The organism is Escherichia sp. WS1265 (genome assembly GCF_046487585.1).
In the GTDB taxonomy this organism is placed as follows: domain Bacteria; phylum Pseudomonadota; class Gammaproteobacteria; order Enterobacterales; family Enterobacteriaceae; genus Escherichia; species Escherichia coli.
On sequence record NZ_JBJQJE010000006.1, the window covers coordinates 171,983 to 219,067 of the forward strand.

Genomic DNA, 47,085 nt, shown 5'->3' on the forward strand with positions numbered 1-47,085 from the left:
TGTTACTGAAGGAAAATAGAGAAAATGGAAAATTCACGCATCCCTGGGGAACATTTTTTTACCACCAGTGATAATACAGCGTTGTTTTATCGGCACTGGCCCACTTTACAGCCAGGGGCGAAAAAGGTCATCGTCTTATTTCATCGCGGTCATGAACATTCTGGTCGTCTACAACATATCGTTGATGAACTGGCGATGCCAGATACTGCTTTTTATGCATGGGATGCCCGAGGGCATGGACAAACTTCGGGGCCGCGTGGTTATAGTCCGTCTCTTGCGCGTTCAGTGCAGGATGTCGATGAATTTGTCCGTTTTGCTGCCAGCGACAGCCAGGTTGGACTGGAAGAGGTGGTTGTGATCGCGCAAAGCGTTGGCGCAGTGCTGGTTGCCACATGGGGTCATGATTATGCGCCAGCTATTCGCGGACTAGTGCTGGCTTCTCCGGCCTTTAAGGTTAAATTGTATGTGCCGCTGGCACGTCCTGGGCTGGCGTTATGGCATCGTCTGCGTGGTCTGTTTTTTATTAATTCCTATGTGAAAGGACGCTATTTGACCCACGATCGGCAACGGGTGGCGAGTTTCAATAATGATCCGCTGATCACACGGGCGATTGCCGTCAATATCTTGCTCGATCTCTATAAAACGTCTGAACGTATTGTTAGCGATGCGGCGGCGATTACGCTCCCCACGCAACTTCTGATATCAGGCGATGACTATGTGGTGCATCGCCAACCGCAAATTGATTTTTATCAGCATTTACGTAGTCCTCTGAAAGAGCTGCATCTGCTGCCAGGCTTTTATCACGACACGTTGGGTGAAGAGAACAGGGCGCAGGCATTTGAAAAAATGCAAAGCTTTATTAGTCGCTTATATGCTAACAAGTCGCAAAAATTTGATTATCAGCATGAAGACCGCACAGGACCATCAGCGGATCGATGGCGGCTCCTTTCTGGTGGACCCGTGCCGTTATCGCCGGTTGATTTGGCGTATCGCTTTATGCGAAAGGCGATGAAACTGTTCGGGGCGCACTCTGCGGGCCTGCATCTCGGAATGAGTACCGGCTTTGATTCAGGCAGTTCGCTGGATTATGTCTATCAAAATCAACCGCAAGGCAGTAACGCATTCGGGCGCTTTATCGACGAAATCTACCTGAACAGTGTTGGCTGGCGCGGTATTCGCCAGCGCAAAACCCATTTACAAATGCTGATTAAACAAGCCGTTGCCCATCTCCACGCCAAAGGTTTAGCCGTCCGCGTGGTTGACATTGCCGCAGGGCATGGGCGCTATGTACTGGATGCGCTGGCAAACGAGCCCGCCATAAGCGAAATTTTGTTACGTGATTACAGTGAGGTAAATGTTGCACAAGGGCAAGAGATGATTGCCCAACGGGGAATGTCTGGGCGGGCGCGTTTTGAACAGGGCGATGCGTTTAATCCGGCAGAACTCAGCACGTTAACTCCGCGGCCTACGCTGGCGATTGTCTCTGGCCTGTATGAGCTTTTTCCCGAAAATGAGCAGGTAAAAAACTCACTCGCAGGTCTTGCCAATGCCATCGATCCGGGTGGCATTCTCATCTACACCGGGCAGCCGTGGCACCCACAACTGGAATTGATTGCCGGGGTGTTAACCAGTCATAAAGATGGTAAACCGTGGGTGATGCGCGTGCGTTCGCAAGGGGAGATGGATTCGCTTGTGCATGATGCCGGATTTGATAAATGCACACAACGGATTGATGAGTGGGGTATTTTTACGGTTTCGATGGCGGTGCGTCGTGATAACTGAACGCCGGAACGTATTGCTACAAGGAGCTGGCTGGTTATTGTTGCTGGCCCCGTTTTTCTTCTTCACCTATGGATCTCTTAATCAGTTCACCGCGGTTCAGGACCTTAACAGCCATGATATCCCCAGTCAGGTATTCGGTTGGGAAACGGCGATCCCTTTTCTTCCCTGGACTATTGTTCCTTACTGGAGTCTGGATCTTTTATATGGATTTTCGCTGTTCGTTTGTAGCTCGACATTCGAACAGCGCCGACTTGTCCACCGGCTTATTCTGGCAACGGTAATGGCCTGCTGCGGTTTTTTTCTCTACCCGCTGAAGTTTAGTTTTATCCGTCCTGAAGTGAGTGGGGTGACAGGATGGCTATTTTCGCAACTTGAACTGTTTGATCTGCCTTATAACCAGTCTCCTTCGCTGCATATTATTCTCTGCTGGCTACTTTGGCGTCACTTTCGTCAGCATCTGGCTGTGAGGTGGCGTAAAGTCTGCGGCGGATGGTTTTTACTCATCGCCATTTCGACGCTAACGACATGGCAGCATCATTTTATTGATGTCATCACAGGGCTGGCGGTAGGTATGTTGATTGACTGGATGGTGCCCGTCGACCGTCGTTGGAATTATCAGAAACCTGATCAACGTTGAATCAAAATAGCACTGCCATATGTCGTAGGCGCGTGCGCGTGCATTGTGTTGATGGAGCTAATGATAATGCTTCAGTTATGGTGGTCAGTCTGGTTATGTTGGCCAGTATTATCGCTACTCATTATTGGCCGTGGGTACGGTGGGCTTGGCGCGATAACAACAGGTAAAGATAGTCAAGGGAAACTCCCGCCCGCCGTTTACTGGCTGACATTGCCATGGCGCATCGGGATGTGGCTGTCTATGCGTTGGTTTTGCCTTCGCTTGGAGCCGGTGAGCAAAATTACTGCTGGTGTTTATTTAGGGGCGTTTCCACGACATATTCCGGCAAAGAATGCGGTTCTGGACGTCACCTTTGAATTCCCTCGCGGACGAGCGACAAAAGATCGACTCTATTTTTGTGTACCGATGTTGGATCTGGTGGTTCCGGAAGAGGGGGAGCTCCGACAGGCCGTGGCGATGTTGGAAACATTACGCGAAGAGCAAGGCAGCGTTCTGGTCCATTGCGCATTGGGATTATCGCGCAGTGCGCTGGTAGTGGCGGCATGGCTGTTATGTTACGGACATTGTAAAACCGTTGATGAAGCGATTAGTTATATTCGAGCCAGACGCTCGCGGATTATGCTTACGGAAGAGCACAAAGCGATGCTGAAATTATGGGCAAACAGGTAAGCGGATTGAGATGTGGACTGAATATCTACAGTCCACATCAAGATCGTGTCCGGTTATTCAGCAACAATACTGTCGATAGCTGCTTTCGCGTCAGACTGCGCTTTCGCTGCCATTTCCGGACCGTATGCGATCCCTTCGGCGAAGACAAATTTCACATCAGTAATGCCGATAAAGCCCAGGAACGTGGACAGATACGGCGTCACCAGGTCCGTTGGTCCATCTTTGTGGATCCCACCGCGGCTGGTAATAACGATGGCTTTTTTACCCGTTACCAGACCTTCCGGACCGTTCTCGGTATAGCGGAAAGTAACGCCTGCACGTGCAACCAGGTCAAAATAGTTTTTCAACTGAGTCGAGATGTTGAAGTTATACATCGGTGCCGCAATAACGATAACGTCGTGGGATTTCAGCTCGGCAATCAGCTCATCGGAAAGCGCCAGAGCTTCCTGCTGACGCGGAGTCAGCGGCGCATCGCTCGGACGCAGTGCACCAACCAGTTCGCCATCCAGTACCGGAATCGGATTTGCAGCCAGGTCACGCACGGTGATTTCATCAGCGGAGTGCTTTTCGCGCCATTGTTCAACAAAATAATCGGACAACTGATTAGACTGAGAGTACCCTGCCAGGATGCTGGATTTAAGAACTAATACCTTGCTCATGGTGTTTCCTTATGGATGTTTGAATGGGCGATGCCCTGTTGCTTGTTGACACTTTATTCACAATCCTGCCACAGAGATAGCGCAATAAATCGAAGCCTATGTTCGAATTTATTGAACAACGCATAGAAAGCCGCGATGTGGTACTCTATATCTATCATTTAAAAGAAAATTAATCAGGCAGACTACTGCCCACTAACGTTATGACAGAACAACAAAAATTGACCTTTACTGCCTTGCAGCAGCGGCTGGATTCGCTGATGCTACGTGACAGACTGCGTTTTTCTCGCCGTCTGCACGGTGTTAAGAAGGTTAAAAATCCTGATGCACAACAGGCCATTTTCCAGGAGATGGCGAAAGAGATTGACCAAGCGGCAGGGAAACTCCTGCTGCGTGAAGCGGCACGACCGGAAATCACTTATCCCGACAATTTGCCAGTTAGTCAGAAAAAGCAGGACATTCTCGAAGCGATTCGTGATCACCAGGTGGTGATCGTCGCCGGGGAAACGGGTTCCGGTAAAACGACTCAGCTACCGAAAATCTGTATGGAGCTGGGCCGCGGGATTAAAGGGCTGATCGGCCATACCCAGCCGCGTCGTCTGGCGGCTCGAACGGTGGCGAACCGTATTGCGGAAGAGCTGAAAACGGAGCCGGGTGGTTGCATCGGTTACAAAGTGCGTTTCAGCGATCACGTAAGTGATAACACGATGGTCAAGCTGATGACCGACGGTATCCTGCTGGCGGAGATCCAGCAAGACCGCCTGCTGATGCAGTACGACACCATCATTATTGACGAAGCGCACGAACGCAGCCTGAATATCGATTTTCTGCTCGGCTATTTGAAAGAGTTGCTGCCGCGGCGTCCTGACCTAAAAATCATTATCACTTCCGCGACTATCGACCCGGAACGCTTTTCGCGCCACTTTAATAATGCGCCGATTATCGAAGTCTCCGGCCGGACCTATCCGGTGGAAGTGCGCTATCGCCCGATTGTTGAAGAAGCCGATGATACCGAGCGCGATCAGTTGCAGGCGATTTTTGACGCCGTAGACGAACTGAGCCAGGAAAGCCCTGGCGACATTCTGATCTTTATGAGTGGTGAGCGGGAAATTCGCGATACCGCCGATGCGCTGAACAAGCTGAACTTACGCCATACCGAAATCTTGCCGCTTTATGCGCGGCTTTCGAACAGCGAACAGAACCGCGTGTTCCAGTCGCACAGTGGACGGCGCATTGTGCTGGCGACCAACGTCGCGGAAACGTCGCTGACCGTACCGGGTATTAAATACGTTATCGACCCAGGTACGGCGCGTATCAGCCGCTACAGCTATCGCACTAAAGTGCAGCGTTTGCCGATTGAGCCGATTTCTCAGGCGTCTGCCAATCAGCGTAAAGGCCGCTGTGGTCGTGTGTCCGAAGGGATCTGTATTCGTCTCTATTCCGAAGACGATTTCCTCTCGCGCCCGGAGTTTACCGATCCGGAGATTCTGCGTACTAACCTGGCCTCGGTTATTTTGCAGATGACCGCGCTGGGGTTGGGCGATATCGCCGCGTTCCCATTTGTCGAAGCACCGGATAAACGTAATATCCAGGATGGCGTGCGTCTGCTCGAAGAGCTGGGCGCGATCACCACTGATGAACAGGCCAGCGCCTATAAACTGACGCCGCTCGGTCGCCAGCTTTCGCAATTGCCTGTCGATCCTCGTCTGGCGCGTATGGTGCTGGAAGCGCAAAAACATGGCTGCGTGCGTGAGGCGATGATTATCACGTCCGCGCTCTCCATTCAGGATCCGCGCGAGCGTCCGATGGATAAACAGCAGGCATCGGACGAAAAACATCGCCGCTTCCACGACAAAGAATCCGACTTCCTCGCGTTTGTAAATCTGTGGAATTATCTCGGCGAGCAGCAAAAGGCGCTTTCTTCTAACGCCTTCCGTCGCCTGTGTCGTACCGATTATCTCAACTATCTGCGCGTGCGCGAATGGCAGGATATCTACACCCAGTTGCGCCAGGTGGTGAAAGAACTTGGCATTCCGGTTAACAGCGAACCGGCGGAGTATCGCGAAATTCACATCGCCTTACTGACCGGTTTGCTTTCCCATATCGGCATGAAAGATGCCGATAAACAAGAATATACCGGCGCACGTAACGCGCGTTTCTCCATTTTCCCCGGTTCCGGCTTATTTAAAAAGCCGCCGAAATGGGTAATGGTGGCGGAACTGGTAGAAACCAGCCGCCTGTGGGGGCGCATTGCTGCGCGTATCGACCCTGAATGGGTAGAACCCGTTGCTCAGCATTTGATTAAACGCACCTACAGCGAACCGCACTGGGAACGGGCGCAGGGCGCGGTGATGGCAACGGAAAAAGTCACTGTTTATGGTTTGCCGATTGTTGCTGCGCGTAAGGTCAACTACAGCCAGATCGATCCGGCGTTATGTCGTGAACTCTTTATTCGCCACGCGCTGGTGGAAGGTGACTGGCAGACGCGCCACGTATTCTTCCGTGAAAACCTGAAACTGCGGGCCGAAGTGGAAGAGCTGGAACACAAATCACGTCGCCGCGATATTCTGGTTGATGACGAAACGCTGTTTGAGTTTTACGACCAGCGCATCAGCCACGATGTGATCTCCGCACGTCACTTCGACAGCTGGTGGAAAAAAGTCAGCCGCGAAACGCCTGATTTGCTCAACTTTGAAAAGAGCATGTTGATCAAAGAAGGGGCAGAAAAAATCAGCAAGCTGGATTATCCGAACTTCTGGCATCAGGGCAATCTCAAGCTGCGTTTGAGCTATCAGTTTGAGCCAGGCGCGGACGCGGACGGTGTGACCGTGCATATTCCGCTGCCGCTGCTTAATCAGGTAGAAGAGAGCGGGTTTGAATGGCAAATCCCCGGCCTGCGTCGTGAACTGATCATCGCATTGATTAAATCGTTGCCGAAACCGGTACGGCGTAATTTTGTGCCCGCGCCAAACTACGCCGAAGCTTTTTTAGGCCGCGTCACACCGCTGGAATTGCCGTTGCTCGACAGCCTTGAACGAGAGCTACGGCGGATGACTGGCGTCACCGTTGACCGCGAAGACTGGCACTGGGATCAGGTGCCCGATCACCTGAAAATCACCTTCCGTGTGGTGGATGACAAAAACAAGAAGCTAAAAGAAGGGCGCTCTCTACAAGATCTGAAAGATGCGCTGAAAGGCAAAGTGCAGGAAACGCTGTCTGCGGTGGCGGATGACGGTATCGAGCAGAGCGGCTTACATATCTGGAGTTTTGGTCAGCTGCCGGAAAGCTACGAACAGAAGCGTGGCAACTATAAAGTGAAGGCGTGGCCAGCGCTAGTGGATGAACGCGACAGCGTGGCGATCAAACTGTTTGATAATCCGCTGGAACAAAAGCAGGCAATGTGGAACGGTCTTCGCCGTCTACTGCTGCTGAATATTCCCTCGCCAATCAAATATTTGCATGAGAAGTTGCCAAACAAAGCCAAGCTGGGGCTGTACTTTAACCCGTATGGCAAAGTGCTGGAGCTGATCGACGACTGTATCTCCTGCGGTGTGGATCAACTGATCGACGCCAATGGTGGCCCGGTCTGGACGGAAGAAGGTTTTGCTGCGCTGCATGAAAAAGTCCGTGCTGAACTGAACGACACGGTGGTGGATATTGCGAAGCAGGTCGAGCAAATCCTTACGGCAGTGTTCAATATCAACAAACGCCTGAAAGGGCGGGTGGATATGACTATGGCGCTGGGGCTTTCTGACATCAAAGCGCAGATGGGCGGGCTGGTGTATCGCGGTTTTGTCACTGGCAACGGTTTTAGACGGCTGGGCGACACGCTGCGGTATTTGCAGGCGATTGAAAAACGACTGGAAAAACTGGCGGTTGATCCACATCGCGACCGCGCACAGATGCTGAAAGTCGAAAACGTCCAGCAGGCGTGGCAGCAATGGTTCAACAAACTACCGCCCGCACGTCGTGAGGATGAAGACGTTAAAGAGATCCGTTGGATGATAGAAGAGTTGCGCGTTAGTTACTTCGCTCAACAACTTGGTACGCCTTATCCGATTTCAGATAAGCGTATTTTGCAGGCGATGGAGCAGATTAGCGGTTAACACTGCTATTTGCCTGATAAATCTAAAACCCGGTAAGCATTTAGCGCCGGGTTTTTTATTAATTCTAAAACGGTAAGGGCAAAAATTCAGGAATTCAGAAAAATACAATTCTCAGCTGCAAGATGAATAATGTTTATCTACAGCATTTCCTTAAAAGATATGTCAGGCTTGCGGAGTGGCGGTTAAGGAAATACGACTTCCTCCTTTCAGAGTGCTCCGCTTCTCATTATTATCTCACGCAGTATTCTTAAGGGAACGATAAGGAGGAACCATGAACATTACCCCGTTTCCGACGCTTTCGCCGGCAACCATAGATGCCATAAATGTTATCGGTCAGTGGCTGGCGCAGGATGATTTCTCCGGTGAGGTGCCGTATCAGGCCGATTGCGTGATCCTTGCAGGCAATGCGGTTATGCCGACTATCGACGCGGCATGTAAGATTGCTCGCGATCAGCAAATTCCTTTACTGATTAGTGGTGGTATCGGTCACTCGACAACTTTTTTGTTTAGCGCCATCGCACAGCATCCGCACTACAACACTATCCGCACCACTGGCAGAGCAGAAGCGACCATCCTGGCGGATATTGCTCATCAGTTCTGGCATATTCCGCATGAAAAAATCTGGATTGAAGACCAGTCAACAAACTGTGGTGAAAACGCACGCTTTAGCATCGCGCTATTGAATCAGGCCGTAGAACGAGTTCACACAGCTATCGTTGTTCAGGACCCCACCATGCAGCGGCGCACGATGGCGACGTTCCGCCGTATGACCGGGGACAATCCCGATGCACCACGCTGGTTAAGTTATCCCGGATTCGTTCCTCAGTTAGGAAATAACGCAGACAGTGTAACGTTTGTTAATCCGTTGCAAGGATTATGGCCGGTTGAGCGTTATCTCTCACTACTCACGGGCGAGCTGCCGCGTTTACGCGATGATAGCGATGGCTACGGTCCCCGCGGGCGAGATTTTATCGTTCACGTTGATTTTCCGGCAGAAGTCATCCATGCATGGCAAACGCTGAAACACGATGCGGTGCTCATCGAGGCGATGGAAAGTCGCTCGTTACGTTAAAAATTGCCCGTTTGTGAACCACTTGTTTGCAAACGGGCATGACTCCTGACGTTTATTTCTGCCTTTTATTCCTTTTACACTTGTTTTTATGAAGCCCTTCACAGAATTGTCCTTTCACGATGCCGTCTCTTTGATGATTGATGTTAATTAACAATGTATTCACCGAAAACAAACATATAAATCACAGGAGTCGCCCATGTCAGTACCCGTTCAACATCCTATGTATATCGATGGACAGTTTGTTACCTGGCGTGGAGACGCATGGATTGATGTGGTAAACCCTGCTACTGAGGCTGTCATTTCCCGCATTCCCGATGGTCAGGCCGAGGATGCCCGTAAGGCAATCGATGCAGCAGAACGTGCACAACCAGAATGGGAAGCGTTGCCTGCCATTGAACGCGCCAGTTGGTTGCGCAAAATCTCCGCCGGGATCCGCGAACGCGCCAGTGAAATCAGTGCGCTGATTGTTGAAGAAGGGGGCAAGATCCAGCAGCTGGCTGAAGTCGAAGTGGCTTTTACTGCGGACTATATCGATTACATGGCGGAGTGGGCACGGCGTTATGAAGGCGAGATTATTCAAAGCGATCGTCCAGGAGAAAATATTCTTCTGTTTAAACGTGCGCTTGGCGTGACTACCGGCATTCTGCCGTGGAACTTCCCATTCTTCCTCATTGCCCGCAAAATGGCTCCCGCTCTTTTGACCGGTAATACCATCGTCATTAAACCCAGTGAATTTACGCCAAACAATGCGATTGCTTTTGCCAAAATTGTCGATGAAATAGGCCTTCCACGCGGTGTGTTTAACCTTGTGCTGGGGCGTGGTGAAACCGTTGGGCAAGAACTGGCGGGTAACCCAAAGGTCGCAATGGTCAGTATGACAGGCAGCGTCTCTGCAGGTGAAAAGATCATGGCGACTGCAGCGAAAAACATCACAAAAGTGTGTCTGGAATTGGGTGGTAAAGCACCAGCTATCGTAATGGACGATGCCGATCTTGAACTGGCAGTCAAAGCCATCGTTGATTCACGCGTCATTAATAGTGGGCAAGTGTGTAACTGTGCAGAACGTGTTTATGTACAGAAAGGCATTTATGATCAGTTCGTCAATCGGCTGGGTGAAGCGATGCAGGCGGTTCAAATTGGTAACCCCGCTGAACGCAACGACATTGCGATGGGGCCGTTGATTAACGCCGCGGCGCTGGAAAGGGTCGGGCAAAAAGTGGCGCGCGCAGTAGAAGAGGGGGCGAGAGTGGCGTTGGGGGGCAAGGCAGTAGAGGGGAAAGGATATTATTATCCGCCGACATTGCTACTGGATGTTCGCCAGGAAATGTCGATTATGCACGAGGAAACCTTTGGCCCGGTGCTGCCAGTGGTCGCATTTGACACGCTGGAAGAGGCTATCGCAATGGCTAATGACAGTGATTACGGCCTGACCTCATCAATCTATACCCAAAATTTGAACGTCGCGATGAAAGCCATTAAAGGGCTGAAGTTTGGTGAAACTTACATTAACCGTGAAAACTTCGAAGCTATGCAAGGCTTCCACGCCGGATGGCGTAAATCCGGTATTGGCGGCGCAGATGGTAAACATGGCTTGCATGAATACCTGCAGACCCAGGTGGTTTATTTACAGTCGTAATGAGTGAAAGAGGCGGAGGTTTTTCCCTCCGCCTTTGCGCGTCAGAGTTTAGCGAATTTTTCGAGGGTGCGAATAAGCTGCGTGACGAAGCCATATTCGTTATCGTACCAGGCGACCGTTTTCACCAGTTGTAAATCGCCCACGGCGGTAATTTCCGTTTGCGTGGCATCAAACACCGACCCGAAATGGCTGCCAATGATATCAGAAGAGACTATTTCTTCATCGGTATAACCAAATGACTCGTTATTGTTTGTCGCCTTTTTAAGCGCGTTGTTCACCTCTTCGGCAGTCACTTTTTTTCCAAGAATAGACACCAGTTCAGTCACCGAACCTGTTTTCACAGGTACGCGTTGCGCATGACCTTTCAGTTTGCCGCTCAGTTCCGGGATCACCAGACCAATGGCTTTTGCCGCACCTGTAGTGTGGGGAATGATATTTTCTGCCGCTGCACGTGAAGCGCGTAGATCTTTACCTCGCGGACCATCCACCAGTGACTGGGTGCCGGTATAGGCATGAATGGTCGTCATCGTGCCGACTTCTATTCCGAAACTGTCGTGCAAGGCTTTGGCCATCGGTGCAAGACAGTTAGTGGTGCATGACGCCACGGAAACAATGGTGTCGTTGCCATCCAGTGTGTCGTCATTGACGTTATAAACGATGGTTTTCATTTCACCGGCAGGGGCGGAAATCAACACCTTCTTCGCACCAGCATCAAGGTGCGCCTGCGATTTCTCGGCGGAGGTATAAAAGCCAGTACATTCGACAATGATTTCTGCGCCTTTCGCTTTCCACGGAATATTTTTAGCCTCTTTTTCGGCGTAAACCGCGATGCTTTTTCCATCAACGATAAGTGAATCTTCCGTAAAATCAACGCTCCAGGGGAACGGTCCGTAGTTTGAATCATGTTTCAGCAGGTAGGCGAGAATTTTTGGAGAAGTGAGATCATTAATAGCGACAACGTCTATGTTGCTTTTGACTTCAAGTAATCGACGCAACACCAGTCGACCGATACGACCAAAACCGTTAATACCAACTTTACTCATGGTTTTCTCCTGTCAGGAACGTTCGGATGAAAATTGATCCTTTCCAGGCTTAGACCAGGATGGCGGGATGGGCAATCTACATTCTTGCCGTGAAACGTAACGTACTGAAAACGGGTGAACAATATTTAATGAAATTTTAAGAAAAGCCCGTTATGTTAACGGAAAATTATGTTAAAGCAGGAAATGTTATGGGAAATAAATACTCAAGGTTACAAATCAGCATTCACTGGCTGGTCTTTTTGCTGGTTATTGCAGCGTATTGCGCAATGGAGTTTCGGGGTTTCTTCCCACGTAGCGATCGGCCACTCATCAACATGATTCATGTTTCCTGTGGCATATCAATTCTCGTGCTGATGGTCGTTCGTCTTTTGTTAAGGCTGAAATACCCAACCCCGCCGATTATACCTAAGCCAAAACCGATGATGACGGGACTGGCGCATTTGGGACATTTGGTGATTTATCTCCTGTTTATTGCGCTGCCAGTGATTGGTTTGGTGATGATGTATAACCGAGGCAACCCGTGGTTTGCGTTTGGTTTGACGATGCCTTATGCATCAGAGGCCAATTTCGAACGGGTTGATAGCTTAAAGTCGTGGCATGAAACGCTGGCGAATCTGGGATACTTTGTCATCGGGTTGCACGCTGCGGCTGCACTGGCACACCACTATTTCTGGAAGGACAACACACTTCTACGCATGATGCCGCGTAAACGTTCCTGAAGGATATTTAAAGAAAACGCCTGTACTAAAACCGACCCGTGGTACAGGCGAAGAATACGGGCCTACATCGGAAGCGCCTATTATATTTATTTGTATGACAAATAAAACCATTATCCTGGTCCATACGTCCATCTGGCTTATCTTTAATCAATTCACCCGATCTTTGATCTCATCAACGGTATCAAAATAAACCAGCGTATAACGTTCAAATCGAACATAAGATTCGATAAACCATGGAGGTTATATGAAAAAATTGGCACTTATCTTGGTTATGGGAGCGCTTGTTTCCTTTTATGCCGATGCCGGGCGCAAACCCTGTTCTGGTTCGAAAGGGGGGATCTCACACTGTACGGCAGGCGGCAAATTTGTTTGTAATGATGGTTCTATTAGTGCATCGAAAAAAACATGCACTAACTGAAGTGTAAAAGGGGTGCCATGAGAAAATGAATCCGCTAGTCAGATGCGCGGGGAAAATCCCCGCGCTTGCCCTTACCTGGACGTGCAGGCCATGAGCGCAGCAACCTCCTTATCACCGTCCCGGAACCGCAGTTCGTAGAGCGTTTGTCGGGTCAGGAGTGTGAATGTCAGAATCGTAATGCAGATAATGAGCAGACACACCACCAGAGGGTTGCGCTTCATAGCCTTTCTCCTTGCCGGATGGCGGGTAAGAGGCTAACATCTGAATTGCTTGGTTCATTCGTTGGCCTCGGTTGATAGAAATATCGGTCGGGGCCTTCGTCTTTCTGATTCCCGGTTAGCCTGAAAACAGAAAGTCTCAGGCACCCGTGAGCATCCTATGTGGTTTCCTTAGGGACGAAAATAATCACCTGACGAAATTGCGTGCTGTTTTCCAGAATTTTTCGTCATTCGGGTTAGCCAGTTTAGCCATTCGTTACTCTCTTCATTCCAATAGCATTAATTTCTCTACAATAATTGTTGTAAAAATGTGACGCAAAGAGGTTTTTGGTCATAAGTAATTATCGTCAAGTGCCGATGACTTTCTATCAGGAGTAAACCTGGACGAGAGACAACGGTAATGAATACAACTCCCTCACAGCGATTAGGTTTTTTGCATCACATCAGGCTGGTTCCGTTATTTGCCTGCATTCTTGGCGGTATCTTAGTTCTATTCGCATTAAGTTCAGCTCTGGCTGGCTATTTCCTCTGGCAGGCCGATCGCGATCAGCGTGATGTTACTGCGGAGATTGAGATTCGGACCGGGTTAGCGAACAGTTCAGATTTTTTGCGTTCAGCCCGGATCAATATGATTCAGGCTGGTGCTGCGAGTCGTATTGCTGAAATGGAAGCAATGAAGCGAAATATTGCGCAAGCCGAATCGGAGATTAAACAGTCGCAGCAAGGTTATCGTGCTTATCAGAATCGGTCGGTGAAAACACCTGCTGATGAAGCCCTTGACACTGAATTAAATCAACGCTTCCAGGCTTATATCACGGGTATGCAACCGATGTTGAAATATGCCAAAAATGGCATGTTTGAAGCGATTATCAATCATGAAAGTGAGCAAATCCGACCGCTGGATAATGCTTATACCGATATTTTGAGCAAAGCCGTTAAGATACGTAGCACCAGAGCCAACCAACTGGCGGAACTGGCCCATCAGCGCACCCGCCTGGGAGGGATGTTCATGATTGGCGCGTTTGTGCTTGCCCTGGTCATGACGCTGATAACATTTATGGTGCTACGTCGGATCGTCATTCGTCCACTGCAACATGCCGCACAACGGATTGAAAAAATCGCCAGTGGCGATCTGACGATGAATGATGAACCGGCGGGTCGTAATGAAATCGGTCGCTTAAGTCGTCATTTACAGCAAATGCAGCATTCACTGGGGATGACAGTAGGGACTGTTCGACAGGGTGCGGAAGAGATTTATCGTGGCACCAGCGAAATTTCAGCTGGCAATGCGGACCTGTCATCTCGCACCGAAGAACAAGCGGCGGCTATCGAACAAACTGCCGCCAGCATGGAGCAACTTACTGCGACGGTGAAACAGAATGCAGATAACGCGCATCATGCCAGCAAACTGGCGCAAGAGGCTTCTATTAAAGCCTGCAATGGCGGGCAGACGGTTTCCGGTGTAGTAAAAACGATGGGCGCTATCTCCACGAGTTCGAAGAAAATTTCTGAGATCACCGCCGTCATCAACAGTATTGCTTTCCAGACGAATATTCTGGCACTGAATGCTGCCGTTGAAGCCGCGCGAGCGGGTGAGCAAGGGCGTGGATTTGCCGTTGTCGCCAGCGAAGTACGGACACTCGCAAGCCGCAGCGCTCAGGCGGCGAAAGAGATTGAAGGCTTGATCAGTGAATCAGTCAGGTTAATTGACCTGGGATCGGATGAGGTGGCCACGGCCGGGAAAACCATGAGCACTATTGTTGATGCCGTCGCGAGTGTCACACATATCATGCAGGAAATTGCCGCCGCCTCGGATGAGCAAAGTAGGGGCATAACGCAGGTTAGCCAGGCGATTTCTGAAATGGATAAGGTGACGCAACAGAATGCTTCTCTGGTAGAAGAGGCCTCAGCGGCGGCGGTGTCCCTTGAAGAACAGGCGGCACGATTAGCTGAGGCGGTGGACGTATTTCGTCTGAACAAACATTCCGTGTCGGCAGTACCTCGCGGAGCTGGTGAACCAGTTAGTTTCGCTACAGTGTGAAAATGTTTAAGGAGGGATCGACAGATCCCTTCACCTTTCAGAACGGCATTGATTTTCGAATAGCGTTAATCATCAACTGGCAACCAGAAGAGTACGTTGCATCTACGCGGGTCAGTATTCCAATCGGTTCGCCTGCACCATGACCCGGAACAGGTAGGGCCACCAGCGTGGCATGACGCAGGTCGTCTTTTACAGCGCCAGAAGGGACAAACCACACGTAGTCGTATTCAACCGTAAGTTGACGAGATAGAGAAGCAGACAGTGTTTCGATACAGCCCGAAGGAATTTTACAGCCCTGGCTCTGCACTAATGCATCTGAATGCTGGCGTGGCGCAGTGCCTTCTGGTGATACAACAACCGGCCATTCCAGCACCCGGCTTAGCGTTACGTTCTCCTGAAGTAGCGGGTGATTAGGGCGGACAACCAGCTTCAGCGATTCAAGAAACAGCAGTTCGTAATTAAGCCCGGTCATCAGTTCAGGATCTGACATCCGACCAATGCCGATATCGATTTCCCCGGTTTTTAAACCTGCCAGAATCATAGGGTTACTCATTGTCGCAACTTGCAAGGTCGTCTCTTTTTGTTGCTGATGAAACTGACCTATAACCGAAGGTAATATCCCCAGTGCCGCAGTAGGTAGTGCACCAACCCTGACGACATCATTATTAAGACCTTCTTTACGATGAAGCGACTGTCCGGCAGTGTTGATGGCGTCAAGAACTCTGACTGCATGCGTTAAAAATTGTTCGCCGGGTAAGGTAAGTTGCGCCCCCTGACGACCACGCTCAAACAAGCGAGCGCCCGTCAGCTGCTCCAGTTCATTCAATGTCTTAGAGAGCGCAGGTTGACTCAAATTAAGGGTTTCAGCCGCGCGCCCCAAAGTTCCTTGTTGTGCGACAGCTACGAATGTATGAAGGTGGCGCAGACGGATGCGCTGACTAAACAGACTATTTTTTTCCATAAGCGATGTTAAAAACGAAGCGGTGTCGCTGACAAGTGAAGTTGTTTGATTATGATAACTTGATTGCAAAATATTATTAACAATTAAAGCAATTATGTTACAGCAAAATGGATAATATTGATGTTTTCGCGGCGAGATCACAGTTTGCAAATTCTTCCCGCCAGAGTGAATGCGGTTACCTACACTCCAGATTACTGACCACTGGAGGCAGACATTATGGCGAACAGCATCACGGCGGATGAGATTCGGGAACAGTTTTCGCAGGCAATGTCAGCCATGTACCAGCAAGAAGTTCCGCAGTACGGCACGCTGCTGGAACTGGTAGCTGATGTGAATCTGGCTGTGCTGGAAAACAATCCTCAACTGCACGAAAAAATGGTAAATGCAGACGAGCTGGCGCGACTGAATGTTGAACGTCATGGGGCAATTCGCGTTGGGACTGCACAAGAGCTTGCTACTCTTCGGCGGATGTTTGCCATTATGGGGATGTACCCGGTGAGCTATTACGATCTCTCGCAGGCGGGAGTGCCGGTACATTCCACAGCATTTCGGCCCATTGATGATGCTTCTCTGGCGCGTAATCCCTTCCGCATTTTTACCTCATTACTCCGCCTTGAGCTTATCGAGAACGAATTTTTGCGCCAGAAAGCGGCGGAGATTCTGCGTCAGCGCGATATCTTCACCCCACGTTGTCGACAACTGTTAGAGGAATATGAGCAGCGGGGCGGTTTTAACGAAACACAGGCACAGGAGTTTGTGCAGGAAGCCCTGGAAACGTTTCGCTGGCACCAGTCAGCAACGGTGGATGAAGTAACCTATCGCGCCTTGCATAACGAACATCGGCTGATTGCTGATGTGGTCTGTTTTCCTGGATGCCATATCAACCACCTGACGCCACGCACGCTGGATATTGACCGGGTGCAGTCGATGATGCCTGAATGCGGGATTGAACCCAAAATTCTGATCGAAGGGCCGCCGCGCCGCGAGGTACCTATTTTACTACGCCAGACCAGCTTTAAAGCACTGGAAGAGACGGTGTTGTTTGCAGGGCAGAAACAGGGCACGCATACCGCGCGCTTTGGTGAAATAGAGCAGCGTGGCGTGGCATTAACGCCGAAAGGACGACAACTGTATGATGATCTACTGCGGAACGCTGGAACCGGGCAGGATAATCTCACTCACCAAATGCATTTACAGGAAACCTTCCGCGCTTTTCCTGACAGTGAGTTTTTAATGCGTCAGCAAGGGCTGGCATGGTTCCGGTACCGTCTGACGCCTTCGGGTGAGGCGCATCGTCAGGCGATTCATCCCGGAGACGATCCACAGCCCTTAATTGAACGTGGTTGGGTAGTGGCGCAACCCATTACCTATGAAGATTTCTTGCCCGTTAGCGCGGCGGGGATCTTCCAGTCAAATCTGGGTAATGAAACGCAGGCACGCAGTCACGGTAATGCCAGTCGCGAAACATTTGAGCAGGCGTTGGGTTGCCCGGTTTTGGATGAGTTCCAGCTTTATCAGGAAGCGGAAGAACGCAGTAAACGTCGCTGTGGTTTGCTTTAAATTCTGACCATCCGCCTTTGCAAAAATTTGCCTGATTTTACAAACGAATCAGGCTCATCCCATCGACATAAAAAAATTGCCGATTAATGCATATTCTCTGAGTTCAACAATTGGATTATTAATAAATATTGTCTAGAGTGAGCGGTCATAAATAAGCACTTTCTTGCCGCTGAAAACGACCAGCGCGGGACCATTCACAACACCAGAAGGACTCACTTTCAGGTATGGATCGTAGACGATTTATTAAAGGTTCAATGGCTATGGCCGCCGTGTGCGGTACCAGCGGCATTGCTTCTCTTTTTTCTCAGGCGGCATTCGCGGCAGATTCTGATATTGCCGACGGGCAAACCCAGCGTTTTGACTTCTCCATTCTACAGTCAATGGCGCACGACTTAGCGCAAACCGCGTGGCGTGGTGCGCCGCGTCCGTTACCTGACACTCTGGCGACAATGACGCCGCAGGCTTATAACAGTATTCAATACGACGCCGAAAAATCGCTCTGGCATAACGTTGAGAACCGTCAACTGGACGCTCAGTTCTTCCATATGGGAATGGGTTTCCGTCGCCGCGTTCGTATGTTTTCTGTTGATCCCGCAACACATCTGGCGCGTGAAATTCACTTTCGCCCGGAGTTGTTCAAATACAACGATGCGGGTGTTGATACCAAACAATTAGAAGGGCAAAGCGATCTCGGCTTTGCCGGTTTTCGCGTGTTTAAAGCCCCCGAACTGGCGCGCCGTGATGTCGTATCATTCCTTGGCGCGAGTTATTTCCGCGCGGTTGATGATACATATCAATACGGTTTGTCGGCTCGCGGCCTGGCGATCGACACTTACACCGACAGTAAAGAAGAGTTCCCCGACTTTACCGCCTTCTGGTTTGATACGGTAAAACCGGGGGCAACCACCTTTACCGTTTATGCGTTGCTCGATAGCGCCAGCATTACTGGTGCCTATAAGTTCACTATCCATTGTGAGAAAAGTCAGGTGATTATGGATGTGGAAAATCACCTGTATGCGCGCAAAGACATTAAACAGCTGGGCATTGCGCCGATGACCAGCATGTTCAGCTGCGGCACTAATGAACGTCGGATGTGCGACACCATTCATCCGCAAATCCATGACTCTGATCGTCTGTCCATGTGGCGGGGCAACGGCGAGTGGATTTGCCGTCCGCTGAATAATCCGCAAAAATTGCAGTTCAATGCTTACACCGACAACAACCCGAAAGGGTTTGGTTTATTGCAACTGGATCGTGATTTCTCTCATTATCAGGACATTATGGGCTGGTATAACAAACGCCCAAGTCTGTGGGTGGAACCGCGTAACAAGTGGGGTAAGGGCACCATCGGCCTGATGGAAATCCCAACAACGGGCGAAACGCTGGATAACATTGTCTGCTTCTGGCAGCCAGAAAAAACTGTAAAAGCGGGTGATGAGTTTGCATTCCAGTATCGTCTGTACTGGAGTGCGCAACCGCCTGTTCATTGCCCATTAGCGCGCGTTATGGCGACGCGTACCGGCATGGGCGGTTTCCCGGAAGGTTGGGCGCCTGGTGAACACTATCCCGAAAAATGGGCGCGTCGTTTTGCCGTCGATTTCGTTGGTGGTGATCTGAAAGCTGCCGCACCAAAAGGCATTGAGCCGGTGATTACGCTTTCCAGTGGGGAAGCGAAGCAAATCGAAATTCTCTATATTGAACCCATTGATGGTTATCGTATTCAGTTTGACTGGTATCCGACTTCGGACTCCACTGATCCGGTCGATATGCGGATGTATCTGCGTTGTCAGGGCGACGCTATCAGTGAAACATGGCTCTATCAGTATTTCCCGCCAGCGCCCGATAAACGTCAGTATGTTGACGACCGCGTGATGAGTTAATTGTTTTTTCTTCGGCACCTTCTTCGGGAGGTGCCGTCTGGTTAAACACGATCCCGCTCGCATTTTTCCCTAAGTTAAATGAGTAATCTGATGGTGTGTATTTCAGATACACCTTGTCAGCCACTAACAGGGAGTGCGTATGTTTCCAGAATACCGAGATTTAATATCCCGTCTGAAAAACGAAAATCCTCGCTTTATGTCCTTGTTCGATAAACACAATAAACTTGATCATGAAATTGCCAGAAAGGAAGGTTCCGACGGTCGAGGGTACAATGCGGAAGTGGTCCGCATGAAAAAACAAAAGCTACAGTTAAAAGATGAGATGCTCAAAATCCTGCAGCAGGAGAGCGTCAAAGAGGTGTAAACTTTCCTAAGCCGCCAGCCAGGCGGCTTTTTTAACAACTGCATGGATTGACTGGAGATAAGATGGCTGAAACGATAAAAGTAAGTGAATCACTTGAATTACATGCTGTTGCAGAAAGTCATGTCACACCTCTTTATCAGTTAATCTGTAAAAATAGAACCTGGTTACAGCAGTCGCTAAACTGGCCGCAGTTTGTTCAAAGTGAAGAGGACACGCGAAAAACGGTGCAGGGCAATGTAATGTTGCATCAACGCGGATATGCCAAAATGTTCATGATTTTCAAAGAAGATGAACTTATCGGCGTTATCTCGTTTAATCGTATTGAACCACTGAATAAAACCGCTGAAATCGGCTACTGGCTGGACGAATCTCATCAGGGGCAGGGGATCATTTCTCAGGCGCTGCAGGCAATGATTCATCATTACGCTCAGTCTGGTGAACTTAGACGCTTCGTGATCAAATGTCGGATGGATAATGCGCAAAGCAACCAGGTCGCTTTGCGCAATGGTTTTATCCTTGAAGGTTGCCTGAAACAGGCTGAGTTTCTGAATGATGCCTATGATGATGTGAACTTATACGCGCGTATTATCGATTCAGAATAACCCTGCCAGCGGCGTTCGCGTAATGCGCTCTTCGCCGTTAATGACTTTTGGACCACGGACATGAACCGTGTCGCCATCAAAGGCTTCAATGACGGCGTGGTCAGTTAACTCCACATGGTTTTCAATTATCACCGCACCTGTAATACGGCTCTCACCTTGTATTACAACGTGCTCGTCGAGCAGAATCGGTCCGCCACGTACCACGGCATTTCCGCCAATCAAGACATGATGTTTTAACACACAATTACCTTCCACAATGGCATATTCCGCCACCTGTGAACTGTAATGAATCGTCGGAATGGCATCTTCTTCTATGCCAGCTTTCACCTGCGCGTGACCGTAAACTTTAGCGCAATCGCATAGCCAGACGTTGTTCTCTTCATTACCTTCAATACTGGCAAAATCAAAAACTTCGGCGCGATGTTCAATAAAAGCATACCGGACGACGGCATCGCCATAAATTTGTGCCTGGTGGACAATACGCGAGGCGCTAACCCTTGCGCGATCATAAATTTGTAGCAGGAGTTGATGGTCGGAGGTTAAGCCTTGCGCGGCGACGATCATAGAATGTTGATCAATTAAGGCGTGACCAAATATTCTACATTGCCCGTAAACTAATGAGTCATGAATGGTGACACTGTCACTTATATATGCACCCTGGCTGATTTCACTATTATCGATCCAGACGTTATCCGTTGCGTAAACCTCTCCCCACAGCACGCTGGTGCCGGTGATACGCGTATTACCGGAAATCACCGTTCCGCCGAACGCAATAGCATTCTGGTCGTAAATCCAGCAATTTCCTTCCTGTGCTAACACCGTTTCGCGATCGATCCAGCCGCCAGCGGTTCCTGCTATCACATCGTTAAAATCGCTCATGGCGATAATTTGCCGTAATAACACACTTTTTTTAGTGCCATCATCCTGATAACTAAAGGCTCGCTGTTCTTCACTTAGACGATATTTGCGCATAGCGTTTTCCCACAGGTGACTTACTATAACCGTAGCAAATTCTGCGGCTCTGGCTATGCTCGAGAAAATTCCATAAAATGCATTTCAAATATACTTTATATATTAAACAAAATGAGTAAGAAGATGCAGAGCGATAAAGTGCTCAATTTGCCGGCAGGCTACTTTGGTATTGTGTTGGGGACGATAGGGATGGGATTTGCCTGGCGCTATGCCAGCCAGGTTTGGCAGGTCAGCCACTGGTTAGGGGATGGGCTGGTGATTCTGGCGATGATCATCTGGGGATTATTGACTAGCGCATTTATTACCCGACTCATACGCTTTCCGCATAGCGTGCTGGCGGAAGTTCGCCATCCAGTGCTGAGCAGTTTTGTGAGTTTGTTTCCGGCAACGACGATGCTGGTGGCGATTGGTTTTGTTCCGTGGTTTCGCCCACTGGCGGTATGCCTGTTCAGTTTTGGTGTCGTTGTACAGTTGGCTTATGCCGCCTGGCAAACTGCGGGATTATGGCGCGGATCTCATCCTGAAGAAGCTACCACGCCTGGACTGTATCTGCCGACAGTTGCCAACAACTTTATCAGCGCAATGGCCTGTGGTGCGTTGGGCTACACCGACGCAGGTCTGGTGTTTTTAGGCGCAGGCGTTTTCTCATGGCTAAGCCTTGAACCTGTGATCTTGCAGCGTCTGCGCAGTTCGGGAGAATTACCCACGGCACTGCGGACCTCACTCGGCATTCAGCTCGCTCCTGCACTGGTGGCCTGTAGTGCCTGGCTGAGCGTCAACGGCGGCGAGGGTGACACGCTGGCGAAAATGCTTTTCGGTTATGGACTGCTGCAACTGCTGTTTATGCTACGTCTGATGCCATGGTATCTCTCCCAGCCATTTAATGCTTCATTCTGGAGTTTCTCGTTCGGCGTATCTGCACTGGCAACCACCGGTTTGCATCTGGGGAGTGGCAGCGATAATGGATTTTTCCATACGCTGGCGGTGCCGCTGTTTATCTTTACCAATTTTATTATTGCAATACTGCTCATCCGTACTTTTGCGCTTCTGATGCAGGGAAAATTGTTAGTCAGAACCGAGCGCGCCGTTTTAATGAAAGCAGAGGACAAAGAATGATCATTCGTGATGAAAACTATTTTACTGATAAATATGAATTAACCCGCACACACTCTGAAGTGCTGGAAGCGGTGAAAGTGGTTAAACCGGGTAAAACGCTGGATCTGGGCTGTGGCAATGGTCGTAATAGTCTTTACCTGGCAGCCAATGGTTATGATGTTGACGCATGGGATAAAAATGCCATGAGTATCGCCAACGTCGAGCGCATTAAATCCATTGAAAATCTGGATAATTTACACACCCGGGTCGTTGATCTGAATAACCTCACGTTTGATGGGCAATACGATTTTATTCTTTCGACTGTGGTGCTGATGTTCCTTGAGGCTAAAACCATCCCAGGGCTGATTGCCAATATGCAACGTTGCACTAAACCTGGCGGTTACAACCTGATTGTGGCGGCGATGGATACCGCTGATTATCCATGTACCGTCGGCTTCCCGTTTGCCTTCAAAGAGGGGGAATTACGTCGATATTACGAAGGCTGGGAGATGGTGAAATACAATGAAGACGTCGGCGAGCTGCACCGCACCGACGCCAACGGTAATCGTATTAAACTGCGTTTCGCCACGATGCTGGCACGTAAAAAATGACCCGGTAAGAACAAAGCGCGTGAAAATTCCCCACGCTGAGATGGTTTACTGTTCTTCTTTTCGGTAAGCATATTTTTTATCGAAGGGATGTGAAATTAATCACAGTAGTCGAAGTTTTTTAGCCGCTTAACTTACTGAAATTTAACTACTGATGATTGACTTAGCCCCTTTTTCGGCATTGACTATGTCGTCTGAAAAGGGGCTGAAAAATTTATTTTCACCAACACTTTTTTTGCCACAACACGAAGCGGCGCTTTTTGCTATAACTTAGAAAGTAATATAATCATCTCAGGAAACTATTCATGCGTACCACATCAATTGCGAAAGTTGCAGCTTTATGCGGCTTGTTGGCTCTGTCTGGTTGTGCCTCTAAAATCACCCAGCCAGATAAATATTCTGGTTTTTTAAACAATTACTCTGATTTAAAAGAAACAACCTCAGCAACAGGTAAACCTGTTTTACGTTGGGTAGACCCGAGTTTTGATCAAAGCAAATATGACAGCATCGTCTGGAACCCAATCACTTATTATCCGGTGCCAAAACCTTCTACCCAGGTAGGGCAGAAAGTTCTGGATAAAATTTTGAACTATACCAACACCGAAATGAAAGAAGCGATAGCGCAGCGTAAACCACTGGTTACCACCGCTGGGCCGCGTAGTCTGATTTTCCGTGGGGCCATTACCGGCGTAGATACCAGCAAAGAAGGGCTGCAATTCTATGAAGTGGTTCCTGTTGCATTAGTGGTTGCGGGGACGCAAATGGCTACAGGCCACCGTACCATGGATACTCGCCTCTATTTTGAAGGTGAGCTGATTGATGCAGCGACTAATAAACCGGTTATCAAAGTCGTTCGTCAGGGCGAAGGGAAAGACCTGAATAACGAAAGTACGCCAATGGCTTTCGAAAATATTAAACAAGTTATTGATGACATGGCGACCGATGCCACCATGTTTGACGTTAACAAAAAGTAATTCCAGTCGCGCCATCGTTAGATGGCGCTTTTTATCATCGGTTTCTGTCAGCGATTAAATTCAACACCACGTAACAAACGCCTCCGGCAATTAATCCCCAAAACGCAGAACCAATCCCGAACAGCGTCAATCCACTTGCCGTTACCAGAAATGCCACCACCGCCGCGTCGCGCTCACGCTCATTATGCAGCGCCTGATACAAACTGCCGCCAATAGTACTTAACAGCGCCAGACCTGCGAGCATCTGGATCCAACTTACGGGCAGGGCAGCCATCATCCCGGTAATGGCACTACCAAACAGACCTGCGAGCAAATAAAAAATGCCTGCAACGGCAGCTGCCAGCCAACGTTGATCTTTATCCGGATGCGCTTCCGGGCTTTGACAAATAGCCGCGGTGATTGCCGCAATACCGACGGAATAAACGCCGAAAGGGGAAAAAACAAGCGCCAGCAATCCAGTAAACACAATCAACGGCGAAACAGGAGCCGAATACCCGGCTGCTTTCATTGCTGCGATACCTGGAGCGTTTTGCGATGCCATCGTCACCAGAAAAAGGGGGAGTGCAACGCTCAGACTGTGAGCAAACGAAAAATCAGGGGTAATATAAGTGGGGAGAACGGGTTTAAAGACAACATCAGTTGTGACAACGTCACCTTGCGCGATAACGATCACGATCCCAATAATCATCGCGGCAATTACCGCATAGCGCGGCGCAACGGCCCTGGTTGCCAGCCATACCAGCAACATACTGCCACACAACGTAAATTGACCATCCAGACTGGCAAACGCCTGTAAACCAAAGCGTAATAAAATCCCGGCAAGCATTGCCGCCGCAAGCGAGTGTGGAATAATGCGCATCAGACGAGCAAAGAGTCCCGTTATGCCGCAGAGGACTATTAACGCGTTGGTGACAATAAAAACGCCGATGGCTTCGTTAAGTGTTAGTCCCTGTAATCCGGTGACCAACAAAGCCGCGCCAGGCGTTGACCATGCGGTGAGAACAGGTACGCGATACCATAATGTCAGAGCCAGCGTACTGACGCCCATTGCCAGCCCCAGCGCCGTCATCCAGCCAGAGATTTGTGCAGTGGTGGCTCCGGCGACAATCGCTGCTTGCCAGATTATTGCCGCTGAACTGGCGTAGCCAATTAATACCGCCAGAAACCCCGCCAGTAGCGTGGGTGGAGGAATAGAAAACAGACGCATGGTCACCTCGTGCGTTATAGCGTACAGGTACCGTAGCATTTGTCCGTTATAACGCACAAGTGATAAACTTCCGCTTTGCCGGAGGAGTCACATGGAAAATCTCACTCGCTTTTTATCCACCACACTTAAACAGCTACGTCAGCAGCGCGGCTGGAGTCTTTCGCGACTGGCAGAAGCGACGGGCGTTTCTAAAGCGATGTTAGGGCAGATTGAGCGTAATGAGTCCAGCCCGACGGTCGCGACATTATGGAAAATTGCCACCGGGTTGAACGTGCCATTTTCGACATTTATTTCTCCGCCGCAGTCCGCTACGCCTTCAGTTTATGATCCGCAACAGCAGGCGATGGTGATCACTTCGCTGTTTCCTTATGATCCACAACTCTGCTTTGAACACTTCTCGATTCAGATGGCACCTGGTGCAATAAGTGAATCGACGCCCCATGAGAAGGGAGTAATCGAACATGTTGTCGTCATTGATGGGCAACTTGATCTGTGCGTTGATGGTGAATGGCAGAGCCTTAATTGTGGGGAAGGCGCTCGATTTGCTGCAGACGTCACGCATGTCTATCGTAATGGAGGGGAGCAAACCGTACATTTTCATTCCCTCATCCATTACCCGCGCAGTTAAGCGGGAAAACTATTTCGCAACGTCGCGCTTGTGGCTAAAATAGCCGCCATTTTTCAGCTACTGGATAAGAAAGTGACCGTATCTTCTCATCGTCTTGAACTGTTAAGTCCGGCACGCGATGCCGCCATTGCCCGCGAAGCTATTTTGCACGGTGCCGATGCTGTTTATATCGGCGGCCCTGGTTTTGGTGCTCGTCATAATGCCAGTAATAGCCTGAAAGATATTGCCGAACTGGTGCCATTTGCCCATCGTTATGGTGCAAAAATTTTCGTCACGCTTAACACCATTTTGCATGATGATGAGCTGGAACCCGCGCAACGGCTGATTACTGACCTCTACCAGACCGGCGTCGATGCGCTGATTGTTCAGGATATGGGGATTCTGGAACTTGATATTCCGCCGATTGAACTGCACGCCAGTACGCAGTGCGATATTCGCACAGTAGAAAAAGCGAAGTTCCTCTCTGATGTTGGCTTTACGCAGATTGTGCTGGCGCGAGAGCTGAATCTTGAGCAGATCCGCGCGATTCACCAGGCCACGGACGCGACCATTGAATTCTTTATTCATGGCGCACTGTGCGTGGCCTATTCGGGTCAGTGCTACATTTCTCATGCGCAAACAGGGCGTAGCGCCAACCGTGGCGATTGCTCGCAGGCGTGCCGTTTGCCATACACATTGAAAGACGATCAGGGGCGGGTGGTTTCCTATGAAAAACATCTGCTGTCGATGAAAGATAACGATCAGACTGCCAACCTCGGCGCGCTGATTGATGCTGGCGTACGCTCCTTCAAGATTGAAGGGCGCTACAAAGATATGAGCTACGTGAAGAATATCACCGCCCATTATCGCCAGATGCTGGATGCCATTATTGAAGAACGTGGCGATCTGGCGCGTGCTTCATCAGGTCGTACTGAACATTTCTTTGTTCCATCGACGGAAAAGACTTTCCACCGTGGTAGCACAGATTATTTTGTGAATGCCCGTAAAGGGGATATCGGCGCGTTCGATTCGCCGAAATTTATCGGCCTGCCGGTGGGTGAAGTATTGAAAGTGGCGAAAGATCATCTCGATGTTGCCGTCACCGAGCCACTGGCAAATGGTGATGGCCTGAACGTGATGATTAAACGTGAAGTCGTCGGTTTTCGTGCCAATACGGTCGAGAAAACCGGAGAAAATCAGTACCGCGTCTGGCCCAATGAAATGCCAGCAGATTTGCACAAAATTCGTCCGCATCATCCGCTTAATCGTAATCTGGACCATAACTGGCAGCAGGCGTTGACCAAAACATCCAGCGAACGTCGCGTAGCGGTAGACATTGAACTGGGCGGATGGCAGGAACAACTGATTCTGACCCTGACCAGTGAAGAGGGCGTCAGCGTCACGCATACGCTGGACGGGCATTTCGACGAAGCCAATAACGCCGAAAAAGCAATGAACAATCTAAAGGATGGTCTGGCAAAACTGGGGCAAACCATCTATTACGCCCGCGATGTGCAAATTAACCTGCCTGGTGCGCGGTTTGTACCAAACAGTCTGTTAAACCAGTTCCGCCGTGAAGCCGCCGAAATGCTGGATGCTGCGCGTCTTGCCAGTTACCAGCGCGGCAGCCGTAAACCGGTTGCTGATCCTGCGCCGGTTTATCCGCAAACGCATCTGAGTTTCCTCGCGAACGTTTACAACCAGAAAGCGCGTGAATTTTATCATCGCTATGGTGTGCAGCTGATTGACGCGGCGTATGAGGCACATGAAGAGAAGGGCGAAGTCCCGGTGATGATCACCAAGCATTGTCTGCGCTTTGCCTTTAATCTGTGCCCAAAACAGGCGAAAGGCAATATCAAAAGCTGGAAGGCGACGCCAATGCAACTGGTTAATGGCGATGAAGTATTAACGCTAAAGTTCGATTGTCGCCCATGTGAGATGCACGTCATCGGCAAAATTAAAAATCACATTCTGAAAATGCCGTTACCGGGAAGTGTTGTCGCCTCCGTAAGTCCGAATGAGCTGCTGAAAACATTGCCGAAGCGAAAAGGGTAAAACGCCAGTTTTCTGGTTACTCACAACTTATTGAATCTGCATAATATTGTTGGCCGGGTAAGGCGTCACGCCGCATCCGGCAATAAATGACTCAACGTTGTCCCGCTTCTGGTTTGCGCGATTTTTGCCAGTAAAAATGCTCGCGCAAACCTTCCGCCGACTCTTCCGCCACGGCACGCAATTCATCGCTGTCCGCTTCATGACGTAGCTGATGATCCACATTCTTTACCCACATAAATTCATGTCCTTTGTGCCCTGCCATGAGTTGTCCTGAGAACAGCGCACACGTTAATAAGACAACCGATAACGCCTTCGTAAACATCCTGCCACCTTTTTCTTACCTTTTACCGCTATGATGCCGATAGTTTCTTTAGGTTATTATTCAGTTTTGCAAATTAGCGCAAAGAAATTATGGAATCTTCCTTCCTGATTTTGCATTGCATTCTGCCGTTGCGGCGATTTAGTTCTATTTTCGAGCAAATTACACACGGAGGTAAACACTAATGTTTACTTTGTTGATATACTCAGCGGCAGGGAGGCGATGTGAAACAAAGCGAGTTCAGACGTTGGCTCGAATCTCAGGGCGTCGATGTGGCGAATGGCAGCAACCATTTGAAACTCAGGTTTCAAGGGCGACGCAGTGTCATGCCGCGTCACCCCAGTGATGAGATAAAAGAACCATTGCGTAAAGCAATCCTGAAGCAACTCGGTTTGAGTTAATCGCCAATTAAAAAGGTTAATGACATGCGAGAGACAGTCGAAATTATGCGTTATCCCGTCACTCTTACACCCGCGCCGGAAGGCGGTTATATGGTTTCTTTTGTGGATATCCCTGAAGCGTTGACCCAGGGCGAAACAGTTGCTGAAGCGATGGAAGCGGCAAAAGATGCTTTACTGACCGCATTTGATTTTTATTTTGAAGATAATGAGCTAATCCCGTTGCCTTCGCCATTAACTAACAACGATCACTTTATTGAAGTGCCTTTAAGTATCGCCTCTAAAGTATTGCTGTTAAATGCTTTTTTACAGTCAGAAATCACTCAGCAAGAGTTAGCCAGACGAATTGGCAAACCTAAACAGGAGATTACTCGCCTATTTAATTTGCACCATGCGACAAAAATCGACGCCGTCCAGCTCGCGGCAAAGGCGCTTGGCAAAGAGTTATCGCTGGTGATGGTTTAATTACAGTTAACGAAAAGTTGTCATTTTTAACAACTGATATAGACTGCCGAATCATCTGCACATAATTACGATTCGATAATGAAAAAATACCAGCAGCTTGCAGAACAATTACGCGAGCAGATTGCGTCGGGTATCTGGCAACCTGGCGATCGTTTGCCTTCGTTGCGTGACCAGGTGGCGCTTTCTGGCATGAGCTTTATGACTGTCAGCCATGCCTATCAGTTGCTCGAAAGTCAGGGACATATTATCGCTCGACCGCAGTCGGGTTATTACGTTGCGCCACAGGCAATAAAAATGCCGAAAGCGCCAGTCATTCCTGTCACTCGAGATGAAGCAGTCGATATCAACACCTATATTTTTGATATGTTGCAGGCCAGTCGCGATCCGTCGGTAGTTCCGTTTGCCTCGGCCTTTCCCGACCCGCGACTTTTCCCCCTCCAACAACTAAACCGCTCGCTGGCGCAGGTAAGCAAAACCGCCACGGCGATGAGCGTGATTGAAAACTTACCGCCAGGAAACGCAGAACTGCGTCAGGCTATTGCTCGTCGCTATGCCTTACAGGGCATCACTATTTCTCCTGATGAAATTGTCATTACCGCCGGGGCGTTAGAGGCATTAAACCTCAGTTTACAAGCGGTCACTGAACCGGGCGATTGGGTGATAGTAGAGAATCCTTGTTTCTACGGCGCGTTGCAGGCGCTGGAGCGGTTACGGCTGAAGGCGTTATCGGTGGCGACGGACGTTAAAGAAGGGATTGATCTCAAGGCGCTGGAACTGGCGTTGCAGGAGTATCCGGTGAAAGCGTGCTGGCTGATGACTAATAGCCAGAATCCACTCGGATTTACCTTAACGCCGCAGAAAAAAGCGAGGCTGGTAGCGTTGCTCAATCAGTACAACGTAACGCTGATTGAAGATGACGTGTACAGCGAACTTTATTTTGGACGGGAAAAACCGCTGCCTGCGAAAGCGTGGGATCGCCACGATGGCGTTTTGTATTGCTCTTCGTTTTCGAAATGTCTGGTGCCTGGTTTTCGTATTGGTTGGGTCGCCGCCGGAAAACATGCACGTAAAATTCAACGCTTGCAGTTGATGAGTACGCTTTCCACCAGCTCACCGATGCAGCTTGCACTTGTGGATTACCTTTCCACGCGCCGATACGACGCCCATCTTCGTCGCTTGCGTCGCCAGCTTGCGGAGCGTAAACAACGTGCCTGGCAGGCACTGCTGCGTTATCTGCCTGCGGAAGTGAAAATTCATCATAATGACAGCGGTTATTTTCTCTGGCTGGAGCTCCCCGCGCCGTTAGATGCGGGCGAATTAAGCCTGGCAGCACTGACGCATCATATCAGTATTGCGCCGGGTAAAATGTTTTCTACCGGTGAAAACTGGTCACGTTTTTTCCGTTTTAATACCGCGTGGCAGTGGGGCGAGCGCGAAGAACAGGCGGTTAAACAATTAGGCAAACTTATTCAAGAACGACTGTAATAGCGTTTAATTTAATTCCTCTCAGGTTAAGTAATATGAATTTCGAATAGCAGTCATATTTCCTAACTCCTTGTCTATACTCCAGAAGATAACCTTACAGACGGCATAATGCGCGGTAGCTCACAACCTGATTAAATTTTCTCAGGGGCGAAGGTGTGCCTGCAAGCCGCCGTCTATGGTTAAACAAGGAGATATTTTTACGGCACGGCGGCTGAACAATTAATTACGACAGGAGTAAGACCTTATGAGCAAGACATTTGCCCGCAGCAGCCTGTGTGCGCTCAGCATGACAATAATGACCGCTCACGCCGCCGAACCACCTACCAATTTAGATAAACCGGAAGGGAGACTGGATATTATCGCCTGGCCGGGATACATCGAACGCGGACAAACTGATAAACAATACGACTGGGTAACGCAATTCGAAAAAGAGACAGGCTGCGCGGTGAATGTGAAAACCGCCGCGACATCCGATGAAATGGTCAGTCTGATGGCCAAAGGGGGTTACGATCTGGTTACGGCATCTGGCGATGCCTCGCTGCGTTTGATTATGGGCAAACGCGTGCAGCCGATTAATACCGCCTTGATTCCCAACTGGAAAGCGCTCGATCCGCGCGTGGTTAAAGGCGACTGGTTTAACGTTGGCGGCAAAGTTTACGGCACACCTTACCAATGGGGGCCGAACCTGCTGATGTACAACACTAAAACCTTCCCGACGCCGCCGGATAGCTGGCAAGTGGTTTTTGTTGAGCAGAATCTGCCGGACGGCAAGAGCAATAAAGGCCGCGTTCAGGCTTATGATGGCCCTATCTACATTGCGGACGCTGCGTTGTTCGTTAAAGCCACTCAGCCGCAGTTGGGCATCAGCGATCCGTATCAACTCACCGAAGAACAGTACCAGGCGGTGCTGAAAGTGCTGCGCGATCAACATAGTTTGATCCATCGCTACTGGCATGACACTACCGTACAAATGAGCGATTTCAAAAACGAGGGTGTGGTTGCTTCCAGTGCATGGCCCTATCAGGCCAACGCCCTGAAAGCCGAAGGCCAGCCTGTCGCGACCGTATTCCCGAAAGAGGGCGTTACCGGTTGGGCTGACACCACCATGCTACATAGCGAAGCGAAACATCCGGTTTGCGCCTACAAATGGATGAACTGGTCATTAACGCCAAAAGTGCAGGGTGATGTGGCGGCCTGGTTTGGCTCGTTACCGGTAGTGCCGGAAGGGTGTAAAGCCAGTCCGTTATTAGGCGAAAAAGGTTGTGAAACCAACGGTTTTAACTATTTCGACAAAATCGCCTTCTGGAAAACGCCTATAGCAGAAGGGGGCAAGTTTGTTCCCTACAGTCGCTGGACGCAGGATTACATTGCCATTATGGGCGGTCGCTAACTTCGCTGGGGTGTTTTATGACGTACGCAGTGGAGTTTGACAACGTCTCGCGGTTGTACGGTGACGTGCGCGCAGTAGATGGCGTCAGTATTGCGATAAAAGATGGTGAGTTCTTCTCTATGCTGGGGCCGTCCGGCTCCGGCAAAACCACCTGCCTGCGCCTGATTGCTGGATTCGAACAGCTTTCCGGCGGGGCTATCTCTATCTTTGGTAAACCCGCCAGCAATCTGCCACCGTGGGAGCGGGACGTGAATACCGTCTTTCAGGACTACGCGCTATTTCCGCATATGTCGGTTCTTGACAACGTGGCCTATGGGCTGATGGTCAAAGGCGTTAATAAAAAGCAGCGGCACGCAATGGCGCAAGAAGCGCTGGAGAAAGTGGCGCTTGGTTTTGTTCAGCAAGGTAAGCCGTCACAGCTTTCTGGTGGTCAACGTCAGCGAGTCGCCATTGCCAGAGCACTGGTGAATGAACCGCGCGTATTGCTGTTGGATGAACCGCTCGGCGCACTGGATCTCAAATTGCGTGAGCAGATGCAACTGGAACTGAAAAAGCTGCAACAGTCTCTCGGTATCACTTTTATCTTCGTTACCCACGATCAGGGCGAAGCGTTATCGATGTCCGATCGTGTGGCGGTTTTCAATAATGGACGCATTGAGCAGGTCGATTCCCCGCGCGATCTCTATATGCGCCCGCGCACGCCGTTTGTTGCCGGGTTCGTTGGTACATCGAATGTTTTTGATGGACTGATGGCAGAGAAACTTTGTGGCATGACGGGAAGCTTCGCCCTGCGACCGGAACATATCCGCCTCAACACCCCTGGTGAACTGCAGGCCAATGGCACGATCCAGGCGGTGCAATATCAGGGCGCGGCAACACGTTTTGAACTGAAATTGAACGGCGGTGAAAAACTGCTTGTGAGTCAGGCCAATATGACAGGCGAAGAACTGCCTGCCACGCTCACGCCCGGACAACAGGTGATGGTTTCCTGGTCGCGTGATGTGATGGTGCCGCTGGTTGAGGAGAGGTGAATGGCGATGAATGTATTGCAATCACCTTCACGTCCAGGTCTGGGTAAGGTGTCCGGTTTCTTCTGGCGTAATCCGGGGCTGGGGCTGTTTTTACTGCTGCTTGGCCCGCTAATGTGGTTTGGCATTGTCTATTTCGGCTCGCTGCTAACGCTGTTATGGCAGGGCTTTTATACTTTTGACGATTTCACTATGTCGGTAACGCCGGAACTGACGCTGGCGAATATCCGTGCGCTGTTTAATCCGGCGAATTACGACATCATTCTCCGCACGCTGATTATGGCTGTGGCAGTCACTATCGCCAGCGCCATTCTGGCTTTTCCAATGGCGTGGTATATGGCGCGCTATACCAGCGGGAAAATGAAAGCGTTCTTTTACATTGCGGTGATGTTGCCGATGTGGGCAAGCTACATTGTTAAAGCTTATGCCTGGACATTATTGCTGGCAAAAGATGGCGTGGCGCAGTGGTTTTTACAACATCTGGGGCTGGAACCACTGCTGACAGCGTTCCTTACATTACCAGCGGTGGGCGGTAACACGCTGTCAACTTCCGGGCTGGGGCGCTTTCTGGTGTTTCTCTATATCTGGCTGCCGTTCATGATCCTGCCCGTGCAGGCGGCGCTTGAGCGTTTGCCGCCGTCATTGTTGCAGGCGTCGGCTGATCTTGGCGCACGTCCACGGCAAACCTTTCGCTATGTGGTGCTGCCGCTGGCAATCCCGGGTATTGCCGCTGGCTCTATCTTTACCTTTTCACTCACACTGGGCGATTTTATCGTCCCGCAGCTGGTTGGCCCTCCAGGATATTTTATCGGCAATATGGTTTATTCCCAGCAGGGAGCGATTGGCAATATGCCGATGGCGGCGGCATTCACCCTGGTGCCGATTGTTCTCATCGCACTGTACCTGGCGTTCGTGAAACGTCTGGGAGCGTTCGATGCACTCTGAACGCGCACCGTTTTTCCTCAAACTGGCGGCCTGGGGCGGCGTGGTTTTCCTACATTTTCCCATTCTGATTATCGCCGCCTATGCGTTTAACACTGAAGATGCGGCGTTTAGTTTTCCACCGCAAGGCCTGACGCTGCGCTGGTTTAGCGTTGCAGCACAGCGTAGTGATATTCTTGAAGCCGTGACACTGTCACTTAAAGTGGCGGCGCTGGCGACATTAATTGCGCTGGTGTTAGGGACGCTGGCCGCTGCCGCGCTGTGGCGACGAGACTTTTTCGGCAAAAACGCCATTTCGCTGTTACTGCTGCTGCCCATTGCGCTGCCGGGTATTGTCACTGGTCTGGCGCTATTAACCGCCTTTAAAACCATCGATCTGGAGCCGGAATTTTTCACCATCGTGGTCGGTCATGCGACTTTTTGCGTAGTGGTGGTGTTTAACAATGTCATCGCACGTTTTCGCCGCACCTCGTGGAGTCTGGTTGAGGCGTCAATGGATCTTGGGGCCAATGGCTGGCAAACCTTCCGCTACGTAGTGTTGCCGAATCTCAGTTCGGCGCTACTGGCAGGAGGAATGCTGGCGTTTGCCTTGTCGTTCGATGAAATCATCGTGACGACCTTTACGGCAGGTCATGAACGAACGTTACCGTTGTGGTTGCTCAATCAGCTTGGGCGACCGCGTGATGTACCGGTAACCAACGTGGTGGCACTGCTGGTTATGTTGGTAACAACCTTGCCGATCCTGGGAGCCTGGTGGCTAACCCGCGAAGGCGACAATGGTCAATAACCACTGATACAGGAATATGCTATGCAACATAAGTTACTGATTAATGGAGAACTGGTTAGCGGCGAAGGGGAAAAACAGCCTGTCTATAATCCGGCAACGGGGGAAGTTTTACTGGAGATTGCCGAGGCATCCGCAGAGCAGGTCGATGCCGCTGTTCGTGCAGCAGATGCGGCATTTGCCGAATGGGGGCAAACCACGCCGAAAACGCGCGCGGAATGCCTGCTGAAACTGGCTGATGTTATCGAAGAAAATGGTCAGGTTTTTGCCGAACTGGAGTCCCGTAATTGTGGCAAACCGCTGCATAGTGCGTTCAATGATGAAATCCCGGCGATTGTCGATGTTTTTCGCTTTTTCGCTGGTGCGGCGCGCTGTCTGAATGGTCTGGCGGCAGGTGAATATCTTGAAGGTCATACTTCGATGATCCGTCGCGATCCGTTGGGGGTCGTGGCTTCTATCGCACCGTGGAATTATCCGCTGATGATGGCTGCGTGGAAACTGGCTCCGGCGCTGGCGGCAGGGAACTGCGTAGTGCTTAAACCATCAGAAATTACCCCGCTGACCGCATTGAAGTTGGCAGAGCTGGCGAAAGATATCTTCCCGGCAGGTGTGATTAACGTACTGTTTGGCAGAGGCAAAACGGTGGGCGATCCGCTGACCGGTCATCCCAAAGTGCGGATGGTGTCGCTGACGGGCTCTATCGCCACCGGCGAGCACATCATCAGCCATACCGCGCCCTCCATTAAGCGTACTCATATGGAACTTGGTGGCAAAGCGCCAGTGATTGTTTTTGATGATGCGGATATTGAAGCAGTGGTCGAAGGTGTACGTACATTTGGCTATTACAATGCCGGACAGGATTGTACTGCGGCTTGTCGGATCTACGCGCAAAAAGGCATTTACGATACGCTGGTGGAAAAACTGGGTGCTGCGGTGGCAACGTTAAAATCTGGTGCGCCGGATGACGAGTCTACGGAGCTTGGACCTTTAAGCTCGCTGGCGCATCTCGAACGCGTCAGCAAGGCGGTAGAAGAGGCGAAAGCGACAGGGCACATCAAAGTGATCACTGGCGGTGAAAAGCGCAAGGGTAATGGCTATTACTATGCGCCGACGCTGCTGGCTGGCGCATTACAGGACGATGCCATCGTGCAAAAAGAGGTATTTGGTCCGGTAGTGAGTGTTACGCTCTTCGACAACGAAGAACAGGTGGTGAACTGGGCAAATGACAGCCAGTACGGACTTGCATCCTCGGTATGGACGAAAGATGTGGGCAGGGCGCATCGCGTCAGCGCGCGGCTGCAATATGGTTGTACCTGGGTCAATACCCATTTCATGCTGGTAAGTGAAATGCCGCACGGTGGGCAGAAACTTTCTGGTTACGGCAAGGATATGTCACTTTATGGGCTGGAGGATTACACCGTCGTCCGCCACGTCATGGTTAAACATTAAGGATAATATTGCAGATCGTAAGAGTATGAGAAGATCTTGCGTACTGTCAGAGCACTGATTTCTCTGACAGTACGTGCTGCGTGCAAAATCACTACATCAAATAAACCAGCCAAATCTCATAGAGATAAGAGTAAACAAACCAACAGCAGCAAAGACATTTATCAGTACTACAGTTCTACTGGAAACATTCATTTTTGCCACCTTTTATCATTGCCCCTATGTGTATAGTACGGGTTAAGAAAATCCGCAATAATACTCATTCTGAAGATGGATAAGGGCAAGTTGCTGTTTGATGATTTTTTCTCAAACCGGTTAAAAAACTTGATGTGCGTCAAAAAATGACGCATATTTGCGCGCGTTTTATTCATCTGGCTGGACGCCCGTACATGTCTCTCTATCAACACATGCTTGTTTTTTATGCGGTTATGGTAGTAATCGCATTTCTTATCACCTGGTTTCTTTCTCACGATAAGAAACGCATCCGTTTCTTAAGCGCCTTTCTGGTGGGGGCAACATGGCCGATGAGTTTCCCGGTGGCGCTGTTGTTTTCACTGTTTTAAATCTTACTCACTGGCTTGACGGCACCACGCAGACTTATATCATTTGGATGAATCGATAAATTTCACAAGTGGCTAAGGAGAAAGTATGTCGCATCTGGATGAAGTCATCGCGCGCGTGGATGCCGCGATTGAAGAGAGCGTCATTGCCCATATGAACGAATTATTAATCGCCCTGAGCGATGATGCGGAGTTAAGTCGGGAAGAACGCTATACCCAGCAGCAGCGTCTGCGCACAGCGATCGCCCATCACGGTCGCAAACATAAAGAAGATATGGAAGCGCGCCACGAACAGTTAACCAAAGGTGGCACCATCCTCTGATTAAAATGTGCGCCTGGCCACCAGCCAGGCACCAACCACAAGTAAAATTGCGCCACAAATTGGGCCGATCAACGCCCGTAGTGGTACGCCATGGCTGCGGAAGATATCCAGCACCAGACCGCCAATCAGCTGGCTGGCGACCAGTACCGCAATAGTTGTCGCCGCTCCCACATTCTGATATCCGCTGATACTGGCGAAGACAAAAAACGATCCCAGCAAGCCAGGTATAAGTGTCCACCAGCGCACGCTGGACACCAGTTCGCCAAACCCCGCCATGCCTTGTTTAAACCATAAAATAGAAACGAACAGCACAATTCCTACCAAAGAGTTCAGCAACATGGCGATGAGAATGGTTGAGGAGGTCTGAGTGATGCGCACCATCAGCGTGTTTTGGACTACCAGACCAATCCCGGCGGCAATCAAAAAGGCAAGGGTAAGCGACTGATTCATCAGATTGCGTCCGGTTCAGTGCGCTCGTCGAGTTGCAACTGCATAAATGTCAGATCCAGCCAGCGCCCAAATTTAGTGCCCACCTGCGGCATTTGCGCGGTGACGACAAATCCCAGCGACTGGTGCAGATGCAAAGACGCCTGATTTTGCGATTCGATCCCGGCGACCATGACATGCTTCCCGCAATCCCGCGCTTCATCAATCAATCGGCTTAACAATTTACGCCCAAGACCTTTGCCCTGATGATCGGGATGGACATAAACCGAATGTTCCACGGTATGGCGAAAACCATCGAAACTACGCCAGTCGCCAAACGAGGCATATCCTGTAACGACGCCATCTTCTTCACTCACCAGCACCGGATAACCTGCTATGGTCCGCGCTTCAAACCAGGCAATGCGGTTATCAGCATCCACCGTTTGGTCATTCCAGATAGCCGCCGTATACAACACGGCGTGGTTATAAATTTCCGCAATGGCAGCACAGTCGGCTTTGCGGGCAAAACGGATGGACATGTTTGGCCTCGATTAAATAATGATGATGACGTTATCAATACTATCGAAAACAGCCCGAAGCAACGGATTCCTCGATGAAATTATTGCGTGTTGCAGAGGGGATGTGACGGCTGCAAACAAAACCATTCCTGCGAGCCTGCTACTATTGATGGATTCATGCCAAAAGCACAGGAGAGCATTATGGGGCAACAAAAGCAGCGTAATCGACGTTGGGTTCTGGCCTCGCGTCCGCATGGCGCGCCGGTTCCGGAGAATTTCCGTCTTGAAGAAGATGATATCGCCACACCGGGTGAAGGACAGGTGTTACTGCGCACAGTTTATTTGTCACTGGACCCGTATATGCGTGGACGTATGAGCGATGAGCCATCTTATTCACCGCCGGTTGATATTGGCGGCGTGATGGTCGGCGGCACGGTGAGCCGTGTCGTGGAGTCGAATCATCCTGATTATCAGCCTGGCGACTGGGTGCTGGGCTACAGTGGATGGCAGGACTATGACATATCCAGTGGTGATGATCTGGTGAAACTTGGCGATCATCCCCAAAATCCATCGTGGTCGCTGGGTGTGCTGGGGATGCCAGGCTTTACCGCTTATATGGGGCTGCTGGATATCGGTCAGCCCAAAGAGGGCGAAACATTGGTTGTTGCTGCGGCGACAGGTCCTGTGGGGGCGACGGTGGGTCAAATCGGCAAACTTAAAGGTTGCAGGGTGGTGGGGGTTGCCGGTGGCGCGGAAAAATGCCGCCATGCTACCGAGATGTTAGGCTTCGATGTATGCCTTGATCACCACGCGGATGATTTTGCCGAACAACTGGCGAAAGCGTGCCCGAAAGGCGTTGATATCTATTATGAAAACGTTGGCGGTAAGGTATTCGATGCGGTGCTACCGTTACTTAATACATCTGCGCGCATTCCCGTCTGCGGCTTAGTGAGCAGCTATAACGCTACAGAGCTACCACCCGGCCCGGATCGATTACCTCTGTTGATGGCTACGGTGCTGAAAAAACGTATTCGCCTGCAAGGATTTATTATCGCTCAGGATTATGGTCACCGCATCCATGAGTTTCAGAAGGAGATGGGGCAATGGGTGAAAGAGGATAAAATCCACTACCGCGAAGAAATTACTGACGGTTTAGAGAATGCGCCACAGACGTTTATCGGCCTGCTGAAGGGTAAAAACTTCGGCAAAGTGGTGATCCGCGTGGCGGGTGATGATTAAAGTTTCAACGGCGGCGTAAGCCGCCATAAAAATCCAGGCAAAAAGCTTATTTTCAGCTTTAATTAACTAACCACGTCATTGTTCTGCTGCTAATAACAACAAAGGTGAGTGGTTTATGATTATTCACTTTAATACACCAGGTGAACTCCTTCTGCCATGCAGGCAGGGTTGGACAGAAAACACGCGAAGGAATTAAAATGCCTGGAACGGAAAAAATGAAACATGTCAGTTTGACTCTGCAGGTTGAGAACGACCTGAAACATCAGCTTAGTATTGGCGCACTAAAACCTGGCGCACGCCTGATTACTAAAAATCTGGCGGAACAATTAGGTATGAGTATTACACCTGTGCGTGAAGCATTATTACGTCTGGTTTCGGTGAATGCGCTTTCTGTCGCTCCAGCGCAAGCATTTACAGTTCCGGAAGTGGGGAAGCGTCAATTAGACGAAATCAATCGGATCCGCTACGAACTGGAATTAATGGCAGTTACTCTGGCTGTTGAAAACCTCACCCCGCCAGACCTGGCGGAACTCCAGGAATTGCTTGAGAAATTACTGCAGGCGCAAGAAAAGGGCGACATGGAACAAATCATTAATGCGAACAGGCTATTTCGCTTAGCGATTTATCATCGCTCAAATATGCCCATCCTGTGTGAGATGATTGAGCAACTGTGGGTCAGGATGGGACCTGGTTTACATTATCTCTATGAAGCGATTAATCCAGCGGAATTACGGGAACGTATAGAAAACTATCATCTATTACTCGCCGCGTTAAAAGCAAAAGACAAAGAGGGATGCAGACATTGTCTTGCTGAAATTATGCAACAAAATATTGCTATTTTATATCAGCAATACAATCGTTAAAGTAAATGCCCGGCAAATACCGGGCATCAAGGTAATTACTCAAATCGCCACGCAATATTCATGCCGACACCATAATTTCGCCCGGGCGCAGGTTCGTAATATCGCCCGTTTGACTCATTGACAATGACAGAACCAACGTATTCTTTATCGAATAAATTATCGACACGACCAAATAAATCCACAGTTAAATTGTGGTAATTGTATTTATACCCGGTGAATAAGCCGACGAGAGTATAAGACGGCGCTTTGGCCGTATTTTCATCATCTGCCATAATATCGCCCATATAACGCGCTTCCGTACCTGCATACCAGCCATCTTCCGGTACATAACCTATCGACGCAAAGCCCATATTACGGGCGATCCCTGGCATCCGGTTACCGTTACAATCCTGTTCATTACACACATTGCTGCGATAGGTCGCATCAAGCCAGGTCCAGGACGCTTTTATGCGAAAATCTCCCGCGAAACGTTGATCCCATGCCAGTTCAGCGCCTTGACGACGGGTCTTTCCGGCATTTTTGTAAGTCGTACGCCCACCGCTACTGCTATCGACAACAATTTCATCATCGGTGTCGGTCTGGAACAATGCGAGACTAAGCAGCCCATTACCAATACGCGTTTTACTGCCGATCTCAATTGTATCGTTGGTGGATGGTTTTAAACCAAAGTTCATACCGCTTTGCCCATCAGCGCGATAAGAGAGCTCATTAATCGTCGGCGTTTCAAAACCTCGCCCGGCTGCCAGATAGATATTCCAGGCGTCGGTCATTGCATATTTTAACGATCCGGCAGGTAGCCATTTGTGATAACTGGCATCACCGCTGTCATCGCCGTTACCCGGAGTAACGTAATGGTCGTTGGAATCAAACCACACGGAACTGTAGCGCACGCCAGCATCCAGCGACAGTTTTTCACTCAGCTGCCACTGTGTCTGTAAATAGGGATCGACGTTCCACATCAGATTGCGTTCGTCGCGGCGCAACTCACCTTTTTGCCCGTATTCCGGCACGCCGCTATACAGGCGGAAGTTATTGTAGCCCTTGCGGTTTTCACTCATGTTTTCGTAGTTCAGGCCGGTAGTGAACGTGACCGGAACGCCCAGCTCGCCACGGTGTGTCCAGCGACTGTCTACCCCCTGATAATGGCGTTGCAGAGTAATCACGCCGCCCGCATGCGACGGGTTAAGTTGGGGGGCCATCGGGATTGACTGGTACTGGGTCGTTTCTCGCTCCCCGGCATACATCATCACACTCATCTCATCCCGCGAACTCAGGCTACGCTCATAGCGCAGCCCAGCCTGAGTTTGCTTGATGGTTTTTCGCGTGTCGTACTGTTCAGCGCGTGGCGCTTGTTGCGGATTCGCCTTCCATTCTGCTTTGGTTAGCCCACCAGGGTCATCTGCTTTGATATCCACACTATTGAAAATCAGGCTTAATTTGCTGGCGTCATCAATGCGTACACCCAGTTTGGCATTAGCTAAATTTTTCTGTGCGCCACTATGGTCACGATAGCCGTGGGTCGTAAAACGCGTGGTTGAGACGGTGTAATCGACATCGCCAGGCTGTGTGCCGTCTCCCGTTGCGCCCGTTGCTTTCAGGCCATAGCGCCAGCTGCCAAAACTGCCGTAGTAACTACTGGCTTCAATGGTTGGTGGCTGTTGTCCGGTCTGGGTGGTGACATTCATTACACCGCCAGACGCGTTGCCATACAGGGCAGAGAAGGGGCCACGCAGCACTTCCACATTTTGCACACTGCTTAAATCGATGTTGGATGTTTGCCCTTGTCCGTCGGGCATGGTGGCGGGAATACCGTCCACATACAGGCGAATACCGCGAATTCCGTAAGTGGAGCGGGAGCCAAATCCGCGAATCGACAGCTGTAAATCTTGCGCATAGTTCTGCCGGTTTTGTACCTGCAAACCAGGCACGCCAGTCAGTGATTCAGACAAGTTAATGCGCGGTGTTGCCAGGCGCATCTCCTCGCCATCCACCACGCTCACGGCTGCTGGGGTATCCAGTTCTGAAACCACCTGCGGTGCGGCACTGACAATCATAGTCTGTTCATCAGCGGCAAAAACAACGGGGGAAAGGACAAGCAGTGCGGGCAAAACGGTCTGTCGGACGGAAAAAATCTTCATGAAAAAAGCCAGGTTAAGAATGGGAAAACGCTGTCATGGTAATAAAATTGTAAATTTATGGAAAACGAAACGGCACGATACGTTAAGTAATTGAGAAAATTGTAGTCGTAACGGCAAGAAATGCTCCACATTTGAGAAAATAATGATTACCATTCCCATTTATAACAAGAGCGTAACGATGATTACGCTTAGCGAAGCATTGTGAAGCAGCAAAAATATCGGTTCATCAAAGGGAGTCGTCATGCATTTACGTCATCTGTTTTCATCGCGCCTGCGTGGTTCATTACTGTTAGGTTCATTGCTTGTTGCTTCATCATTCAGTACGCAGGCCGCAGAAGAAATGCTGCGTAAAGCGGTAGGTAAAGGTGCCTACGAAATGGCTTATAGCCAGCAAGAAAACGCGCTGTGGCTCGCCACTTCGCAAAGCCGCAAACTGGATAAAGGCGGCGTGGTTTATCGTCTTGATCCGGTCACTCTGGAAGTGACGCAGGCGATCCATAACGATCTCAAGCCGTTTGGTGCTACCATCAATAACACGACTCAGACGTTGTGGTTTGGTAACACTGTAAACAGCGCGGTCACGGCGATAGATGCCAAAACGGGCGAAGTGAAAGGCCGTCTGGTGCTGGATGATCGTAAGCGCACGGAAGAGGTGCGCCCGCTGCAACCGCGTGAGCTGGTGGCAGACGATGCCACGAACACCGTTTACATCAGTGGTATTGGTAAAGAGAGTGTGATTTGGGTCGTTGATGGCGAGAATATCAAACTGAAAACCGCCATCCAGAACACCGGTAAAATGAGTACCGGTTTAGCGCTGGATAGCAAAGGCAAACGTCTTTACACCACTAACGCTGACGGCGAATTGATTACCATCGACACCGCCGACAATAAAATCCTCAGCCGTAAAAAGCTGCTGGATGACGACAAAGAGCATTTCTTTATCAACATCAGCCTTGATACCGCCAGGCAGCGTGCATTTATCACCGACTCTAAAGCGGCAGAAGTGTTAGTGGTCGATACCCGTAATGGCAATATTCTGGCGAAGGTTGCGGCACCGGAATCACTGGCTGTGCTGTTTAACCCCGCGCGTAATGAAGCCTACGTAACGCATCGTCAGGCAGGTAAAGTCAGTGTGATTGACGCGAAAAGCTATAAAGTGGTGAAAACGTTCGATACGCCGACTCATCCGAACAGCTTGGCGCTGTCTGCCGATGGTAAAACGCTGTATGTCAGTGTGAAACAAAAATCCACTAAACAGCAGGAAGCAACCCAGCCGGATGATGTGATTCGTATTGCGCTGTAATAGATATGGCGAGGGTGAAAACGGAGAGACTTGCCTGACTTTTATCACGCCGTATCCGGCACCTTCGTCAGTAATTTGAATTTGCCCGGCACGTAGCCGGGCAATTTTGCAATTAACTCGCCGTTTCAGGTTTAAACATAATTTCCTGTTGTTCTTCATCTTCCTCGACGACTGGCGCAGTGCTGTGAATTTCAGCAACGCGTTTGCGCACACCAAACCAGCCTATAACCAGCAGAATACCGATAATCGGCAGCGCCGCGATGGTATAAGTCCCGTTCGGGTAATCGAACGCCATCAGCACCAGGACGCTCAGCAAAAACAGTAATGTCAGCCAGGAAGTGAAGGGCGCGCCAGGCAGTTTAAAACTGACATCCGCTGCTTTGCCTTCTTTAATCGCTTTACGCAGGCGCATCTGGCACACGATGATAAACGCCCATGAAGCGATGATTCCCAGCGACGCGAAGTTCAACACAATCTCAAATACGCGCGACGGCACCAGATAGTTGAGGAATACGCCGACGACATACACAACCAGTGTCGCCAGAATTCCGGCATACGGCACATGCTGACGACTCATTTTCGCCATAAAACTCGGTGCGGAACCGCCCATCGCCATTGAGCGCAGAATACGTCCGGTGCAGTACAGACCTGAGTTCAGGCTGGAGAGGGCAGCGGTCAGCACCACAATGTTCATAATGCTGCCGATATATGGCACACCCAGTTTAGAGAAAAACGTCACGAACGGACTTTGCCCCGCCTGATATGCGCTCCACGGCAATAACATAACCAGCAACACCACGGAGCCGACGTAAAACAGGCCAATACGCCAAATCACACTGTTAATGGCTTTAGGCACCATGGTCTGCGGATCTTTACATTCTCCGGCAGCTGTACCCACCATTTCAATGGAGGCAAAAGCAAACACTACGCCCTGAATCAACACCAGCGCAGGTAGCAAACCGTGGGGGAAGAAGCCGCCGTTATCGGTAATTAAATGAAAGCCAGTGGTGTTGCCATCCAGCGGCTGACCACTACCGAGGAACACTGTACCCACGACCAAAAAGGTCACAATGGCGAGCACTTTAATAAGCGCAAACCAGAACTCCATCTCGGCAAACCATTTCACACCAATCATATTCATGGTGCCAACGATGATCAGCGCAGCGAGCGCAAAGACCCACTGCGGTACACCACCAAATGCGCCCCAGTAATGCATATACAGTGCAACGGCGGTAATATCGACAATCCCTGTCATCGCCCAGTTGATGAAGTACATCCAGCCAGCAACATAAGCGGCTTTCTCACCCAAAAACTCACGGGCATAAGAGACAAAACTGCCACTGGAAGGGCGGTGTAGCACCAGCTCACCCAATGCACGCAGAATAAAAAACGAAAACAGGCCGCAGATCAAATAGACCAGTGCCAGTGCTGGCCCCGCCATTTGCAGTCGGGCTCCCGCGCCTAAAAACAAACCCGTACCAATCGCGCCGCCAATGGCGATCATCTGTACCTGGCGATTGCCCATCGCTTTGTGATACCCCTCTTCGTGGGCATTAAGCCAGCGGCGTTTCGCGGCGTGTTGATCTGAAGTGTCGGTGTCGTGTTTACTCATTGCTCTCCCTGATTGCTTTAATGAAAAAGTCATATAAGTTGCCATGAACAATGTTTATTCATCCTGGCGATGATAGTTATCACCATTATTCTTTATGGGTATAAAACTATCGGCGCAGCATCCTACCCGTTATCGATAAACGATGCAAAACATCCCCTTACAATCCTGAAGGGGAATAATACAACTGACGAAAAAATGACAAATCCTTTTGCTGGTTAACCTGTGTACTGTCCTACACTTAATCTTTAAAAGATTGTGAGGGGCATATGATTAAGGTGTATGGCGTACCCGGATGGGGCTCTACAATCAGTGAGCTGATGCTAACACTGGCTGATATTCCTTATCAGTTCGTTGATGTCAGTGGTTTTGACCACGAGGGAACTTCACGCGAGTTATTGAAAACCCTGAACCCGTTGTGTCAGATTCCGACACTGGCGCTGGAAAATGACGAGATTATGACGGAGACAGCGGCGATTGCATTGATGGTTCTCGATCGTCGCCCGGACCTTGCGCCACCGCTTGGGCGCGCCGAACGTCAGCAGTTTCAACGGCTATTGGTCTGGCTGGTTGCTAATGTCTATCCAACGTTCACTTTCGCCGATTACCCTGAGCGTTGGGCTCCTGACGCGCCTGAACTACATGGGGGCCGGGGCATGAATGGTTTCGGATAATGCCGCGAATATCAGTGCGATTGCTGATGCTGTATGTCAGATATCAAAGTTACAAGAAGTACTAAAAAGGAATGAAATTATTTGAGTGGGATACCAGAAGATTATTTATTATTCAGTGACTTTATCCACAATGATGGGCGTAATTAATTAGAATCATGTTATGTTTTTTAATTCAATTTAATCACTCTCCATTTCATTCAGCTTGTCTATTTCATTTCCTCTGAAAAGAAACTAACTATTCACATTGTGCAGATGTTTCAGTTGTTATCACAGGCATTCTATAATCTAAAAATATTTTAATGATGGATATGCTCGGAGTTGGAGATGCAATTAATATTAATACAAATAAAAATATCCTGCAGGTATGCTAAAAGGATAAATGGCGTTCTCTGTATTTATTCGCGATTATCTGTAGTGCAAATATGGAGAGCTTGATGAGTCAGAGCTAAAACAGCAATTGATAAATAAACACGTTGATTTACTCAAGAAAATGGATGTATTTTAAATATTGATTCTTAATATAACCTAATCAATAGATTATCACGTGAGAGCTGCACATTATTATTGGAGGAGCAGGGGAAAACACCATTTTGGGAACAATGAATCAGGTACTCTTACCACTGAAGCAAGATCATCCGGGCACCAGGTGGTGGTGCAGTGCATTGGAAATGGTCCCCTCGGGGGAGTTGTCATTATTTTCTATGCTATTTGCTTATGATATTCATCAGGTGAATTTAATAAATTCCTAATTTGAAATATCCACTATTAAGCCAGTGTTTAACGACGTTAAGATGGCAATGTGCAGATCATGTTATCAGGGCTGGGCGGTAGCGTACATTCCTTATACAAACCATCATTCATTTCAATGATTGTTATTGAATTATTTATTGTTGTGAATAAAAAGACATTATGAATATTGGTTTGACTTTGCATATCAGGTTTTTTATTACTCGCTGTAATGTACGAGCCTGTCGTGAATAACGTCGAGAACCCATCCGTTGCGTTTGTGATTATTTTGTTGACTAAACAGACACCCGTTTCTCTGAAGTAAAATCCCAGACTAAATCATCACATAACCATGACATTTTTCTGATATTCCCCGGTAACGCCAGATGTCGACTCGCTTATCTCATCCGCCCGACATGTTGTACATGCAATATGTGCGGATTATTATTCATTTTCACGGAGGTTGCTATGTCAACCGGATTACGTTTCACGCTGGAAGTGGACGGCCTGCCACCGGACGCGTTTGCGGTGGTCTCCTTTCATCTGAACCAGTCACTCTCTTCGCTCT

43 protein-coding genes and 4 pseudogenes (1 of these 47 running past the window's edge) are annotated in these 47,085 nt (G+C 49.7%); 35 read left to right on the plus strand and 12 right to left on the minus strand.

Annotation, left to right across the window (positions count from 1 at the left end; genetic code table 11):
• The 3 genes and pseudogenes from ACJHX3_RS08505 to ACJHX3_RS08515 all read left to right on the plus strand — a co-directional run.
• Positions 1–9 carry the 3' end of a phosphatidate cytidylyltransferase gene (locus ACJHX3_RS08505; RefSeq protein WP_094308128.1) on the plus strand. 888 nt of this gene lie to the left of the window's left edge, so only the last 9 of its 897 coding nucleotides appear in the window; the start codon falls outside the window, past its left edge; its stop codon occupies positions 7–9.
• A 15-nt stretch (positions 10–24) separates the two neighbouring features.
• Positions 25–1,782, plus strand: coding sequence for a bifunctional alpha/beta hydrolase/class I SAM-dependent methyltransferase (locus ACJHX3_RS08510; protein ID WP_000431876.1), 1,758 nt, complete (start codon positions 25–27; stop codon positions 1,780–1,782).
• 13 nt (positions 1,783–1,795) lie between these two features.
• Positions 1,796–3,088: pseudogene (locus ACJHX3_RS08515) on the plus strand (phosphatase PAP2/dual specificity phosphatase family protein).
• Between the two features lie 53 nt (positions 3,089–3,141).
• On the opposite strand, the gene azoR reads toward ACJHX3_RS08515, so the two are convergent.
• Positions 3,142–3,747: an FMN-dependent NADH-azoreductase gene (gene azoR, locus ACJHX3_RS08520; protein WP_000048963.1), complete on the minus strand. Its 606-nt coding sequence runs from the start codon at positions 3,745–3,747 to the stop codon at positions 3,142–3,144.
• 200 nt (positions 3,748–3,947) lie between these two features.
• Here azoR and hrpA point away from each other — a divergent pair, with 200 nt between their 5' ends.
• From hrpA to aldA, 3 genes are all read left to right on the plus strand, one after another.
• Positions 3,948–7,850 carry an ATP-dependent RNA helicase HrpA gene (gene hrpA, locus ACJHX3_RS08525; RefSeq protein ID WP_094308129.1) on the plus strand — a complete coding sequence of 1,301 codons (3,903 nt, stop codon included), beginning with the start codon at positions 3,948–3,950 and terminating at the stop codon, positions 7,848–7,850.
• Positions 7,851–8,121: 271 nt separating this feature from the next.
• Positions 8,122–8,922, plus strand: a complete 801-nt coding sequence (gene ydcF, locus ACJHX3_RS08530) for a DUF218 domain-containing protein YdcF (RefSeq protein ID WP_042063351.1) — start codon at positions 8,122–8,124, stop codon at positions 8,920–8,922.
• 196 nt (positions 8,923–9,118) lie between these two features.
• A complete protein-coding gene (aldA, locus tag ACJHX3_RS08535; RefSeq protein WP_042063349.1) occupies positions 9,119–10,558 on the plus strand; it encodes an aldehyde dehydrogenase in 1,440 nt (479 codons plus the stop codon).
• A gap of 41 nt (positions 10,559–10,599) precedes the next feature.
• On the opposite strand, the gene gap is transcribed toward aldA, so the two are convergent.
• Positions 10,600–11,601: a type I glyceraldehyde-3-phosphate dehydrogenase gene (gap, locus tag ACJHX3_RS08540; RefSeq protein WP_000048662.1), complete on the minus strand. Its 1,002-nt coding sequence runs from the start codon at positions 11,599–11,601 to the stop codon at positions 10,600–10,602.
• 188 nt (positions 11,602–11,789) lie between these two features.
• On the opposite strand from gap, the gene cybB reads away from it, so the two are divergent.
• The 3 genes from cybB (at position 11,790) to ACJHX3_RS08555 (ending at position 12,832) form a co-directional block, all read left to right on the plus strand.
• The gene (cybB, locus tag ACJHX3_RS08545; protein WP_001604559.1) at positions 11,790–12,320 is read left to right on the plus strand and encodes a cytochrome b561; all 531 of its coding nucleotides are present in this window, start codon (positions 11,790–11,792) and stop codon (positions 12,318–12,320) included.
• A gap of 244 nt (positions 12,321–12,564) precedes the next feature.
• Positions 12,565–12,738 carry a hypothetical protein gene (locus ACJHX3_RS08550; RefSeq protein WP_000731856.1) on the plus strand — a complete coding sequence of 58 codons (174 nt, stop codon included), beginning with the start codon at positions 12,565–12,567 and terminating at the stop codon, positions 12,736–12,738.
• A gap of 25 nt (positions 12,739–12,763) precedes the next feature.
• The gene (locus ACJHX3_RS08555) at positions 12,764–12,832 is read left to right on the plus strand and encodes a hypothetical protein (RefSeq protein ID WP_212734533.1); all 69 of its coding nucleotides are present in this window, start codon (positions 12,764–12,766) and stop codon (positions 12,830–12,832) included.
• Here ACJHX3_RS08555 and hokB read toward each other — a convergent pair.
• Positions 12,810–12,959 (minus strand): type I toxin-antitoxin system toxin HokB, encoded by a 150-nt coding sequence (gene hokB, locus ACJHX3_RS08560; protein ID WP_001309484.1) that lies wholly within the window; start codon positions 12,957–12,959, stop codon positions 12,810–12,812. The two genes, ACJHX3_RS08555 and hokB, sit on opposite strands and share 23 nt — an antisense overlap.
• A gap of 397 nt (positions 12,960–13,356) precedes the next feature.
• Here hokB and trg point away from each other — a divergent pair, with 397 nt between their 5' ends.
• Complete coding sequence (gene trg, locus ACJHX3_RS08565; RefSeq protein ID WP_001098588.1) at positions 13,357–14,997, plus strand: methyl-accepting chemotaxis protein Trg; 1,641 nt, start codon at positions 13,357–13,359, stop codon at positions 14,995–14,997.
• A gap of 37 nt (positions 14,998–15,034) precedes the next feature.
• Here the strand turns inward: trg and ACJHX3_RS08570 are convergent, their stop codons facing one another.
• Positions 15,035–15,958 carry a LysR substrate-binding domain-containing protein gene (locus ACJHX3_RS08570; RefSeq protein ID WP_001469229.1) on the minus strand — a complete coding sequence of 308 codons (924 nt, stop codon included), beginning with the start codon at positions 15,956–15,958 and terminating at the stop codon, positions 15,035–15,037.
• Between the two features lie 216 nt (positions 15,959–16,174).
• Here ACJHX3_RS08570 and ACJHX3_RS08575 point away from each other — a divergent pair, with 216 nt between their 5' ends.
• The 4 genes from ACJHX3_RS08575 to rimL all read left to right on the plus strand — a co-directional run bounded on the left by ACJHX3_RS08575 (position 16,175) and on the right by rimL (position 20,364).
• On the plus strand, positions 16,175–17,518 hold the full coding sequence (locus tag ACJHX3_RS08575) for a VOC family protein (protein ID WP_000013749.1): 1,344 nt from the start codon (positions 16,175–16,177) through the stop codon (positions 17,516–17,518).
• Positions 17,519–17,742: 224 nt separating this feature from the next.
• Positions 17,743–19,398, plus strand: a complete 1,656-nt coding sequence (opgD, locus tag ACJHX3_RS08580; RefSeq protein ID WP_000375963.1) for a glucan biosynthesis protein OpgD — start codon at positions 17,743–17,745, stop codon at positions 19,396–19,398.
• Between the two features lie 139 nt (positions 19,399–19,537).
• Positions 19,538–19,762 (plus strand): YdcH family protein, encoded by a 225-nt coding sequence (locus tag ACJHX3_RS08585; RefSeq protein WP_001296778.1) that lies wholly within the window; start codon positions 19,538–19,540, stop codon positions 19,760–19,762.
• A 62-nt stretch (positions 19,763–19,824) separates the two neighbouring features.
• Positions 19,825–20,364, plus strand: a complete 540-nt coding sequence (gene rimL / locus ACJHX3_RS08590) for a 50S ribosomal protein L7/L12-serine acetyltransferase (protein WP_001469227.1) — start codon at positions 19,825–19,827, stop codon at positions 20,362–20,364.
• On the opposite strand, the gene ydcK is transcribed toward rimL, so the two are convergent.
• Positions 20,356–21,336 (minus strand): YdcK family protein, encoded by a 981-nt coding sequence (gene ydcK, locus ACJHX3_RS08595; RefSeq protein WP_001234020.1) that lies wholly within the window; start codon positions 21,334–21,336, stop codon positions 20,356–20,358. The two genes, rimL and ydcK, sit on opposite strands and share 9 nt — an antisense overlap.
• A gap of 123 nt (positions 21,337–21,459) precedes the next feature.
• On the opposite strand from ydcK, the gene tehA reads away from it, so the two are divergent.
• The 3 genes from tehA to ACJHX3_RS08610 all read left to right on the plus strand — a co-directional run bounded on the left by tehA (position 21,460) and on the right by ACJHX3_RS08610 (position 24,013).
• A complete protein-coding gene (gene tehA / locus ACJHX3_RS08600; protein WP_001296725.1) occupies positions 21,460–22,452 on the plus strand; it encodes a dicarboxylate transporter/tellurite-resistance protein TehA in 993 nt (330 codons plus the stop codon).
• The gene (tehB, locus tag ACJHX3_RS08605) at positions 22,449–23,042 is read left to right on the plus strand and encodes a tellurite resistance methyltransferase TehB (RefSeq protein ID WP_000586719.1); all 594 of its coding nucleotides are present in this window, start codon (positions 22,449–22,451) and stop codon (positions 23,040–23,042) included. Before tehA ends, tehB begins: the two co-directional genes overlap by 4 nt.
• A 302-nt stretch (positions 23,043–23,344) precedes the next feature.
• On the plus strand, positions 23,345–24,013 hold the full coding sequence (locus ACJHX3_RS08610; RefSeq protein ID WP_001261031.1) for a DUF3313 domain-containing protein: 669 nt from the start codon (positions 23,345–23,347) through the stop codon (positions 24,011–24,013).
• A 34-nt stretch (positions 24,014–24,047) separates the two neighbouring features.
• Here the strand turns inward: ACJHX3_RS08610 and ydcO are convergent, their stop codons facing one another.
• Positions 24,048–25,259, minus strand: coding sequence for a BenE family transporter YdcO (gene ydcO / locus ACJHX3_RS08615; RefSeq protein WP_072017310.1), 1,212 nt, complete (start codon positions 25,257–25,259; stop codon positions 24,048–24,050).
• 52 nt (positions 25,260–25,311) lie between these two features.
• On the opposite strand from ydcO, the gene sutR reads away from it, so the two are divergent.
• Entirely contained in the window at positions 25,312–25,848 is a 537-nt protein-coding gene (gene sutR, locus ACJHX3_RS08620; protein WP_000429507.1) for a DNA-binding transcriptional regulator SutR, read from the plus strand.
• A 72-nt stretch (positions 25,849–25,920) separates the two neighbouring features.
• Entirely contained in the window at positions 25,921–27,882 is a 1,962-nt protein-coding gene (gene rlhA / locus ACJHX3_RS08625) for a 23S rRNA 5-hydroxycytidine C2501 synthase (protein ID WP_094308190.1), read from the plus strand.
• A 91-nt stretch (positions 27,883–27,973) separates the two neighbouring features.
• Here the strand turns inward: rlhA and ACJHX3_RS08630 are convergent, their stop codons facing one another.
• Positions 27,974–28,204: a YncJ family protein gene (locus ACJHX3_RS08630; RefSeq protein WP_000494241.1), complete on the minus strand. Its 231-nt coding sequence runs from the start codon at positions 28,202–28,204 to the stop codon at positions 27,974–27,976.
• Positions 28,205–28,425: 221 nt separating this feature from the next.
• Between ACJHX3_RS08630 and hicA the strand changes: the two genes are divergently transcribed.
• The 8 genes from hicA (at position 28,426) to patD (ending at position 36,142) form a co-directional block, all read left to right on the plus strand.
• Positions 28,426–28,602 carry a type II toxin-antitoxin system mRNA interferase toxin HicA gene (gene hicA, locus ACJHX3_RS08635; protein WP_000813797.1) on the plus strand — a complete coding sequence of 59 codons (177 nt, stop codon included), beginning with the start codon at positions 28,426–28,428 and terminating at the stop codon, positions 28,600–28,602.
• 45 nt (positions 28,603–28,647) lie between these two features.
• Positions 28,648–29,064: a type II toxin-antitoxin system antitoxin HicB gene (hicB, locus tag ACJHX3_RS08640; RefSeq protein WP_076611057.1), complete on the plus strand. Its 417-nt coding sequence runs from the start codon at positions 28,648–28,650 to the stop codon at positions 29,062–29,064.
• 78 nt (positions 29,065–29,142) lie between these two features.
• Complete coding sequence (locus tag ACJHX3_RS08645) at positions 29,143–30,549, plus strand: PLP-dependent aminotransferase family protein (protein WP_042097663.1); 1,407 nt, start codon at positions 29,143–29,145, stop codon at positions 30,547–30,549.
• Between the two features lie 244 nt (positions 30,550–30,793).
• Positions 30,794–31,939: a putative ABC transporter substrate-binding protein YdcS gene (gene ydcS, locus ACJHX3_RS08650; RefSeq protein WP_094308192.1), complete on the plus strand. Its 1,146-nt coding sequence runs from the start codon at positions 30,794–30,796 to the stop codon at positions 31,937–31,939.
• 17 nt (positions 31,940–31,956) lie between these two features.
• Entirely contained in the window at positions 31,957–32,970 is a 1,014-nt protein-coding gene (locus ACJHX3_RS08655; protein WP_094308193.1) for an ABC transporter ATP-binding protein, read from the plus strand.
• Positions 32,971–33,912, plus strand: a complete 942-nt coding sequence (locus ACJHX3_RS08660) for an ABC transporter permease (RefSeq protein WP_001251307.1) — start codon at positions 32,971–32,973, stop codon at positions 33,910–33,912.
• Positions 33,902–34,696 carry an ABC transporter permease gene (locus ACJHX3_RS08665; protein WP_094308194.1) on the plus strand — a complete coding sequence of 265 codons (795 nt, stop codon included), beginning with the start codon at positions 33,902–33,904 and terminating at the stop codon, positions 34,694–34,696. The genes ACJHX3_RS08660 and ACJHX3_RS08665 overlap by 11 nt, the downstream gene beginning before the upstream one ends.
• A 21-nt stretch (positions 34,697–34,717) precedes the next feature.
• Positions 34,718–36,142 carry an aminobutyraldehyde dehydrogenase gene (patD, locus tag ACJHX3_RS08670; RefSeq protein ID WP_094308195.1) on the plus strand — a complete coding sequence of 475 codons (1,425 nt, stop codon included), beginning with the start codon at positions 34,718–34,720 and terminating at the stop codon, positions 36,140–36,142.
• 96 nt (positions 36,143–36,238) lie between these two features.
• Here patD and yncL read toward each other — a convergent pair whose 3' ends face one another.
• On the minus strand, positions 36,239–36,334 hold the full coding sequence (yncL, locus tag ACJHX3_RS08675; RefSeq protein ID WP_001303494.1) for a stress response membrane protein YncL: 96 nt from the start codon (positions 36,332–36,334) through the stop codon (positions 36,239–36,241).
• A 194-nt stretch (positions 36,335–36,528) separates the two neighbouring features.
• Here yncL and ortT point away from each other — a divergent pair, with 194 nt between their 5' ends.
• Entirely contained in the window at positions 36,529–36,702 is a 174-nt protein-coding gene (gene ortT, locus ACJHX3_RS08680; RefSeq protein ID WP_123058367.1) for an orphan toxin OrtT, read from the plus strand.
• An 85-nt stretch (positions 36,703–36,787) separates the two neighbouring features.
• A complete protein-coding gene (ydcY, locus tag ACJHX3_RS08685) occupies positions 36,788–37,021 on the plus strand; it encodes a DUF2526 family protein YdcY (RefSeq protein ID WP_000018638.1) in 234 nt (77 codons plus the stop codon).
• Here ydcY and ACJHX3_RS08690 read toward each other — a convergent pair whose 3' ends face one another.
• Both ACJHX3_RS08690 and ACJHX3_RS08695 read right to left on the minus strand, forming a co-directional pair.
• Complete coding sequence (locus ACJHX3_RS08690) at positions 37,022–37,471, minus strand: DMT family transporter (protein WP_001076541.1); 450 nt, start codon at positions 37,469–37,471, stop codon at positions 37,022–37,024.
• Positions 37,471–37,986, minus strand: coding sequence for a GNAT family N-acetyltransferase (locus ACJHX3_RS08695; RefSeq protein WP_094308198.1), 516 nt, complete (start codon positions 37,984–37,986; stop codon positions 37,471–37,473). Before ACJHX3_RS08695 ends, ACJHX3_RS08690 begins: the two co-directional genes overlap by 1 nt.
• 180 nt (positions 37,987–38,166) lie before the next feature.
• On the opposite strand from ACJHX3_RS08695, the gene curA reads away from it, so the two are divergent.
• Entirely contained in the window at positions 38,167–39,204 is a 1,038-nt protein-coding gene (gene curA / locus ACJHX3_RS08700; RefSeq protein ID WP_024216492.1) for an NADPH-dependent curcumin/dihydrocurcumin reductase, read from the plus strand.
• 197 nt (positions 39,205–39,401) lie between these two features.
• Positions 39,402–40,067, plus strand: coding sequence for a colanic acid/biofilm transcriptional regulator McbR (mcbR, locus tag ACJHX3_RS08705; RefSeq protein ID WP_024044802.1), 666 nt, complete (start codon positions 39,402–39,404; stop codon positions 40,065–40,067).
• Positions 40,068–40,102: 35 nt separating this feature from the next.
• Here mcbR and pqqU read toward each other — a convergent pair whose 3' ends face one another.
• Positions 40,103–42,205, minus strand: a complete 2,103-nt coding sequence (gene pqqU / locus ACJHX3_RS08710; RefSeq protein ID WP_000689346.1) for a TonB-dependent receptor PqqU — start codon at positions 42,203–42,205, stop codon at positions 40,103–40,105.
• Between the two features lie 241 nt (positions 42,206–42,446).
• Here pqqU and ACJHX3_RS08715 point away from each other — a divergent pair, with 241 nt between their 5' ends.
• Positions 42,447–43,508 carry a YncE family protein gene (locus ACJHX3_RS08715; RefSeq protein ID WP_000550669.1) on the plus strand — a complete coding sequence of 354 codons (1,062 nt, stop codon included), beginning with the start codon at positions 42,447–42,449 and terminating at the stop codon, positions 43,506–43,508.
• A gap of 112 nt (positions 43,509–43,620) precedes the next feature.
• Here the strand turns inward: ACJHX3_RS08715 and ansP are convergent, their stop codons facing one another.
• The gene (gene ansP, locus ACJHX3_RS08720; RefSeq protein ID WP_094321750.1) at positions 43,621–45,120 is read right to left on the minus strand and encodes an L-asparagine permease; all 1,500 of its coding nucleotides are present in this window, start codon (positions 45,118–45,120) and stop codon (positions 43,621–43,623) included.
• 266 nt (positions 45,121–45,386) lie between these two features.
• On the opposite strand from ansP, the pseudogene ACJHX3_RS08725 reads away from it, so the two are divergent.
• The 3 pseudogenes from ACJHX3_RS08725 to ACJHX3_RS08735 all read left to right on the plus strand — a co-directional run.
• Positions 45,387–45,876 (plus strand): annotated as a pseudogene (locus tag ACJHX3_RS08725) (glutathione S-transferase N-terminal domain-containing protein).
• A gap of 70 nt (positions 45,877–45,946) precedes the next feature.
• Positions 45,947–46,162: pseudogene (locus ACJHX3_RS08730) on the plus strand (DUF5445 family protein).
• 823 nt (positions 46,163–46,985) lie between these two features.
• Positions 46,986–47,085 (plus strand): annotated as a pseudogene (locus tag ACJHX3_RS08735) (hypothetical protein); the annotation flags it as partial.

Excerpts from the sequence above, each read along its gene's own strand:
- ACJHX3_RS08510 (WP_000431876.1), top strand. The coding sequence starts at position 25 with ATGGAAAATTCACGCATCCCTGGGGAACATTTTTTTACCACCAGTGAT.
- azoR (WP_000048963.1), bottom strand. The coding sequence starts at position 3,747 with ATGAGCAAGGTATTAGTTCTTAAATCCAGCATCCTGGCAGGGTACTCT.
- hrpA (WP_094308129.1), top strand. The coding sequence starts at position 3,948 with ATGACAGAACAACAAAAATTGACCTTTACTGCCTTGCAGCAGCGGCTG.
- ydcF (WP_042063351.1), top strand. The coding sequence starts at position 8,122 with ATGAACATTACCCCGTTTCCGACGCTTTCGCCGGCAACCATAGATGCC.
- aldA (WP_042063349.1), top strand. The coding sequence starts at position 9,119 with ATGTCAGTACCCGTTCAACATCCTATGTATATCGATGGACAGTTTGTT.
- gap (WP_000048662.1), bottom strand. The coding sequence starts at position 11,601 with ATGAGTAAAGTTGGTATTAACGGTTTTGGTCGTATCGGTCGACTGGTG.
- cybB (WP_001604559.1), top strand. The coding sequence starts at position 11,790 with ATGGGAAATAAATACTCAAGGTTACAAATCAGCATTCACTGGCTGGTC.
- ACJHX3_RS08550 (WP_000731856.1), top strand. The coding sequence starts at position 12,565 with ATGAAAAAATTGGCACTTATCTTGGTTATGGGAGCGCTTGTTTCCTTT.
- hokB (WP_001309484.1), bottom strand. The coding sequence starts at position 12,959 with ATGAAGCGCAACCCTCTGGTGGTGTGTCTGCTCATTATCTGCATTACG.
- trg (WP_001098588.1), top strand. The coding sequence starts at position 13,357 with ATGAATACAACTCCCTCACAGCGATTAGGTTTTTTGCATCACATCAGG.
- ACJHX3_RS08570 (WP_001469229.1), bottom strand. The coding sequence starts at position 15,958 with ATGGAAAAAAATAGTCTGTTTAGTCAGCGCATCCGTCTGCGCCACCTT.
- ACJHX3_RS08575 (WP_000013749.1), top strand. The coding sequence starts at position 16,175 with ATGGCGAACAGCATCACGGCGGATGAGATTCGGGAACAGTTTTCGCAG.
- opgD (WP_000375963.1), top strand. The coding sequence starts at position 17,743 with ATGGATCGTAGACGATTTATTAAAGGTTCAATGGCTATGGCCGCCGTG.
- ACJHX3_RS08585 (WP_001296778.1), top strand. The coding sequence starts at position 19,538 with ATGTTTCCAGAATACCGAGATTTAATATCCCGTCTGAAAAACGAAAAT.
- rimL (WP_001469227.1), top strand. The coding sequence starts at position 19,825 with ATGGCTGAAACGATAAAAGTAAGTGAATCACTTGAATTACATGCTGTT.
- ydcK (WP_001234020.1), bottom strand. The coding sequence starts at position 21,336 with ATGCGCAAATATCGTCTAAGTGAAGAACAGCGAGCCTTTAGTTATCAG.
- tehA (WP_001296725.1), top strand. The coding sequence starts at position 21,460 with ATGCAGAGCGATAAAGTGCTCAATTTGCCGGCAGGCTACTTTGGTATT.
- tehB (WP_000586719.1), top strand. The coding sequence starts at position 22,449 with ATGATCATTCGTGATGAAAACTATTTTACTGATAAATATGAATTAACC.
- ACJHX3_RS08610 (WP_001261031.1), top strand. The coding sequence starts at position 23,345 with ATGCGTACCACATCAATTGCGAAAGTTGCAGCTTTATGCGGCTTGTTG.
- ydcO (WP_072017310.1), bottom strand. The coding sequence starts at position 25,259 with ATGCTACGGTACCTGTACGCTATAACGCACGAGGTGACCATGCGTCTG.
- sutR (WP_000429507.1), top strand. The coding sequence starts at position 25,312 with ATGGAAAATCTCACTCGCTTTTTATCCACCACACTTAAACAGCTACGT.
- ACJHX3_RS08630 (WP_000494241.1), bottom strand. The coding sequence starts at position 28,204 with ATGTTTACGAAGGCGTTATCGGTTGTCTTATTAACGTGTGCGCTGTTC.
- hicB (WP_076611057.1), top strand. The coding sequence starts at position 28,648 with ATGCGTTATCCCGTCACTCTTACACCCGCGCCGGAAGGCGGTTATATG.
- ACJHX3_RS08645 (WP_042097663.1), top strand. The coding sequence starts at position 29,143 with ATGAAAAAATACCAGCAGCTTGCAGAACAATTACGCGAGCAGATTGCG.
- ydcS (WP_094308192.1), top strand. The coding sequence starts at position 30,794 with ATGAGCAAGACATTTGCCCGCAGCAGCCTGTGTGCGCTCAGCATGACA.
- ACJHX3_RS08655 (WP_094308193.1), top strand. The coding sequence starts at position 31,957 with ATGACGTACGCAGTGGAGTTTGACAACGTCTCGCGGTTGTACGGTGAC.
- ACJHX3_RS08660 (WP_001251307.1), top strand. The coding sequence starts at position 32,971 with ATGGCGATGAATGTATTGCAATCACCTTCACGTCCAGGTCTGGGTAAG.
- ACJHX3_RS08665 (WP_094308194.1), top strand. The coding sequence starts at position 33,902 with ATGCACTCTGAACGCGCACCGTTTTTCCTCAAACTGGCGGCCTGGGGC.
- patD (WP_094308195.1), top strand. The coding sequence starts at position 34,718 with ATGCAACATAAGTTACTGATTAATGGAGAACTGGTTAGCGGCGAAGGG.
- yncL (WP_001303494.1), bottom strand. The coding sequence starts at position 36,334 with ATGAATGTTTCCAGTAGAACTGTAGTACTGATAAATGTCTTTGCTGCT.
- ortT (WP_123058367.1), top strand. The coding sequence starts at position 36,529 with ATGTCTCTCTATCAACACATGCTTGTTTTTTATGCGGTTATGGTAGTA.
- ydcY (WP_000018638.1), top strand. The coding sequence starts at position 36,788 with ATGTCGCATCTGGATGAAGTCATCGCGCGCGTGGATGCCGCGATTGAA.
- ACJHX3_RS08690 (WP_001076541.1), bottom strand. The coding sequence starts at position 37,471 with ATGAATCAGTCGCTTACCCTTGCCTTTTTGATTGCCGCCGGGATTGGT.
- ACJHX3_RS08695 (WP_094308198.1), bottom strand. The coding sequence starts at position 37,986 with ATGTCCATCCGTTTTGCCCGCAAAGCCGACTGTGCTGCCATTGCGGAA.
- curA (WP_024216492.1), top strand. The coding sequence starts at position 38,167 with ATGGGGCAACAAAAGCAGCGTAATCGACGTTGGGTTCTGGCCTCGCGT.
- mcbR (WP_024044802.1), top strand. The coding sequence starts at position 39,402 with ATGCCTGGAACGGAAAAAATGAAACATGTCAGTTTGACTCTGCAGGTT.
- pqqU (WP_000689346.1), bottom strand. The coding sequence starts at position 42,205 with ATGAAGATTTTTTCCGTCCGACAGACCGTTTTGCCCGCACTGCTTGTC.
- ACJHX3_RS08715 (WP_000550669.1), top strand. The coding sequence starts at position 42,447 with ATGCATTTACGTCATCTGTTTTCATCGCGCCTGCGTGGTTCATTACTG.
- ansP (WP_094321750.1), bottom strand. The coding sequence starts at position 45,120 with ATGAGTAAACACGACACCGACACTTCAGATCAACACGCCGCGAAACGC.